The 57671-nt window shown below is 38.4% G+C and carries 54 protein-coding genes and 2 riboswitches (2 of these 56 running past the window's edge); of the genes, 16 read left to right on the top strand and 38 right to left on the bottom strand.

Translation table 11 applies throughout. The annotated features are described in order from the left end of the window. A protein-coding gene (locus tag JML65_RS09415; protein WP_047493714.1) for a MerC domain-containing protein crosses the window boundary here: on the bottom strand, positions 1-110 show its start. It extends 229 nt beyond the left edge of the window; the window shows 110 of its 339 coding nt (coding positions 1-110); the start codon lies at positions 108-110; the stop codon falls past the left edge of the window. Between the two features lie 87 nt (positions 111-197). On the opposite strand from JML65_RS09415, the gene JML65_RS09410 reads away from it, so the two are divergent. Continuing rightward, complete coding sequence (locus JML65_RS09410) at positions 198-587, top strand: Fur family transcriptional regulator (RefSeq protein WP_047493711.1); 390 nt, start codon at positions 198-200, stop codon at positions 585-587. 58 nt (positions 588-645) lie between these two features. Here the strand turns inward: JML65_RS09410 and metE are convergent, their stop codons facing one another. Further along, positions 646-2946 (bottom strand): 5-methyltetrahydropteroyltriglutamate--homocysteine S-methyltransferase, encoded by a 2301-nt coding sequence (metE, locus tag JML65_RS09405; RefSeq protein WP_202270640.1) that lies wholly within the window; start codon positions 2944-2946, stop codon positions 646-648. Between the two features lie 174 nt (positions 2947-3120). After that, a riboswitch (cobalamin riboswitch) is annotated at positions 3121-3307 on the bottom strand. A 200-nt stretch (positions 3308-3507) separates the two neighbouring features. Here metE and JML65_RS09400 point away from each other — a divergent pair. Next, positions 3508-3969 carry an Lrp/AsnC family transcriptional regulator gene (locus tag JML65_RS09400; protein ID WP_047493705.1) on the top strand — a complete coding sequence of 154 codons (462 nt, stop codon included), beginning with the start codon at positions 3508-3510 and terminating at the stop codon, positions 3967-3969. Between the two features lie 91 nt (positions 3970-4060). Here JML65_RS09400 and JML65_RS09395 read toward each other — a convergent pair whose 3' ends face one another. From JML65_RS09395 to JML65_RS23840, 9 genes are all read right to left on the bottom strand, one after another. Beyond that, positions 4061-4843, bottom strand: a complete 783-nt coding sequence (locus tag JML65_RS09395; protein ID WP_202270639.1) for an enoyl-CoA hydratase/isomerase family protein — start codon at positions 4841-4843, stop codon at positions 4061-4063. 62 nt (positions 4844-4905) lie between these two features. After that, a complete protein-coding gene (gene mmsB / locus JML65_RS09390) occupies positions 4906-5802 on the bottom strand; it encodes a 3-hydroxyisobutyrate dehydrogenase (RefSeq protein ID WP_084084180.1) in 897 nt (298 codons plus the stop codon). Between the two features lie 153 nt (positions 5803-5955). Next, positions 5956-7047 (bottom strand): enoyl-CoA hydratase/isomerase family protein, encoded by a 1092-nt coding sequence (locus JML65_RS09385; RefSeq protein WP_202270638.1) that lies wholly within the window; start codon positions 7045-7047, stop codon positions 5956-5958. A gap of 103 nt (positions 7048-7150) precedes the next feature. Beyond that, on the bottom strand, positions 7151-8311 hold the full coding sequence (locus tag JML65_RS09380) for an acyl-CoA dehydrogenase family protein (RefSeq protein ID WP_084084182.1): 1161 nt from the start codon (positions 8309-8311) through the stop codon (positions 7151-7153). A 75-nt stretch (positions 8312-8386) separates the two neighbouring features. Next, on the bottom strand, positions 8387-9883 hold the full coding sequence (locus tag JML65_RS09375) for a CoA-acylating methylmalonate-semialdehyde dehydrogenase (RefSeq protein ID WP_202270637.1): 1497 nt from the start codon (positions 9881-9883) through the stop codon (positions 8387-8389). Between the two features lie 70 nt (positions 9884-9953). Continuing rightward, the gene (locus JML65_RS09370) at positions 9954-11405 is read right to left on the bottom strand and encodes a bifunctional 2-methylcitrate dehydratase/aconitate hydratase (RefSeq protein WP_084084184.1); all 1452 of its coding nucleotides are present in this window, start codon (positions 11403-11405) and stop codon (positions 9954-9956) included. Between the two features lie 46 nt (positions 11406-11451). Further along, positions 11452-12603 (bottom strand): 2-methylcitrate synthase, encoded by a 1152-nt coding sequence (gene prpC / locus JML65_RS09365; RefSeq protein WP_047493685.1) that lies wholly within the window; start codon positions 12601-12603, stop codon positions 11452-11454. Then, positions 12590-13498, bottom strand: a complete 909-nt coding sequence (gene prpB, locus JML65_RS09360; protein WP_237390822.1) for a methylisocitrate lyase — start codon at positions 13496-13498, stop codon at positions 12590-12592. Before prpB ends, prpC begins: the two co-directional genes overlap by 14 nt. Before the next feature lie 66 nt (positions 13499-13564). Further along, entirely contained in the window at positions 13565-13726 is a 162-nt protein-coding gene (locus JML65_RS23840) for a hypothetical protein (protein WP_237390821.1), read from the bottom strand. A 226-nt stretch (positions 13727-13952) separates the two neighbouring features. Beyond that, positions 13953-14144: riboswitch (cobalamin riboswitch) on the bottom strand. Between the two features lie 443 nt (positions 14145-14587). Between JML65_RS23840 and JML65_RS09355 the strand changes: the two genes are divergently transcribed. Continuing rightward, on the top strand, positions 14588-14860 hold the full coding sequence (locus tag JML65_RS09355) for a transporter suffix domain-containing protein (RefSeq protein WP_202270636.1): 273 nt from the start codon (positions 14588-14590) through the stop codon (positions 14858-14860). 62 nt (positions 14861-14922) lie between these two features. On the opposite strand, the gene JML65_RS09350 is transcribed toward JML65_RS09355, so the two are convergent. Continuing rightward, positions 14923-15411 (bottom strand): hypothetical protein, encoded by a 489-nt coding sequence (locus JML65_RS09350; RefSeq protein WP_047493676.1) that lies wholly within the window; start codon positions 15409-15411, stop codon positions 14923-14925. A 200-nt stretch (positions 15412-15611) separates the two neighbouring features. Here JML65_RS09350 and JML65_RS09345 point away from each other — a divergent pair, with 200 nt between their 5' ends. Next, positions 15612-16700: an alpha/beta hydrolase gene (locus tag JML65_RS09345; protein WP_084084187.1), complete on the top strand. Its 1089-nt coding sequence runs from the start codon at positions 15612-15614 to the stop codon at positions 16698-16700. Positions 16701-16704: 4 nt separating this feature from the next. On the opposite strand, the gene JML65_RS09340 is transcribed toward JML65_RS09345, so the two are convergent. Then, entirely contained in the window at positions 16705-17208 is a 504-nt protein-coding gene (locus JML65_RS09340) for a GNAT family N-acetyltransferase (protein ID WP_202270635.1), read from the bottom strand. 159 nt (positions 17209-17367) lie between these two features. On the opposite strand from JML65_RS09340, the gene JML65_RS09335 reads away from it, so the two are divergent. Beyond that, positions 17368-17865, top strand: coding sequence for a hypothetical protein (locus JML65_RS09335; protein WP_202270634.1), 498 nt, complete (start codon positions 17368-17370; stop codon positions 17863-17865). A gap of 57 nt (positions 17866-17922) precedes the next feature. On the opposite strand, the gene JML65_RS09330 is transcribed toward JML65_RS09335, so the two are convergent. Further along, on the bottom strand, positions 17923-18771 hold the full coding sequence (locus JML65_RS09330; RefSeq protein ID WP_202270633.1) for an AraC family transcriptional regulator: 849 nt from the start codon (positions 18769-18771) through the stop codon (positions 17923-17925). 90 nt (positions 18772-18861) lie between these two features. Between JML65_RS09330 and JML65_RS09325 the strand changes: the two genes are divergently transcribed. From JML65_RS09325 to JML65_RS09310, 4 genes are all read left to right on the top strand, one after another. Then, positions 18862-19845, top strand: coding sequence for a polysaccharide deacetylase family protein (locus JML65_RS09325; protein WP_202270632.1), 984 nt, complete (start codon positions 18862-18864; stop codon positions 19843-19845). Positions 19846-20001: 156 nt separating this feature from the next. Next, positions 20002-20388, top strand: a complete 387-nt coding sequence (locus JML65_RS09320; protein WP_202270631.1) for a DoxX family protein — start codon at positions 20002-20004, stop codon at positions 20386-20388. A 192-nt stretch (positions 20389-20580) separates the two neighbouring features. Further along, entirely contained in the window at positions 20581-21516 is a 936-nt protein-coding gene (locus tag JML65_RS09315; protein ID WP_202270630.1) for an NAD-dependent epimerase/dehydratase family protein, read from the top strand. A gap of 100 nt (positions 21517-21616) precedes the next feature. Next, positions 21617-22525, top strand: coding sequence for a helix-turn-helix domain-containing protein (locus tag JML65_RS09310; protein ID WP_084084194.1), 909 nt, complete (start codon positions 21617-21619; stop codon positions 22523-22525). 50 nt (positions 22526-22575) lie between these two features. On the opposite strand, the gene JML65_RS09305 is transcribed toward JML65_RS09310, so the two are convergent. Then, positions 22576-23190, bottom strand: coding sequence for a hypothetical protein (locus JML65_RS09305; RefSeq protein ID WP_202270629.1), 615 nt, complete (start codon positions 23188-23190; stop codon positions 22576-22578). Positions 23191-23260: 70 nt separating this feature from the next. Further along, positions 23261-24052: a hypothetical protein gene (locus JML65_RS09300; RefSeq protein WP_237390820.1), complete on the bottom strand. Its 792-nt coding sequence runs from the start codon at positions 24050-24052 to the stop codon at positions 23261-23263. Positions 24053-24789: 737 nt separating this feature from the next. Here JML65_RS09300 and JML65_RS09295 point away from each other — a divergent pair. Continuing rightward, positions 24790-25260 (top strand): DoxX family protein, encoded by a 471-nt coding sequence (locus tag JML65_RS09295; RefSeq protein WP_052188738.1) that lies wholly within the window; start codon positions 24790-24792, stop codon positions 25258-25260. Positions 25261-25324: 64 nt separating this feature from the next. Here JML65_RS09295 and JML65_RS09290 read toward each other — a convergent pair whose 3' ends face one another. The 19 genes from JML65_RS09290 to JML65_RS09200 all read right to left on the bottom strand — a co-directional run bounded on the left by JML65_RS09290 (position 25325) and on the right by JML65_RS09200 (position 50293). After that, complete coding sequence (locus tag JML65_RS09290) at positions 25325-26842, bottom strand: TSUP family transporter (RefSeq protein ID WP_202270628.1); 1518 nt, start codon at positions 26840-26842, stop codon at positions 25325-25327. A 5-nt stretch (positions 26843-26847) separates the two neighbouring features. Beyond that, positions 26848-29724 carry a TonB-dependent receptor gene (locus tag JML65_RS09285; RefSeq protein WP_202270627.1) on the bottom strand — a complete coding sequence of 959 codons (2877 nt, stop codon included), beginning with the start codon at positions 29722-29724 and terminating at the stop codon, positions 26848-26850. A 651-nt stretch (positions 29725-30375) separates the two neighbouring features. Next, the gene (locus JML65_RS09280) at positions 30376-32049 is read right to left on the bottom strand and encodes an NADPH-dependent assimilatory sulfite reductase hemoprotein subunit (RefSeq protein ID WP_202270626.1); all 1674 of its coding nucleotides are present in this window, start codon (positions 32047-32049) and stop codon (positions 30376-30378) included. Between the two features lie 29 nt (positions 32050-32078). Further along, complete coding sequence (locus JML65_RS09275; RefSeq protein WP_202270625.1) at positions 32079-33791, bottom strand: sulfite reductase flavoprotein subunit alpha; 1713 nt, start codon at positions 33789-33791, stop codon at positions 32079-32081. Next, complete coding sequence (gene cobA / locus JML65_RS09270) at positions 33781-34626, bottom strand: uroporphyrinogen-III C-methyltransferase (RefSeq protein WP_202270624.1); 846 nt, start codon at positions 34624-34626, stop codon at positions 33781-33783. The genes JML65_RS09275 and cobA overlap by 11 nt, the downstream gene beginning before the upstream one ends. Positions 34627-34651: 25 nt before the next feature. After that, complete coding sequence (gene cysK / locus JML65_RS09265; protein WP_202270623.1) at positions 34652-35563, bottom strand: cysteine synthase A; 912 nt, start codon at positions 35561-35563, stop codon at positions 34652-34654. Between the two features lie 28 nt (positions 35564-35591). Next, positions 35592-36422: a serine O-acetyltransferase EpsC gene (epsC, locus tag JML65_RS09260; protein ID WP_202270622.1), complete on the bottom strand. Its 831-nt coding sequence runs from the start codon at positions 36420-36422 to the stop codon at positions 35592-35594. Positions 36423-36426: 4 nt separating this feature from the next. Next, positions 36427-37665, bottom strand: a complete 1239-nt coding sequence (locus JML65_RS09255) for a sulfate adenylyltransferase subunit 1 (RefSeq protein ID WP_047496393.1) — start codon at positions 37663-37665, stop codon at positions 36427-36429. Between the two features lie 88 nt (positions 37666-37753). Further along, positions 37754-38662 carry a sulfate adenylyltransferase subunit CysD gene (gene cysD, locus JML65_RS09250; RefSeq protein ID WP_047496575.1) on the bottom strand — a complete coding sequence of 303 codons (909 nt, stop codon included), beginning with the start codon at positions 38660-38662 and terminating at the stop codon, positions 37754-37756. Positions 38663-38672: 10 nt separating this feature from the next. After that, a complete protein-coding gene (locus tag JML65_RS09245; protein ID WP_115917778.1) occupies positions 38673-39386 on the bottom strand; it encodes a phosphoadenylyl-sulfate reductase in 714 nt (237 codons plus the stop codon). Between the two features lie 81 nt (positions 39387-39467). Then, entirely contained in the window at positions 39468-39884 is a 417-nt protein-coding gene (locus JML65_RS09240) for an RrF2 family transcriptional regulator (protein ID WP_052188812.1), read from the bottom strand. A gap of 442 nt (positions 39885-40326) precedes the next feature. Then, positions 40327-40821, bottom strand: coding sequence for a GNAT family N-acetyltransferase (locus tag JML65_RS09235; RefSeq protein ID WP_202270621.1), 495 nt, complete (start codon positions 40819-40821; stop codon positions 40327-40329). Between the two features lie 189 nt (positions 40822-41010). After that, positions 41011-41994 (bottom strand): alpha/beta hydrolase family esterase, encoded by a 984-nt coding sequence (locus tag JML65_RS09230; RefSeq protein ID WP_202270620.1) that lies wholly within the window; start codon positions 41992-41994, stop codon positions 41011-41013. A gap of 223 nt (positions 41995-42217) precedes the next feature. After that, positions 42218-44362, bottom strand: a complete 2145-nt coding sequence (locus JML65_RS09225) for a zinc-dependent metalloprotease (RefSeq protein WP_202270619.1) — start codon at positions 44360-44362, stop codon at positions 42218-42220. 276 nt (positions 44363-44638) lie between these two features. Next, positions 44639-45904 (bottom strand): NAD(P)/FAD-dependent oxidoreductase, encoded by a 1266-nt coding sequence (locus JML65_RS09220; protein ID WP_202270618.1) that lies wholly within the window; start codon positions 45902-45904, stop codon positions 44639-44641. Positions 45905-45912: 8 nt separating this feature from the next. Next, a complete protein-coding gene (locus JML65_RS09215; RefSeq protein ID WP_202270617.1) occupies positions 45913-46911 on the bottom strand; it encodes a 4-hydroxyproline epimerase in 999 nt (332 codons plus the stop codon). Further along, positions 46908-48398 (bottom strand): aldehyde dehydrogenase (NADP(+)), encoded by a 1491-nt coding sequence (locus JML65_RS09210; RefSeq protein WP_202270616.1) that lies wholly within the window; start codon positions 48396-48398, stop codon positions 46908-46910. The genes JML65_RS09215 and JML65_RS09210 overlap by 4 nt, the downstream gene beginning before the upstream one ends. Before the next feature lie 16 nt (positions 48399-48414). Beyond that, entirely contained in the window at positions 48415-49320 is a 906-nt protein-coding gene (locus JML65_RS09205) for a dihydrodipicolinate synthase family protein (protein ID WP_202270615.1), read from the bottom strand. Between the two features lie 88 nt (positions 49321-49408). Continuing rightward, positions 49409-50293 (bottom strand): AraC family transcriptional regulator, encoded by an 885-nt coding sequence (locus tag JML65_RS09200; protein WP_202270614.1) that lies wholly within the window; start codon positions 50291-50293, stop codon positions 49409-49411. A 187-nt stretch (positions 50294-50480) separates the two neighbouring features. Here JML65_RS09200 and JML65_RS09195 point away from each other — a divergent pair, with 187 nt between their 5' ends. Next, on the top strand, positions 50481-51875 hold the full coding sequence (locus JML65_RS09195) for an aminopeptidase P family protein (RefSeq protein ID WP_202270613.1): 1395 nt from the start codon (positions 50481-50483) through the stop codon (positions 51873-51875). A gap of 14 nt (positions 51876-51889) precedes the next feature. Beyond that, positions 51890-54061, top strand: coding sequence for a S9 family peptidase (locus JML65_RS09190; protein ID WP_202270612.1), 2172 nt, complete (start codon positions 51890-51892; stop codon positions 54059-54061). A 72-nt stretch (positions 54062-54133) separates the two neighbouring features. Here JML65_RS09190 and JML65_RS09185 read toward each other — a convergent pair whose 3' ends face one another. Further along, complete coding sequence (locus tag JML65_RS09185) at positions 54134-54697, bottom strand: hypothetical protein (RefSeq protein WP_202270611.1); 564 nt, start codon at positions 54695-54697, stop codon at positions 54134-54136. 203 nt (positions 54698-54900) lie between these two features. Between JML65_RS09185 and JML65_RS09180 the strand changes: the two genes are divergently transcribed. Continuing rightward, the gene (locus JML65_RS09180; protein ID WP_047496424.1) at positions 54901-55119 is read left to right on the top strand and encodes a hypothetical protein; all 219 of its coding nucleotides are present in this window, start codon (positions 54901-54903) and stop codon (positions 55117-55119) included. Positions 55120-55210: 91 nt separating this feature from the next. Further along, complete coding sequence (locus tag JML65_RS09175; protein ID WP_047496427.1) at positions 55211-55480, top strand: hypothetical protein; 270 nt, start codon at positions 55211-55213, stop codon at positions 55478-55480. A 23-nt stretch (positions 55481-55503) separates the two neighbouring features. Here the strand turns inward: JML65_RS09175 and JML65_RS09170 are convergent, their stop codons facing one another. Beyond that, on the bottom strand, positions 55504-55929 hold the full coding sequence (locus JML65_RS09170; RefSeq protein ID WP_202270610.1) for a hypothetical protein: 426 nt from the start codon (positions 55927-55929) through the stop codon (positions 55504-55506). Positions 55930-56052: 123 nt separating this feature from the next. Between JML65_RS09170 and JML65_RS09165 the strand changes: the two genes are divergently transcribed. After that, on the top strand, positions 56053-56658 hold the full coding sequence (locus JML65_RS09165) for a DNA-3-methyladenine glycosylase (protein ID WP_084084215.1): 606 nt from the start codon (positions 56053-56055) through the stop codon (positions 56656-56658). 12 nt (positions 56659-56670) lie between these two features. On the opposite strand, the gene mug is transcribed toward JML65_RS09165, so the two are convergent. Beyond that, complete coding sequence (gene mug / locus JML65_RS09160) at positions 56671-57171, bottom strand: G/U mismatch-specific DNA glycosylase (protein WP_202270609.1); 501 nt, start codon at positions 57169-57171, stop codon at positions 56671-56673. A gap of 266 nt (positions 57172-57437) precedes the next feature. Between mug and JML65_RS09155 the strand changes: the two genes are divergently transcribed. Continuing rightward, positions 57438-57671: the 5' portion of a multidrug efflux SMR transporter gene (locus JML65_RS09155; RefSeq protein WP_309882140.1), read on the top strand. Its footprint extends 117 nt past the window's final position; the window shows 234 of its 351 coding nt (coding positions 1-234); its start codon is at positions 57438-57440; the stop codon falls past the right edge of the window.

Here is a 57671-nt window from a genome sequence, read left to right as displayed (position 1 = left end):
TTATGTGAAATTCCCAATGGGATGATCATCAGTAAAGGAAAGACTATGCAATGAATCAAACATAAAACGGCTGCGGAGATTCCTACTGCATCAAGAATTTTTGACTTCATAAAAAGGATGATTTAATTTTGTTATTGTAACTTTGTTGCAAAGTAAATACAAAATTTTAAATAACGCAACTTTGTTGCATTAAAAACATGAAACAAGTTAGAAATACCCATGCCAAAACTGAGATTTTGAACCTTATCAACGATTCTGAGGTGGCACTTACCCACTCTGATATTCAGAAGAAACTAGGGGATTTGTGTAACAGAGTTACCATTTACCGGGTTTTGGAAAGACTTGAAAATGAAGGTGCTATTCATAAGATCGTCAATATTGACGGAGTTGTGAATTTTGCTAAGTGTAGTGGGAAATGTACTCACGAACAGCATTTTCACAATCACGTTCATTTCAATTGTAAAGAATGCCATTCTGTTACCTGTATTGAAAATGCTATACCTGAAATTAGTTTACCTGAGAATTTTATAGCTCAGGAGTATAACTTTATCATCAGCGGAATCTGTCCGAGATGCGCGCATGCTTAAACAAAGAAAAAGCATCCCTGGAGATGCTTTTTCATGATGATATTGGAACAAGCGATGATTATGCATAGGCTGCTGAAGCTTCTTTAGCAGCAGCTACCATTGCAATTAAAGCTTTTTCAGTTTCTTCCCAATGTCTTGTTTTCAGGCCACAGTCAGGATTTACCCATAACTGGCTGGCTGGAATTACATTTTGAGCTTTCCTTAAAAGCTCAATCATTTCTTCTTTAGAAGGAACCCTTGGAGAGTGGATGTCATAAACTCCGGGACCTATTTCGTTTGGATATTTAAAATCTGCAAAAGCATTTAAAAGTTCCATTTGAGATCTCGAACATTCTATCGTAATGACATCTGCATCCATATCGGCAATATTTTTAATAATATCATTAAATTCAGAATAGCACATATGGGTATGGATCTGGGTAGCATCTTCTACTCCACTTGCTGAGATTCTGAAGGCTTCTACAGCCCATTTCAGGTAGTTTTGCCATTCTGTTTTTCTCAATGGAAGACCTTCTCTGATGGCAGGCTCATCAATCTGGATAATCCGGATTCCTGCTTTTTCAAGATCCACTACTTCATCACGGATCGCCAAAGCAATCTGCTTACAAGTCTCGGCACGGGGCTGATCATCCCGTACAAAAGACCATTGTAATATGGTAACAGGACCGGTCAGCATTCCTTTTACCCATTTACTGGTTTGGGATTGCGCATATTGAGACCAGTATACAGTCATTGGATCAGGACGGGAAATATCTCCGAAAATAACGGGTGGTTTTACACAACGGCTTCCATAGCTCTGTACCCAGCCATTTTTAGTGAAAATAAATCCTTCAAGTTTTTCCCCGAAGTATTCTACCATGTCATTACGTTCAAATTCTCCGTGAACAAGGACATCAATTCCTATTTCTTCCTGCCAACGGATGGTTCTCTGAGTTTCCTCTTTCAATAAAGCATCGTATTGTTCTGCACTAAGATCTCCTTTCTTAAACTGGGCCCTCCAGCTTCTTACTTCAGTAGTTTGCGGGAATGAGCCTATAGTGGTGGTTGGGAATAGCGGAAGCTGTAATGATTCCTGCTGCTTTTCTTTACGGATTCTAAATGAATTCTTTCGCTGAGCATCTTCTTCAGTTACGGCAGCCACTCTTTGTTTCACTTTATCATTATGAATAAGAGAAGATGTTTTTCTGCTGGCAACAGCCTTTTTATTGTCTTCAAAATCTGCAAGGATACTTTCATCCTCAGTTCCTGAAGCAAGAGCTTTAAGACTTACGACTTCTTTCACTTTTTGTTTTGCAAAAGACAGCCAGTTTTTAATTTCAGGCTGAAGGGCCGTTTCAAAATCCAGATCACAAGGCGAATGAAGTAATGAACATGACGGAGCCACAAAAATTCTTTCTGTACCCAGTTTTTCAGTAGCTTTTTTAATGAAAGTCAAAGACTTTTCATAGTTGTTTTTCCAGATATTTCTTCCGTCTACCACTCCTAATGACAGGCTTAGGTTTTCAGGAATAGCATTTAAAATATCTTCCAGCTGCTCAGGATTTCTCACCAGGTCTATATGCAGAACGTCTGCAGGAAGTGACACAGCAAGAGATGCATTGTCTTTCAATCCGTCGAAATAGGTTGCGATGATGAATTTCAGTTTTGGAAACTGCTTTCTAAGTTCCTGATAAACGTACTGATAGGTTTCTTTGGCTTTCTCCGTTATATCTAAGGTTAAAAACGGTTCATCAAACTGAATCCATTGGGCACCCTGATCCTGAAGTTTTGTTATGATTTCGGTGTATACCGGAAGAAGATTTTTTGCAAGATCCAGTTTATCAAATCCTTCTTCCTTTTCTTTTCCTAAAAGAAGGTAAGAAACAAGCCCGATGAGTACCGGCTTGGCATTAATTCCAGCTTGTTTAGCTCCCGCAAACTCGTTGAATATTTTGTCGGAAGTCAGTTTAAACTGCTGATTTTTATAAAATTCTGGAACAATATAATGATAATTGGTATCAAACCATTTGGTCATTTCCATGGCCGTGATATCCAGTCCGTCTTTCTGGTATCCTCTTGCCATCGCAAAGTACAGATCCAGTTCTGAATTATTTTTTTTAAGGGCTACTTCATGATAACGTACCGGAATAGCTCCTACAATTAAGCTCATATCCAGTACCTGATCATAATAGGAAAAATCATTACATGGGATAAGGTCTATCCCTGCCTCCTTCTGAATATTCCAATTGTGATTGCAGATATTCCTTCCCGTAGTAAGAAGTTCTTCCAAAAGAATTTTACCTGACCAATATTGCTCGCAGGCTTTTTTGAGTTCTCTTTTGCTACCAATTCGCGGATAGCCTAGAATGTGCGTTTGCATTTTTTAAACTTTTAATTAAACTTATTTTTAAAAGCTCTTTGAATGCTTCGTAATGCTTTTGCCGGTATCTATTTTTGGGAAAATAATGACATACCTGATAATCCCGTTTTACTCTGAGAAAAACGTACTAAAAAATATATCATCTGTATGACCCAAAGCTTCAGACCGCGAAAGCATTGTCAATTGAGTAAAGGCAGGTCTCCTGACTTGTAACAGTTTCTGTCGTCCTTCCCGCTTTCAGGCAGTGGATCACAAGGACAGAAACCTTTGGTGTGTTACTTACAGTTGCGCGACAGCTCGTGATTTGCACACGATTCCCTATTAATTTACCTTACGTAAAACCTCTCCTGTTTGATGAAGTATTGTAAAGAACTATTCTTTATTAATTATACTGACTATCTGTATTGATAGAAGATTTTAATTTTGTGTAAAATTACACATACAGAATAAATGAACAAATATTGATTTGAAATAAAGAAAATATGTCTTTATAGTTCTATTTTAAAAGAATATAATTCTGTAACTTTGATAAAAATTAATACTAAAAAAGAATAATATCCTGTGGAACATCTCGATACCAAAGATATACAGCTGCTGAGACTACTTCAGAAAAATGCAAAACTTACCGTTAAAGAGCTTGCCAAAGAAGTTAACCTTTCTCCTTCTCCTGTTTTTGAAAGGGTGAAACGTCTGGAACAGGAAGGCTATGTGAAAAAATATGCTGCAGTTCTTGATCCTGATAAGCTTAACCGGGGTTTTACCGTTTTCTGCCAGATCAAACTGAAAATTCATGACCGTTCTGTAGGGTATGATTTCGTTAATGAAATTATGGATATAGAAGAAGTGGCAGAATGTTATAATATTTCGGGAGATTTTGATTTCCTGCTGAAAGTTCAGGTCCGGGATATGAAACATTATCAGGATTTTGTATTCAATACACTGGGATCTGTAGATTCTATCGGAAGCACACATAGTACATTTGTAATGGCAGAAGTGAAAAATACCCATGGACTAACGATCTGATACAAAAAGATGAGGATGTACAAAAATTTTCAGACATCCTCATCCTGACCAGATTAAAAAGGGCGGTCGAACTTTTCTATATTCGATCGTATTAATTTCCCTGGAAATCAGGGGTTCTTTTTTCTATAAATGCCCCTATGCCTTCGCTATGGTCCTGTGTGGTAAATAATGCTCCGAATAAAGCCGCTTCTTGTTTTAATCCTTCAGAGATATGAAGTTCAGATCCTGTATTTAAAGACTGTTTTGCTTTTGCAACAGCCACTGGACCTCTTGATGCAATGGTTTTAGCCAGCTTTAGAGCTTCATTCAGTAATTCTTCGGGTGCAAAAACATGGTTAACAAAACCGAAATCTTTGCAGGCTTCCGCGGAATAAAAGTCTCCTGAGAAAACCATTTCCCTGGCTTTATATAAGCCTATTGCTCTTGGAAGACGCTGGGTACCCCCAAAACATGGTAATAAGCCCAATGTAACTTCCGGTAACCCGAATTTCGCTTTTCCGCTTGCTAAAATAATATCGCAGGATAATGCCAGCTCACAACCACCGCCCAGGGCAAATCCATTTACGGCTGCAATCACTGCAAATGGCAGGTTTTCAACAGCATTAAATGCCGTCTGTGCCACCATTGAAAAGTCTTCTGCTTCTTTGGGACTCATCCCCTGCATGGCTTTGATATCAGCTCCTGCAACAAAAGCTTTATCCCCGGACCCGGTAATGATTAAGACTCTTATATTCCGGTCTGATTGTATTTGTTCCGTAAATGAAGTAAGTTCTTTTAAAACTGTTTCATTCAAAGCATTCAAAGCTTGTGGCCTGTTGATCGTTAGTGTTCCGATATGGCCTTCCTGGTGATATATTAATGTTTCAAAACTCATTGTTTTACGTTGAAATTTAAAGGTTAAATATTGGGAATGAAAATAGAGGGTGAATGGCTGTTTTAATTTTCAATATTCCCTTTTCCATTTAAAAATTGAAGAATACTGGAGAAATCTGTTTTCCCATGTCCTGTTTCACTCCAGATTCTGTATAAGTTCAGTGCGGTATTCCCTAATGGTGTAGAGGTTTTAGTTTCCAATCCAGCTTCTGCGGCAAGGCCTAAATCTTTAGCCATCAGATCTACGGCAAAGCCTCCTGAATAGGCTCTGGAAGCTGGAGCATTTTCCATCACACCGGGATATGGGTTATATACTTCTAAAGACCAGTTTTTACCGGAACTTTTCTGCATGATTTCACTTAATATTTTGGGGTCCAGACCATGTTTCACTCCCAGGTTGATCGCTTCTGAGGTGCCAATCATATGAATGGCTAGCAGCATATTATTACATATTTTAGCGACCTGTCCGGCTCCGGATTCTCCGGCATGAAATATATTTTGTCCCATACATTTCAAGATCGGTCGGGCTTTTTCATAATCTTCCTGCTTACCACCCACAATAAAGGTCAATGTTCCTGCCTGTGCCCCACCGGTACCCCCGGAAACGGGAGCATCTATCATTTTGCACCCTTTTGAAATGGCCAATGTCGCAACTGAGCGGGCTGTAACAGCATCAATAGTACTGCTGTCAATCAATAATGTATTCGGTTTCAGAGTACTGATGAAGTCCTCAGAATAGAGTTCTGCAACATGTTTTCCTGAAGGTAACATCGAGATAATTACGTCTGCGGATTTTGCAGCATCTAAAGCTGATCCGGCCGTCTGACCACCAGCTGATTCCAATGCCTTTAATGCTGTTTCCGAAAGATCAAAACCTGTAACGGTATGACCTTTCCTGATAAGATTGGCAGCCATAGGGCCCCCCATATTTCCTAAACCGATGAATGCTATATTTGACATGATTTTTTTTGAATTAGATGTTAGAGATTTGAGATTAGAAAAGGTGTAATCAATTATTATTTGAATAGAAGTGAGATAGTATGGCGTTAGCCAAAACCTATATGTTTTTTACCTTTAGCAGATTGTGCAGATAAGGCAGATGTTTATGTCTAATCAGGATAAAGATTGAAAGTCCTCCACTTTTAATTCCGCAAAATAGCTGTCTATCCATTCTGTGGTAATATCATTTAAAGTGGCGGGCTGCCACTGGGGAGACTGATCTTTATCCACCAATAAAGCCCTTACTCCTTCTGTAAAATCCGGGTGGATGCAACATTGACATGAAAGGTTCAATTCAGATTGGAAGACCTCTTCCAGGCTCAGGTGCTTACCTTGTTTCAATTGTCTGAAAATAATGTGTGCCGAACTTGGAGATCCTGCGGTAAAACTTTTTAATCCTGTATTGATCCAGTCATCTTTTTCAGGATAATTCCTTATCAGATCACCGAATTCCTCTACAGCATCTACTCCTTCAAAATTCTGGATAAATTCATGATGTAAAGCAGCCTGGGATTCAGGAATATCTGTATTTTCCGAGATCGTATTTAAAATATCGGAAACTGTTTGATAAGGATTATTTGTCCAGTCTGCCTGTTTCAGAGCGTTTATAATATCTTCTTTTGAAGAGGATTCCATATAATAATCTGCCAGTCCTAAATATTTGCAGTCTGCACCATCTAATCTTGCCCCGGTTAAGCCTAAATATATTCCAAAGGCAGAAGGCATTTTATTCAAAAACCAGGTACCTCCTACATCCGGATACAGGCCAATGGTAATTTCGGGCATGGCCAGTTTACTTTTTTCGGTGACGATACGATGGGAAGCTCCTACCATCAGACCGATACCGCCACCCATTACAATACCGCTTCCCCAGACTATTACAGGCTTTGGATAGGTATGGATGTCGTAATCTACCTGATACTCTTTTGAAAAGAAATCGTAGCAGTCTTTAGGGACTTCCGTAGGGTCAATAGCTCTTTGTGCCATAATAGAATCATAGAGCTTCCGTACATCTCCCCCTGCACATAAAGCTTTTTCACCGGCACCCTGAAGAAAAAGACAGACTACCTGATCGGATGTTTTCCAATCTGTCAGAATGCTCTGTAATTCTTCAATCATAGGTAATGACAGGGAATTCAGTGTTTTTTCGGAATTTAAAGTGATGATCCCGACTTTGTTTTTTATTTCTGTTAGTACTAAGCTCATTGTATTGAATTGAAAATTGAACTTTAAAAATTTTATGGGCTGAAATGTTAAAACAGATGTAGATTATTATCCGGTTTCAGCTTTCCGTTTTTATCTGTTATAACTATCTGATTTGTAGGGTTGCTCCTACTTCTAAAATCTTTCTGGAGATTACCAGTTTCATAATTTCATTGGTTCCCTCCACTACCTGATGGATTCTGGCATCCCGCATCAGTCTTTCTACAGGGAAATCCTGTGTGCAGCCATACCCTCCCAGGACCTGAATAGCTTCATTACAGATATTAAAACACATATCTGTTGCTAATCTTTTGGCCATAGCACAATAGGTTGTAGCATTCGGGTCTTTGGAATCCAGTTTAAAAGCAGCCAGATGAACCATTTGGCGGGCAGCAACAAGATCTGTTACCATATCGGCAATTTTAAACTGAAGCGATTGAAACTGAGCCAATGATTTTCCAAACTGCTGCCTTTCATGCATATACTGCTGAGCCTGATTGATAGCGCCCTGTGCGGCTCCTACTGAGCAGCTTCCAATGTTTATCCTGCCCCCATCCAGTCCTTTCAGGGCAATTTTAAAACCTTCTCCAGGTTCTCCCAAAAGATACTTCTCTTCTACTTCTACATGATCCAGGAATACAAAACGTGTAGGCTGGGTATTCCAGCCCAGTTTTTTTTCTTTTTCTCCGAAGCTGATTCCTTTTGTATTGGCAGGTACAATAAAAGCACTGATTCCTTTTGAACCGGGATCTCCTGTACGGGCCATTACAATCAGGATATCGCTTTCTCCGGCTCCGGAAATAAAGGCCTTTGTTCCATTGATGATATAGGTATTGCCCTTTTTTACAGCTGTGGTTTTCAATCCTGCAGCATCAGAACCTGACCCAGGTTCAGTAAGACAATAAGAGCCCAGTAATATACCTGAAGCTAAAGCCGGACATAATTCTTCCCGGACATCATCTTTTGCAAATTTGTCAATCATCCAGGAAACCATATTGTGTATGGTAATATAAGCCGTAGTTGAAGGACAGGCTGAAGCGAGCTCTTCAAATATGATGGCTGCATCCAATCTTGACAATCCCAGACCTCCTGCTGTTTCACTTGTATAAATGCCGCAAAACCCAAGTTCTCCGGCCTTAGCAATTGCTTCTCTTGGGAATATCTTTTTGGCATCCCATTCTGAAGCGTAGGGGAAAAATTCTTTTTCAGCGAATCTTCTTGCCGCATCCTGAAAAGCCAGTTGATCTTCATTTAGGTTAAACTCCATTGTATTTAAATTTAAGTTGAAAGCTGAGTGTTGAAAGTGGAGAACATATAGACATTTTCCACCGTTTGCTTTCCATTATTTTAGACTGATGGTCATATTGAGATTCCCTCCCGGTACATCTTCTTCAAACCAGCGGGCTGTAACTGTTTTTGTTTCGGTATAGAAACGGATGCCCTGTTTTCCGTATGAATGCAGATCTCCGAAGAAAGATTTTCTCCATCCTGTAAAAGAGAAAAATGGCAGCGGCACAGGAATAGGAAGATTAATACCGATCTGACCTACTTCAATTTCATGTTGGAATTTTCGGGCTGCGGCTCCGGAATTGGTAAATATTGAGGTTCCATTCCCATAAGGATTGGCATTGATGATACTGATGGCTTCGTCCAAGGTGTCGGCTTTTAACAAAAGTAATGCAGGACCGAAGATCTCTTCTTTATAAATGTCCATATCCACAGATACATTACTGAATAAAGTAGGGCCTACAAAATATCCGTTTTCATAGCCTTCTACTGTACAGTTACTTCCGTCTAATAAGACTTCGGCTCCCTGTTCATAGCCACTTTTGATCAGTCGCAGCACTTTTTCCTTAGACTGTCTGTTGATTAAGGGGCCAAATGCGGCAGACTCGTCTGACCATACTCCCGGTTTAATGGTTTTTAAAGCGTTTTTAATATCCTCCACCCAATGTTGAGCTTCTCCTACCAAAACGGCAACACTGATTGCCATACAACGCTGGCCGGCAGCCCCACATGAGGCTCCTACTAAATTATTGACCACCTGCTCTTTATTGGCATCAGGCATTACCACCATATGGTTTTTTGCTCCTCCAAAAGCCTGTACTCTTTTCAGGTTATCTGTTCCGGTACGGTAAACATGTTCCGCTACAGGGACAGAACCTACGAAGGATATGGCTTTAATTTCAGGATGGTTAAGAATATGGTTTACCTGGTCTTTGGAACCATGGACAATATTCAGTACCCCTTTAGGAAAGCCTGCTTTTAAAAACAGCTCTGCCATTTTCATGGAGGTCATTGGGGTCTGCTCGGAAGGTTTTAAAATAAAGGTATTACCGCAGGCAATAGCCATAGGGAACATCCATAAAGGAATCATTGCAGGGAAATTAAAAGGGGTAATTCCCGCACAGACTCCAAGTGGTTGAATATAGCTATAGGTATCTACACCTCTTGCTACATTTTCTACGGTCTCGCCCATCATCAGCGTTGGGATATTACAGGCATGTTCCACGACTTCAATACCCCGCCATACGTCTCCCATAGCATCGGCAAGTGTTTTTCCATTCTCTCTGGACAGGATTTCAGCGATTTCTTTCTGATTTTCTTTTAAAAGATGCTGGTATTTTAAGAATAACCTTGCCCTTTCCGGGGTGGCTACCTCTTTCCATGTTTTGAAGGCCAGTTGGGCAGCTTCAATCGCTTCATCTATTTCGGACAATAGCGTTAGGGGAACTTCTGCAAGAATTTCCTGTGTGGCAGGATTTTCAACAGGTAAATGTTCAGAAGCTTTACTTTCTATAAAGTTTCCATTGATTAATATTTGTACTGTATGTGACATAGTTTTTGTTAAGGTGGAAGGTGAAAATGAAGGGTTGAAACATAATTGAGATTCAACCCTTCATTTAAAATTATATGACCAATAAATCAACAAATTCATTGACATTAAGATTGACAAGGGTATCATACTCCAACGAGTTTTCTAATACTACCCGCTGTTGTTTTTCAGGGAATATTCTTGCCAAATTGATTTTATACTTTTTAATTAATTCAGGAATTCCTTCCTCTCTTCTTCGTTTGTGACCTATAGGATATTCTACCTCTATTTCATTTAAAACGGTTCCGTCATTCAATTCTACAGTCAAAGCATTGGCAATAGAACGTTTTTCAGGATTATGATAATCTGTGGTAAACTGTACATCTTCTACGCATTCAATTTTATCACGGAGGATATCAATTCGCGGATCTAAAGCGATGCTGTCTTCATAATCGGCAGCGGTAAGTCTTCCGTAAATTAATGGAACGGCTACCATGTACTGAATACAGTGATCACGGTCTGCAGGATTGTTCAGCGGACCTTTTTTGTCTATAATCCGGATGGCCGCTTCATGAGTTCTGATGGTAATTTTTTTAATGTCATCTGTTGTTTTTCCAAGGTCTTGTAAGGTGTAATGTAATGTCATTGCAGCTTCAACGGCTGTCTGGGAATGAAACTCGGCAGGGAACGAAATTTTGAATAGTACATTTTCCATCACATAGGAAGTGTAGTCTCTCTGGAATTTGAATTCATTTCCTTTGAAAGATACATCATAGAATCCCCAGGTTTTTGCTGTCAGAACGGAAGGATATCCCATTTCTCCGGTTTGTGCTATTAATGCTAAACGAACGGCTCTTGATGTAGCATCTCCTGCTGCCCATGATTTTCTGGAACCTGTATTAGGAGCATGGCGGTACGTTCTTAAAGACTGACCATCTACAAAAGCTAATGATACGGCATTGATCAATTCGTCGCGGGTTAACCCTATCAATTTCCCCACTACTGCTGTAGAAGCCAGTTTTACCAGCAAAACATGGTCTAAACCTACTTTGTTAAAAGAATTTTCCAGCGCCATTACCCCTTGTATTTCATGAGCCATGATCATGGCCTCCAATACCTGCTTCATTTTAAGAGGAGCTTTTCCTTCTGCTATATTGGTTCTGGATAACCAATCGGCTGTTGCTAAAATACCGCCTAAGTTATCTGATGGATGTCCCCACTCAGCAGCCAGCCACGTATCATTAAAATCCAGCCAACGGATGATTGTCCCAATATTAAATGCAGCCTGAATAGGGTCAAGTTGAAACTGTGTTCCTGGAACTTTAGCACCATTCGGAACGATAGTCCCTTTTACGACAGGTCCTAAAAGTTTGGTACAGGCCGGATAGGTCAAAGCTTCCAGACCACACCCAATCGTATCAAGAAGACAGTAATGGGCTGTTTTCCAGGCAAGGTCATTTTTTATTTCGTAGTTTAATACATAATCTGCAATATCTGCCAGTACTTTATCCGGCTGTGGCCTTTCATTTGAAATGTGTGAACTCATTTTTTTTAGTTGAAAATTTTAATTAGTTGAAAATAGTTTAATTCTTTTATCGTTGATCGATGGATACAAATGCTTTGTTTTCAGGACCTGTATAATTGGCGCTTGGACGGATGATTTTACCATCCTGTCTCTGTTCCATGATATGTGCACTCCATCCTGTAACTCTTGAAATTACGAATAATGGCGTAAACATCAGCGTAGGTACTCCCATTAAGTGGTAGGATACCGCAGAGAACCAATCCAGATTAGGGAACATTTTCTTTTCTTCCCACATAATGGTTTCCAGTCTTTCAGCAATATTAAAAAGTAACATATCCCCCGCTTCTTCGGAAAGTTCTTTAGCTACTTTTTTGATCACTACATTTCTTGGGTCTGAAATGGTATATACCGGATGTCCGAATCCAATGATCACTTCTTTGTTGGCAATACGCTGCCTGATGTCGCTTTCTGCTTCGTCCGGAGAATGATAACGGCTCTGAATTTCAAAAGCCACTTCATTGGCACCCCCGTGTTTAGGTCCTCTTAATGCACCAATAGCTCCTGTAATGGCAGAATAAATATCGGAACCTGTACCTGCAATAACACGGCTTGTGAACGTAGAAGCGTTAAATTCATGTTCTGCATAGAGATTCAGAGAGATCTGCATTGCTTTTGTCCAGGAATCGGAAGGTTTTTTTCCATGCAGTAAATGAAGGAAATGGCCTCCGATAGTATCATCATCTGTCTCTACATCAATTTCTTTTCCGTTGTGGGTATAGTGGTACCAATACAAAAGGCCTGAGCTGAATGATGCCAGTAATTTATCGGCTATATCTCTGGCTCCCGCCATATTATGATCATCTTTTTCCGGCTGAATACTACCGATAGCAGATACCATTGACCGCATAACGTCCATTGGATGTGCAGCAGCAGGGATACTTTTTAAAATATTTCTTACAGAATGTGGCAGCCCTCTTAATGATTTTAATTTTGCCTTATAATTTTTCAGCTGTGCTTCGGTAGGCAGATGCCCATAGATCAGCAGGTAAGCTACTTCTTCAAACTGCGTTTTTTCTGCAAGGTCCAAAATATCATATCCTCTGTAGTGCAGGTCGTTTCCACTTTTTCCGACACTGCAAAGTGCTGTATTGCCGGCTGCTACTCCCGAAAGCGCGACACTTTTTTTAGGTTTGAAGGTAGGTTCATTATTTGTTGACATCAGTATTCTTTTTAAAAAGGTTATCTAATTTTTGTTCATAATCATGGTATCCAATACTTTGGTAGAGTTCTTCTCTGGTTTGCATGGTATCTATCACATTGGCCTGGGTACCCTCTTTACGGATATGTTCATAGACATTTTGAGCGGCTTTATTAGCTGCGCGGAAAGCAGAAAGCGGATAAAGAATCAACCCTACTCCCGCGGTCTTTAATTCTTCAACAGTATACATGCTGATCATTCCAAATTCTGTAATATTGGCCAATACAGGGACCCCTGTAGCATCTACAAATTTTTGATAGTAGCTCAGGTTCGGTACTGCTTCTGCAAAAATGAAATCGGCACCAGCCTCCTTATAGGCAATAGCTCTTTCCAGTGTTTTTTCTAATCCTTCATTGGCAAATGCATCCGTTCGTGCTCCGATAACAAAATTTTCGTCGGTACGGGCATCTGCGGCAGCTTTCAGCCTATCTGTCATTTCTTCTTTACTCACAATTTCTTTTCCGGGACGGTGGCCACAACGTTTGGCTCCTACCTGATCTTCAATATGTAAGGCTGCTGCTCCAGCTTTAATCAGAGATTTTACTGTTCTGGCTACGTTAAAAGCCGACGGACCAAATCCCGTATCAATATCCACCATAAGGGGGAGATCACAGATATTGGTGATGCGCTGAACATCTGTTAATACATCTTCCAGGGTAGTAATTCCCAGATCGGGAATTCCTAAAGAACCGGCGGCAACACCACCTCCCGAAAGATAAATTGCATTAAAACCTGCCTGCTGTGCCAATAATGCATGGTTGGCATTAATAGCTCCTACAATCTGGAGAGGTTTTTCTTTCTGCATAGCCTCGCGGAATCGTAACCCGGGAGACTGCATACTTTCATTCTTAATCATTTAATATCTATTGTTTTGTTAAAAATTTGTTTTGGTGTATGGGGTTGCTGATAAAAGCAATAGGAGTTATTGATGTATAGGAATACCTGATGATAACGGATAATGATGAACAGAAATTAAATCTGTGTTGAAAGTTTTTAGCAAAACCTTATTGATCCAAAGGAATGGACTGCTCTTTTCCATTATAAGCCAGTTACTGATTCTTACATAGCGATTATATGTTTGCATTCTTCAACTTTTTAAATGATAAAATCCTTTTAAAAAGCTCTTGCCAAACTTCACAATGCCTGATGGGAAATAAAAACTATGGAAAGGGAAATACGAATGAGCTTATAGACATAATGAAAAGGCACACGGCCACATTACAACTATCTCAAAAAAATAACTTACGAAAAAACAGCGCACAGTTATCTATATCGTATCATACCTGACTATAAGCTTCAGATCGCGAAAGCATCGTCAATTCGAAATAGGCAGGTCTCCTGACTTGTAACAGTTTTTATCATCCTTCCCATTTACCCAGGTAAACAGTGGACATATATTGATAAAAACCTTCATGTTACTTACAGTTGCGCGACAGTTCGTGATTTGCACACGATTCCCTTTTAATACACAGCTAAGTGTAACCAGTTTCGGTTGATAAAGAAGGTGTTAAGAACTCCTTGGTGGTAAATATAGCCATTTTATTGAAACAGCCGCATGGGGATTTGTTTTTTATTATGAAAAAGCTTTAAATCATTGAAAATATGAGGGATATTTTATCTTAATATTCTTTTTTTAAGGTTGAATCAGGACTGATTTCAGAGAAATTTATAATTTTTTTAACACTAAAATTATGTTGTAAATAGGAAGTATTTGATAAGCCTATGATTTTATTTCAAGACTAAGGTTAATTATGTGTTACATTAAAATTATTTTTTCAACGCTTTATACGGAATGATGTGAATATCATTTGTCCCAATAATTTTAAGAAAAGATATGATCCTGAAATTCAACAATAGGTCTCATATTTAAAAATCGACATTTCAAAGGTCTGAATATACGTTTGGATCACAAAATAGAAATATGATGTACATAAAATCAGTTTTTTTGTACTCAGATTCACATACGATGGCGAAGGAAAAACTAAGCTTTAAAAATAAACTGGTATTTATCTTTTTAGGATTGGGAACATTGTGTTTAGCGGGAGTTCCGGCTCTTTTCTTTGTAGATTTTCCCAATAAAGCATCCACCATCCTGATCCTGCTTATTACGGGGGAGGTTTTGTTTTTGCTTACAATAGCCTTAACAGGGAAAGGGTATTTGGAGAAAATAAAGGAATCAATGGGTGAACTCCTGTTGTTTCGGAAGAAAAAGAAATAGCTTGTGATAAAATAAGACAGAAATAATTTATTAGTAGAATTATTTCTGTCTTATCATGACGGCTATAAAGGTGAAATGTACACTTCTATTTTGGTGCCGTCATAATTAAAGGTTCCGTCTGAATTTCTTTTACCCAAGAAAACCCAGTCCATATCTACGGGAACAGACCATGCTGATCCTAATGAAAATCCGTTTACAGATCGGATTTCGTTACCGTTTCCTGTAGTGATGGCTGAATGAAACCAGGTTTTGTCGATAAGTCTGTAGAAACCAATTGCTTTTCCTGCCGGAATGGGGGCATAGCCATCCCACTTTTCTCCGTCCGGATATCTGAATACAGTGAGCCATTTTTGGCCAGCTGATTCAGCCAGCTGAGTGGGGCTTATCCGGGCGCCTCGCATATACAAAGCATATGCTACAACATCGTGGCATACTCCGGTATTATACTTTGAGATATTCTCTGCACCTGAGAGTACGGCATGGGCAACGGGCTCTCTTTCTGTTACAGACAACTGAGCTTTCCTTGCTCCTTCTGGGGTTACAAATGACATATTAATAATTTTGTTTGGTTATTGTAAAGGTAGGCCTTTTAAATTTAATGCTACTTAAGCGTTATTTTGAAGAAATTTATTCGGATTTTAATAAGCATCTGAGTACAGAGATTGGCATGATCATAAGATCGACCTATGGATGCATTTTATTTGATTATTAAAATTATCTTTTTTAATTTGGCTTACAAAATCAGCAACTTATGAAAAATAAGATAATATTCGTCATCATATTATTGTTTTCTCTTACGATATTCGGACAAAACAGCAAACCCGGAGATGAGTATGCTGAAGCCAGGGAAATTATAAAGGACCTGGATTCAATTGTCAGTCCCAATGGAATTCAGGAAAGATATAAAGTAAATATCGGGGGTGTTCAGCAATGGGTTTTTGTACGTGGTCAGCATAAAGATAATCCGGTGATACTCTTTGTACACGGTGGTCCGGCTTCACCTCTTTCGCCCGTTATGTGGATGTTTCAAAGACCTATTGAGGAGTATTTCACTGTTGTCAATTACGATCAGCGGGCTTCCGGCAAAACTTATCATGCCAATGATACCCTATCATTAAAAAACACCATTCATATCAGTCAATATGTAGATGATGCTATTGAACTGGCTGAATTAATCAAAGCAAAGTATAAAAAGAAGAAAGTATTGCTGATTGGTCACAGCTGGGGAACGATTATTTCTATGAGGGCGGCGTTGAAAAGACCGGATCTGTTTTATGCTTATGTAGGAATCGGACAGGTCATCAATACTAAAGACAATGAACGTTTGAGTGTTGATTTTGCCGTAAAGGAAGCTACCCGGTTAAAAAATGAAGAGGCTTTGAAAGAATTGGCATCTATAGCACCCTATCCGGGAACCACTCCTATTACCAGAAAAAGGATCATTATTGCACGGAAATGGCCCCAGTATTATGGTGGGCTTACAGCTTTCAGGAATAATTCCAGGTATTTCTTCCAGGCTCCGTTATTATCCCCGGAATATTCTTATCAGGATGCTGAGGCTATTGGTAAAGGCAGTGTATTTACCCTGGCAAAGGTGCTTCCTGAATTTCTGGATACTGACTTTAAGAATATTAAAACCTTCCCTATTCCGGTTTTTATGTTTATGGGAAGGCATGACTATACTACCCCTTCTGAGCCCACTGCGCAATGGTTGCAAAATGTAAAAGCTCCGTTTAAAAAAGGGATATGGTTTGAAAATTCTGCCCATCTGATCCCCATTGAGGAACCCGGAAAAACCTTAGTTACCTTACTAAACGATGTTAAACCTGTCTGTAAGTAAAATGTTAAGCTTCCAACTGAAAAAGTACCATAGTCGCATTGTGATAATGAGCGGGAAGCCCTTCGGTATCGGCTATTTTTTTTGGTCCTAATTGAGTAAATCCGCATCGTATGTAATAATCCGCCAACCTCTGGTTTCCTGCTGTGGTATCCATTCTGACATAGTGTTTCTCATTTTCCTTTGCGAATTTTGCAGACCACTCAACGATCTGTTCTACAAATTTTTGTCCTCTGAAATCAGGATGGGTGGCAATCCTGTGAATATAAACAGCAGGATCTGCATTTCTTTCTTCCCAAACCTGAGGATCATTAAATGTAATGCTCCAGACGCAGGCGATCTGTCCGTCTACTATAATTTTCCAATGGCGGTTTTCTTTAATTTCTGTTTCTATCATGCTTCGGTCAAACTCCGGCCATTGTACCCCGGATACTGTTTTCTTAAAATCGGAAGCCATTTTATAAAGAGCAAAAACTTCATCAATATCCTGTAGAAAGGTGTTCACTATCATTATTACGTTATTGTTCTTCAAAAATACCGAAAAAATAAACAGATTGATGTTTGTTATTGTTATTCAGAATGGGTATAAATTCCATTCTATTGCAGACTTCCGTTGGGAAAAGAAAATAAAAATACTATTTTTATCCTCCGATAAAAGAAAACATTCATTATGCCGACTGATGCTTCTCTCAAGCTGATTCCGATGACAACCTTTGTAATTGAATACTATTCGAATGAAGGTTATGCCGATCTTCAAATTTTAAATTTGATGAATAATTATGCCAATTTTCTAAGAAAGCCTCTCTATCTTGGAATGTTTGTTCCTGTAGATACGGAAGGAAATGTCCTGAAGGAGCCTAAAAATTATGCTTCATGGAAGTCTCTGGAACATAATGATGGAAAAAGAACCGATGCGGTAGGATTTGAAGAATACGCCGAATACCAGAATGCAGAGCAAAAATGTATGTTTGAAGGTTTTAAAGTGGATTATAACGGGTACTCAAAGGTGAGAATCGTGGCGTCATATGATCCTTCCATAGAATTATCTTTTAATAAAAACGAAATGATTCCCCTGGGTTACAATGATGTGGAATCCCTTACTGTCTTCGATGATATTTATTTAACCGCTCATGCTTTAAAAGTGATCGGGATAAAGGATAAGCGATAAATTCAATATCACCTGCAATATTCTTATAGCTTACACTTAATTTAGGTGTTTTCCGAACTATTTATTTTTTTTCCTGAATTCAGAGGGAGATAGCTGTTGGTACCCTTTGAATATTTTATTAAAATGGCTGGTATCATTAAACCCCAATTTATCAGCAATTTCATTGATATTGTACGGGCTTTGCAGGAGAAGTTTTTCTGCTGTTTTTATTTTGTACTGAATGATATGCTGCTGTATAGAAAATCCGGTTTGTTTTTTTACATAAATACTGATATAGTTGGAAGAAAGCATGAATTCTTTGGCCAGGTTCTCAATTTTCATTTTATCTGTATCCAGTACATTGACATTGATATAATATAGAATCTTTTCAATTCTGCTTAGATGCTGGGAAATCCATTTTTTATTGGTCGTGGTTTCCATCGTATTTCTAATCAGAATGGTTATAATGGCTGAAAAGATATCAATTACAATATCTTTATTGTATCTGCTTTGATGGCTGAATTCATAGAGAAGAATATGGGTCAGCTGTAACAGATGAACCCTGTCTGTTTTATTTTTAATAGCCGATTCGTAAACAAAAGACCGATCTTCCATAAGAAGCTGGATGACCTTTTTCAGCTCATTCTTTTTGTTTATCAACAGGGTTTCCCATATGTACTGCTCTGTAAACTTTATATAGATAAATTTTGTTTTAGTTTTGATAGAAAACTCATGTCCGTCACTGGGTCTGAGCAGGAAGACATCGCCTTTTTTATAGGGAAATACAATACCGTTCAGATGGTGAAATCCTTTTCCTTTTTCAATGATAATCAATTCATAGAAGTTGTGATTATGGTATTCAACATCCCATACTTCTTTTTCAATACTGAAAACATTAAAGGAATTGAAATTAACAATGCGTTTCATAAAGAATGGATTTTTACAAATTTACCATTAATTTTTACAATACATAATGCTGACATTCGAAGCAATTTTGCATAACAAAAAACATTCGAAATGAAATATTTAAGACAATCAGCGCTGATGCTTTTTTCTACAGTATTCCTGGTTTCCTGTTTCAATAATAAAGACAGAATCAAAGGGGAAATTAGTAGCCAAAATGAAACCCTAACCAAAGGAAAAAAGTATTGGCCCAATGGCGCTCAGCTGGTCATTTCCGTCTCTATGCAGTTTGAAACCGGCGGACAGCCTGAAGGTGCTGAAAGCCCTTTTAGCAGCACTCCTCTTCCTGCAGGCCAGCCAGATCTTCCAGCGGAAAGCTGGTACCGTTATGGAGGCAATGAAGGTATCTACCGTATGCTGGATCTTTGGAAAAAGTACAACATTAAAGTAACATCCCATATCGTGGGAACTGCTGCCGAAAAATATCCGGAGGTTGCCAAAGCCATTGCAAATGAAGGACATGAAGTAGCGGCTCATGGGTTCACCTGGGATAACCAGTGGAATAAAAGCTATGCCGATGAATTGTATTTTGTGAAAGAAGGTGTAGATGTTGTCCAAAAAATAACCGGCAAAAGAGCGGTAGGCTATAACAGCAACTGGCTGAGGAGAAGTCCGAATACCTTGAAAGTACTACAGGAACTCGGTTTTCTGTACCATATAGACGATGTAAGCCATGATGAGCCTTTCATTACTAAAGTTCAAGGGAAAAATTTTATGGTAATCCCCTATACGATCCGTAATAATGACATTGTGAATATTGAAGGAAAACATTGGAGCCCTGATCAGTTTCTGACGCAACTGAAATTTGAGTTTGACCGTCTCTATGAGGAAGGGGCTTCTAAAAGGAGAATGATGAGTATAAGTTTTCATGACAGAATTGGCGGAACACCTGCTATGATTCATGCTATGGAAGAATTTATCAAATACACTCAGAAGAAACAAGGGGTTGTCTTTATGAGAAAGGATGATATTGCCAAAATGGTGATGAATGATCCCAATACTCCTGTGGATAACAGTGAAGAGAAATATAATAAGTAAGGAGTCAGAGTGTCGGAAGAAAGAGACTCTTAAAGTGATGGATAGCTTACTATTATTTCCTTTACAGAAATTAAGAATCATGTGTAATGCTTTCATGATTTTTTGCCTTCTGCTTTCCCATCTTTAAAACAATACAACAAATAAAAAATAACAATAATGAGTAAAAAAACAGGATATTTTTTCCTTCGTATTTCAATGGGAATCAATTTTTTTGGACATGGGCTTGTGAGGCTTACCAAATTACAGGATTTTGCAGACGGAATGACTGCCGGTTTTGAGAAAAGCTGGCTGCCACAGGTATTGGTACACGCTTTTAGTATGGCACTACCCTTTCTCGAGTTTACAATTGGCCTGCTGCTTATGATAGGTTTCAAAACCCGTGTTGCCGCAATGAGTGGCGCGTCACTCATTGTGATGCTGCTTTTTGGATGCAGTACAGTTGAAAACTGGGAGGCCATGGGAATTCAAATGATCTATGCCGGGTTATTTTATATGCTGATCAGCAAAATAGAGGATGATAATCTTGCCGTGGACAGGAAGTGATACAATAGCTGAAGGTGAGGGAAATTTTCTCACCTTCAGCCGCCTTTCAGAGATTGCGTTACAAATTCCGATGATTGGGATACCTATTTTTGATCATAATGCCCGAATTTTGTATCAGAAATAAAGAGGGTCATCAATGGTACTCAACTGTTAATGATCAGCTTTCATACAAAACTCTGAAAATAAAATAGTATGCAAACAATATTAGGAGCCAATGGACAGATTGGACAGGAACTGGCAAAGGAACTGAAACGGAACTATACCTCCGATATCAGAATCGTCAGCAGAAAGGCCGTTAAAGTAAATGATACCGATACTGTATTTTCTGCAGACCTCACAGACAGGAATAAAGCAATAGAAGCGGTAAAAGGAAGTGACATTGCTTATTTTACCCTGGGACTTCCTATGGATACGGATCTATGGGAGGAACAGTTTACAATGATTCTTAGAAATGTAATTGATGCCTGTAAAATCAATGGAACCAAGTTGGTGTTTTTTGACAATACTTATATGTACCCTCAAAATAGCCAGGTCCTGACGGAGCAGACTGCTTTTGCTCCTGTAGGAAGAAAAGGAAGGGTAAGAAAAGAGATGACCGATATGCTTTTGAAGGAAATGGCAGCCGGAACTATAGAAGCGGTGATCTGCAGAGCACCTGAGTTTTATGGACCGGGAAAAACACAAAGTATTACCAACAGTCTTATTTTCAATGCCATTAAAGAAGATAAAAAACTGAAAGTGCCATTGAGAGATAATAAACTTCGAAGCCTGATCTGGACTCCTGATGCCAGCAGTGCTACCGCTTTAATAGGAAACACACCTGACGCTTTCGGTCAGACCTGGCACTTACCGGTAGATGATCATAAACTGACTTATCAACAATTCATTGCCTTGGTTTCTGAGATATATGGAAAAGAATTCCGCTATTCTGTCATTCCTAAAATGGCTTTCAGGATAGGCGCTCTTTTCAATAAAAATGCAAAAGAACTGCTGGAACTGCTTCCAAGGTATGAGTATGATAATCTGTTTGATGATTCTCAATTTAGAAAAAGATTTCCCGATTTTAAGGTAACGACCTACAGACAGGGAATTGAGCAAATCCGAAAAGAACAGCTGGCAGCAAAGTAAACCTTCCTCCGAAGGGGGTGGGAAGATCTCCAAAAATAAAATTTTGTACCTTTTCTAGGTAATTTATCAATACATTTAAAGTGGTAAAAGCAGAAAGCCAATGAAAGCACCTGAAAAAATAACCTCCATTACGACACTGCATCTTTATTTAAAGCTGGGGAGGCCATCCAATCCTTTGATCAGTGTTTTTGACTTTACTGAAGTTGCCGCTGACCCCAGTAGCCTTCGTACTGCTGTAACTACAGATTTTTATGTTGTGGCCATTAAGAATGATTGTGCAGGAAAATTTAAATATGGTCAGCAATATTATGATTTTCAGGATGGGATCATGTATTTTATTGCACCCCATCAGGTGATGCAGTTCGAAGATATTTTACTTTCCGAAGTCAAGGGCAGTGTATTGCTCGTTCATCCTGATTTTTTACAGGGATATCCTATAGCAGCTACGATAAAAGAATATGGCTATTTTTCCTATGCAGCCCATGAGGCTTTGCACCTTTCTGAAAGAGAAGAAAAGTCTGTTACGGATATCATTGATAATATCCGGAGGGAAACCGAAAATAATATGGATGTTTTTACTCAGGATTTATTAGTCTCCAATATTGACTTACTGCTGAAATACTGTGACCGCTTTTATAACCGCCAGTTTCTGACCAGAAAGAAAATGAATCATGATCTCTTGATTCAGCTTGAAGGTGTACTGGATGATTATTTTAAAAATAACCGATTAATTATCGATGGAATTCCTACAGTACAGTTTATTGCCTCAGAAATGAATATCAGTCCCAATTACTTAAGTGATATGCTTAGAGTTCATACAGGTCAGACTACGCAGCAGCACATTCAGAACAGGCTGATTGAAAGAGCTAAAGAATTACTGTCCACAACCATGATGACCGTGTCTGAGATTGCTTATCATTTAGGATTTGAACATCCGCAGTCTTTTCACCGTTTATTTAAAAACAGGACTGCAATCTCACCTCTTGAATTCAGGCAAACGTTTAATTAAGCTTCTCCCGATTATTATTGATTTCCAATATGGGTTGCTTTTTACCTCTCTTATTTGGCCTTTGAAGGAGGTGTCACTTCCACAAGCCTGTTGTTTTTGTAAATATAATTGACGGGTATACTTTCTCCTTCCTGAACATGAAATCCGGGTTCTATCATTCCCTCTACTACCCCATTTTTTATACTTTTGAAAAAGGTCTGTGTTTCTGCCAGATCGGCTCCCCTGTCGAAAGAATACTGATACTTGAGCTGACCGTCTTTATTGATAAAAACAGCATAATGGGCATCCCAGTTATTGCCGCCATCACGTCCTTCAATAGAAAAAGGCATAATAGCATCTTCTAAGTGGTCTCCATTCAGATCTCCTATAAGAATGGGGCGTTCCGAATCAAAAATAGAACCGGAAAGCTCATCTTTTAAGTTGAAATATAAATCCTTACCAAATTGTTCTGTCTGTGAAGCTTTTTTAAAAGCCATCAGTACTGCTGTTGTATCAATAACAGGAATTTTTTTACTCTTTGTAAGGCTATCATGCTCTTTAGTACTGCTTATGTGGGTCTTAATAGTATCATGAGGCTGAGTTTCCGGGATGGTTTTCTTTTCCGGTTTGCAGCTTAGAGTCATTGCCACAGACAGTAATGAAAAATATATTGTATTGAAATGCATGTTGTAAAAGTTTGATATTGAGGTAGGTGATCGTTGGTTAGTTTATTGTTAGGTATTTGTATGCTTACCTTTAGTCTTTATTTTCTTTGTCCAGTTCTTCCTGGAACTCAATTAAAGCCTTTGTGCTACCGGATTTTAAACTTCCGTTTTTTTCTCCTTCTTCCCACGTTTTAAAGGCTTTTTCCCTTAATCCCAATGTGAAATAATAGCTTCCCAATACGGTATATCCTTCCGGCTCTCCAAGATCTATAATTTTCTTTGATAGTGAGAGTAACTCAGGGTGAGGTTTTATTTTTTTTGAAGAAATCTTCGCAGGATCTGTTAAAAGACCAGGAGTATATTCCAACATTTTTAACCCAAAAAGATTCATACAAGCCTTTGCCAACCCTTTATTACATAGGTCTTCATTAATTTTTGAGGTTTTACCGGAAGCTAATGCTTCAAAATCAAGATCTGATCCGGTGGAACTCTTTGTTTTATCATAGTATTCGGCTAATAGCTGAGCTTTCTTTTTGGCATCTGCCGGATGGTGTCTATTATTGATTTCAGAACTGTCTTTTTTGGGAATCCAGACTCCTTGGTCTACCCAATTTGAGATTCCGGTCAGTTTTCCTTTTTTGATTTTAAAAATGAATATACTTTTATCAGGATAAATAATCAGACTGTCATTTCTTGTAAAATAATCCCCATAATCCATATCAGATATTAAGACTTTTCCATTGCCGTCAAAATTAAAACTATTATAAAGTGTTTTATCATTACTTGCCTTATAATAACCCTGTAAAGAGTTGTCTGCTTCCTGCGCTGATAAAATATATCCTGAGAAGGATAATATGGTTAAAAATAGCTTATTTTTCATCATTTTCTACTTCTTTAGTATTGAATAATTATTGCTTTACAAAGCTATTGAATAGAAAACGAATTTAATTAGTCAATTTCAGCTATTTTTATTCATTTAAACCAGCCATAAATATTTCAGTATATTTGTCTCAGTGGAAAAACGAATGACACTTAAACAAACCGGTTTATTGCATTATATAAAAATACTGAGTGTATTTTTAGTACTGTCTCATTTGTTTATTCTTAAAGCTGATTATAACCGTTTTTCTACGGCTGTATTAAAGACTTTTCATCATTTTAAAATAGATTCCGAGCAGGAATGTAACAGGATTTATCTTGAGCACAATACTAAAAGTCCGATGAAATGCAACAGCAATTACTGTAATAATTTTTCATCCTTTTTTACCACTTCATTTTCTTCTTTTACATTCAATTCATTATTGGGACGGGATATAAGAAACCGTTTCTTTTTATACAATGATCCGGCCTATTCATCCTTTTTTAATTCTATTTGGATCCCTCCTAAAATAAACTGTTAATTCTCATATAATCAACTGCTACACTATACTGTCTTATTCAACCTATGATAAGATGTATTGTGATATGTACTGGTAATGAGGCAACAATCTGTACTGTATGAAATAGGTAGGAGGCAGTATGGCTATCCTATTATTCAATTGTTAAATATTAAATACTATGACAAAGTCCTGGTTACGGGCTGGTCGTAGGTATGAATCAAAAAATGAAATAGAAAATATCATGAATACAATAAGATCAAAATTCGAAAAAAACACAAATACCATTTATATCATATGTCGTATATTAATTGGTCTGTTCTTCTTTATCGCAGGCTTTAATAAACTGTTCCACCCTATTTTTCAGGGATACATGTTCAATACCATTAGTGGTATCGGATTTCCCTTTCCTGGGTTTACGGCTCACTTTACTGCTTTTTGTGAGTGTATATTTGGGCTGTTTCTGATGCTTGGATTATGGACAAGAATAAGTGCTGCGGTCTTAATTATCATTATACTTGTCGCATTATTTACCCATGATCTGAATACAATTCCAAAAGAACTTATCCCTATTAAACCGGAGACCGGAATTTATGAAATGGATCCTTTTACCTGGCTGAGCTATTTTCTTTATCTTCCGCAAACCCTGTATTTAATGTTCCTGACCTTATTTCTGTTTCAGGGATGTACAGGATTTGGAATTGATAAAAAATAAGCTCCCCTTATGAATCATATTTAAACTAAAAAAGCTCCCAAAAGGAGCTTTTTTAATGTCTGTATTACATAAAAGATTTGATGATGGTGATAAGGCTCATGGCAATAACAACAACACCTACTACAGCAAACATTTTCTTAGTGGGTAATTTCGAGGTAAGCATCGCTGAAAACGGAGCGGTAAAAACACCTCCCAACAGTAACCCCAGTACAATATTCCAATGATGGATCCCAATGGTAAAAATAAAAGTGACGGCACTGGTAACCGTTAATAAAAACTTAGCAACAGTTGAACTGCCTACCACATACCGTGGAATTCTTCCTTCTTTTATTAATGTTCCGGTAACCAGAGGTCCCCAGCCGCCCCCTGCAAAAGAATCTATAAAGCCACCCACCAGTCCCAGTATTCTGAGATTCGTTCTCCGTTTTGTTCTGATCCGATTGGCTTTTTTGTTCTTAAAGGCATTTCTCAGGATATTAACTCCCAGATATAAAGTATAGCAAGCGATAATAGGTTTCACGATATGTGCATAATGTTCACCATAATGAGATAGAGTTAATGCTCCGATAATAGAACCTACGATGGCTAGCGGGAACAATACCCACACCATTTTTTTATTGACATTTCCTAATTTGTAATGGCTGAAGCCTCCGGCTGCTGTAGTAAAAGATTCTGCAGAATGAATACTTGCGCTCACTACGGGCGGTGGAACATTGAGCAAAAGCAATATAGTAGTACATATCACGCCATATCCCATTCCCATGGAGCCGGCAACTATTTCTGCCATAAAACCTGCAAAAAGCATCCAGTAAAAGATATGACCGTCTTTACTCAGAAAATTCTGAATATCCCCGGAAAGATTGAACTGATAAACCACAAGACCCAATATTCCAAAGAGCAGCAAAACTCCAATAATTGCCAGATAAATATTTGCTTTTCTCTGGGCTATTTTGGTAATATGGATTAATTTTTCAATTTCTACATTGGATGTTACCGGAGAGACCTTTCCGTCAGATAAGTATTGGGTAGTTATTTTATTGAGTTCTTTTACTTTATAATTAAAGTCTCCCTTTAGCTGGTTGCGTATATTCTGCATATTATCAAGAACATGATCCATTTCATCGGGAATAGTTTCTGTGAATGTTTCTCTTAACCTCTTGGCTATAGTTGGTGATTTTCCATTGGTTGAAATGGCAATTTTAAGGCTTCCTTTTTTCACAATAGAGCCTAAATAAAAGTCACACAGATCCGGTTTATCTGCAATATTAACCAAGACACTATTCTGATGGGCCTGTTCTTTGATCTGTTCCGCCAGTACGATATCATTTACAGCAACAATGGCCAGATCGGTGTTCTTAAAATCATTATTGTTGTAGGGTCTTTCATGCAAAGTTATATTAGGGTATTGATTTTGTAAAGCTCTGACTTCCGGTATGATTTCCTTAGCAACGAGTCTTATGGAAGTTTCAGGTGAATTTCCAAGTACAGATTCTAATTTTTCAAGAGAAATCCTGCCACCACCAATAATCAGTAATGACAAGTTTTCAAGCTTTAAGAATATGGGATATAGGGAGTTACTCATCTTGATTAAAGTTTTAGATCATAGGTGAAAGCGAGATAATACAATCCTCCGATTTCAGGTCCGGCGGCGTATTGAAAATAACGGCGGTTGAGCAGATTGGTAGCCCCTATTTTTATATTCGCATGGATCTCAGGAAGTTTCCATGTTGCCTGGGCATCTAGGGTATAATAAGACGGTATTTCTCCTGAAGCTAAAGGACTTTCCCACATAAAGCTGTTTTGCCATCTTGCAACCACTGTAAATCCGATATTCTTAACAATCTCCCTATTTCCAACACTTACATTAACCATCCATTTCGGGGTATTGAATGCCGTAATAAATAGGTCCGAATTATTGTTGGAAGCAAGGTCATTATAAGAGATATTGGCGTTGATATTATAATTTTTAACAACATTATACCGGACTCCTAAAGAAGTTCCATAGCTTTTATAGGTCGTATTACTGTTTGTATAGACTCTGTATCGGTCCTGTTTGCTACGGTCCAGCATAGCGAGAACAGCTGTATTACTTCCTACCTGGCTGTTTTTAGGAACGGCAACTTCTACCTGGCCAAGAAACCCTTCGTAGATGTTGTAATAGAAATCCCAGTCCAGTACTAGTTTATTATTAAAAAATACAGATTTATAGCCTACTTCAAATGAATTGATCTTTTCAGGCTGCAGTTTTTGCAGGTTGGCAACGGTCAAAAGCTGTTGACGATCCTGTGCCGCCTGACTTTGACTTTTTCCTCCGTCTACATCTGCATTTACAGCAGAAGTAAATCTGTCGATAGAAGCCAGTGTGTAAGAATTTTCCAGATAGCCTAATCCTTCATTTACTTTAGAAAGGCCTCCCACTCTTCGTACATTTCCGTTGTTGACGAAAGAAAGTGCCTCAAAAAGTGAAGGAAAACGGTATCCGTTTTGAAAAGAAGCCCTGAAATTATGTTCATTAACAGGGGAATAAACAATACTTATTCTCGGGTTCAGTTTGGATTCAAATTCTGGATTTCTGTCAATCCGTAACGCTGCATTCAGTTTTAATTTGTCATCAAAGAAAAGTTTGGTAATCTGAGCAAATACACCATACTTCTGATAGATAACATCTTTCCCGAATGTACCGTTAGCTAAAGGAATATTTCTTTCACTCACCGGTCTGTTGAAGTCTACAAAGTTGTTCCCATCCGGAGTTATACTGTATAATCGGTAATCTACACCGGCAAGAAGATTGAATATTTTCACAAAGCGGGTCAGATCATAGGTGAGCTCGCCCTGATAAAAACGTGATTTTTGTTCCAGCTTAGCACCACCGGTTGCAGGTGCTCCTACAATTCCGGCATTGGCAGAATCCCAGTTATTAATTCCGATAATGGTATTTTTTAACTGTTCAAAAGCTGTAGTTCCAGGGACTGCTCTATTTTTATCAGCTTCCAGACGGGCCAGAATAAACGCATTATTGAGGCTTTGCCCCGCATTGAGATTATTCTGAAGACTTGTCTGAAATATGTTTTTCCAGTTAGTATTCGAAAGATTGGTGAGATCCAGGTTGTCGGCTAACGGTTTCAGATTGTAGGAATCTCCGGTATTTTCAATGGAGACATAGGCTCTGAAAGTCAATTCTTTGCCTGTAAGTTCTATCTTATGATTTTGAACGGTGGCATTCTGTAGCCTGATTTTATTTCCTCTTTGAAATGTCCCGTCCAGTAATCCGTACCGATATACATAGGAAGCTCTCCACTGATCTCCAAAGCGGTAATACAGCCCTGCATCAAATTTTATATTTTTCACCTCCGGACTTACCAGGTCTTTTTCCAGATATCCTGTTCTGGAAACATTAAAAGTCGTAGGCTTTCCATTATAGTCAACCTTTACGGCAACTCTGTTATTTCTTTCGTCACCGTATTTATTCCAGAGATCTTCAGCAGGATTATTTGCCAAAGAAAAATGAGGATTGGCAGTGATCAGTGAATTGGGATTTTGATCCGTATGATTGTCTGAAATCCAATCTACCCCACTGAAGTAAGAAGCATTCACTTTAACAGCCCAGTTTTTATTGAAAACTTTTGCAAACCGAATGGCACTTTCTCCCAGAGAAGATATTTTATGACTGACATTGTCCACATGATTAACCCCACCACGAAAGTAAACACTTATTCCCTGGGAGGTAAAAGGATCTTTTGTCTGGAGGCTTGCCAACCCGTTAATGGCATTCATCCCATACAGGGCAGATGCCGCTCCCGGAGTCACTTCCATAGACTGAATGTCCAGTTCGGTGGGACCTATTGCATTTCCCAGGGGTACTCCCAGTGTTGCAGACTGTACATCTACGCCATCCACCAGCTGCATAAACCGGAAATTATTAGGTGAATTGAAGCCTCTGGAATTGGGGATCTTCAATGTGAGACTCGAGGTCAGCAATTGAAGTCCTTTCACATTTTCCAACGTTTCATAAAAGGAAGCTGCCGGGCTCTCTCTGATGGTTTTGATATCAATTTTTTCAATGGCTATCGGAGATCTTAATATTTTTTCAGGAAGCCTTGATGCTGAAATAACAACAGCATCAATAATGGTGTTCTGAGGATTAAGCCCGATGGTTATTTTATTGGAAGAAGAAAGAACTTCAACCGTTTGACTGCTAAAGCCGTCTTTATTAATCACCAATCGGAATGGGATGGTAACTCTTGTTCTTATCTTAAAATTACCCAGCTGATCCGTTAGTGCTGTGTCTTCCGTATTTTCTATCTGTACTTTTACAGAATCAATACCTTTTTTTGTACCGGTATTTTTGATCATTCCGCTTAATTCAATAAGCTGCTGCTGTGCTTCTGCCAGGTTAAAAAATAGAAATGTAAAGGCAATAATACCTGCTTTTGGCAGAAAGGTTCCTTGTTTTTTGTTTTTCATTTTTCTTCATTTTTTAGGTTGAGAATGAAGCTGTCTGAACTTTTTTAATAAAACACCATATTTTTTTACCACAAAACCTTAAACACTTTAGTTATTTTCAAGTGAAAATCTTGGTGTATAAGAAGTACACTTATTTTCTTGAAAAACTCAGACTTCCCTAAGTATTCCAATTTAGGTACGGTATATTTCCCTCCTACGAAGGGGTGACAAACCAGAGGTCTGACGGGGTGGTTGACTACATTATAAAAGTTTAAAAACAGCCTGATTAGTATTGTGATTTGAAAATCAACAACACATACACATTCGTTCGCCTAAAAGAAGAAATTGTTGGTTTAGTTTTTTCCGGTCATAAAAAAGGCTAGTCATATTTTCAATTTTAGTTTTTTTAATAAAGAATGCTTGAGCCTAAGGGGCTTTCAGCCACAAAAGAGACAAAAGATTATATATAAACATTTGAGTTCACTTAAGTACGTGTACAATAATGCCTTGTAAAAGGTCCACTAAGTCTTCTGAAAATCTCTCATTTTCCTGAATATTCCCATTTAGCTACGGTATATTCCCCTCCTCCGGAGGGGTGGCAAATCAAAGATTTGACGGGATGGTTGACAACAGTATAATTTGTGGTTTCGAATAAGATGCATACTATTATTTTCAATGTAAAGTTTGTAAGTAACGGTACGAAAAATCACCAAATGTTTCTTCTGTATGTCTTTTGTTTACATAGATCCCGAAAAGTTCATCCAAAGTGGTAAGAATCTCTTCTTCGCCAATATTTTCTTTAAATTTTGTATTAAGGCGCATTCCCAATCTATCCCCTCCAATATGAAGATTATATTTACCATAAGCAGTCCCTACAAATCCGATTTCCGCATTAGGAGATCTTCCACAGCCATTGGGGCATCCCGTCATACGGATGGTGATGTCTTCCTTCAAAAGTCCATGTCTTTCAAGGATAGGCTCTATTTTAGTTACTAAAGAAGGCAGATAACGCTGTGCTTCCGCTAAGGCCAGTGAACAGGTATTTAAGGCTACGCAGGCAACAGAATTTTTACGAAGGGCACTTGCCTGATCGGTATAATCTGAAATCCCATATTCTTGAAGAAGGCTTTCAATTTCAATTTTATCCTCCTCATTGATGTCAGCAAGAATAAGGTTTTGGTTACAGCTGAAACGGAAATTAAGTTTCCCGGTTTGGGCTATTTTTAATAACCCTGACTTTAAAGGATATTCCTGGGTATCTAAAACGCGGCCATGTTCTACAAACAAAGTATAAAACCATTTCCCTTCATGATTTTGAATCCAGCCGTAGCGGTCTTTTCTCTGTTCAAACTTAAATTCTCTGGCTGGCTCAAAGCTAAATCCTGTTCTTTTCTCAACTTCGGACCTGTACTGGTCAATTCCAAGTTTATCAATTGTATATTTTAATCTTGACAATTTTCTGTCGCTTCTGTTTCCGAAGTCTCTTTGTACTGTGATAATTTCATAGACCGCCTGCAGTACTTTTTCCTCAGTATCTACAAAACCAAGAACAGAAGCAAGACGGGCATAGGTAGCTTCGTTTCCGTGAGTAGCCCCCAATCCTCCTCCGGCAGCAATATTATAGCCAACAATTGTATTGTTCTCAATAATGGCAATCAAGGCGATATCATTGATGAAAACATCCACATCATTATTCGGAGGAACTGCAATTCCTATTTTCAGTTTTCTGGGAAGATATCTATCCTGATACAGTGGATCTTCTTCAGCTTTTCGATCTACAATAAGCTCATCATCAATCCAGATATCATAATAAGACTGAGTCTTCGGAAGGCACATTTCACTGATCTTGCCGGCTAGCTCATAAGCCTCCTGGTGTAGCGGTGATTCAGAAGGATTGGCGGTACACGTTACATTCCTGTTGACATCTCCGCAGGCTGCGATAGAATCAAGATGCTGCAGATTGAAACTCTGAATGGTTGGTTTCAAATGTGACTTTAAAATACCATGCAGCTGGATGGTCTGCCTTGTTGTAATTTTTATGGTTCCGGTAGAATGATCTTCTGCTGTTTCATTCAATCCTATCCATTGATCTGAAGTTAAAAATCCCCCGGGAAGTCTTAATCTTATCATATAAGAATACAGCCATTCCAGTTTTTTAGAAACCCTCTCTTCCCTTCTGTCTCTGTCATCCTGCTGATACATACCATGAAACTTGATCAGGGTCTGATCATCTTCTCTGATGGCGCCTGTAAAGTCATCGGAAAGGCTTTCCTTTAATGTTCCCCTAAGGCCGTTACTCCCGGTTTTAATTCTTTCTACCGGTGAAAGGTTATCTTTATTGCTCATAATTGTTTCTTTTAATTGTCCATCACAGTTTAATAAACATCCTTGGCATATCTGCCACTCAGTTCCATGTCTTCCAGATAATGAATAGCCTGTTCTTTACTTCGTTTTCCCTCACGCTGAATGATATTGAGGAGTGTTTCTTGCACATCTCTACTCATAGGTTCTTTAGCGCCACATACATACACAGAGGCACCGCCCTCAAGCCAATGGAAAACCTCCTGGGCTTTTTGCTCCAATTTGTGCTGTACATAGATTTTTTCGGCTGTATCCCGGGAAAAAGCAAGGTCTAAATGAGTGAGGCTGCCTGTTTTCAGGAAGTCCTGAAGTTCAGACTGATAAATGAAGTCTGATACAAAATTGCGGTCTCCGAAAAAGAGCCAGTTTCTACCTTCTGCACCTATAGCATCCCGTTCCCAAAGGAATGATCTGAAAGGAGCAATGCCGGTTCCGGGGCCAATCATGATAATATCTTTATCGGCGTCAGGTAATCTGAAATGGCCGGCATCCTGAATATAGAAATCTACAATCTCCCCTTCAGTAAACCCACTTAGAAACCCACTGCACAAACCGCTGTGCTTCTGATGGTCAACAAAGAATTCCGATTTGGCAACGGTGATATGAATTTCATTTTCACCATGAGCCTCCAAAGAAGAAGATATGGAATACAGACGCGGCGCCTGACCTGTTAAGATCTGAATGATTTCTTCAAATTCTTCAGCTGTTTTCACAGGATAAATTCTCAAAAGATCAAGAAGACTTAAACGTACTTCAGGAATAGAATGCCCTGTGATCTTTGCATATTGGCTGACTACATTTTTTAAGAGATAGCTGATATTAAGGTGTTTGCTGAGGAGTTCTTCTACACTGTCCGTTACTTTTGCGGTTTCAATGTTCTTTTTAGGATCAATCCCTGTGAGGCTGATAATTTCCTCAACCACTGATTTTGAATTGAAAGGGATAATACCCAGTGCCGCACCCGGCTGATATACAAGCGGTTCATCTGTTTCTATCTCAATATGATAGGTTTCTTTTTTAGAAGTAATATCATTCAGATTGATCAGAGAAGAAACCGTTCCCCGGTATTTCTTTCTTCCTGCTGATATTTTGGGAGCAGAGCTGTTCTTTGACAGGTTATCGGAAGTTTTATTCACGGTTTCAAATACCTGTTCTATCCAATGGGCGGCTTCCTGCTCATAGTCTATATCGCATCTTTTCAAGGGAATAATACGTTGCCCTCCTAATATTTCAAAACGGTAATCTACCTCTTCGCCAGTTTTGCAAAACTGAGGATAACTGCTGTCACCCAGAGCTAAAACCCCAAATTTCAGATCGGTGAGATTGATTTCATTCTCATGGATATAATCGTAAAATTTCTTTGCAAGAAGAGGCGGTTCTCCTTCTCCCTGTGTACTGATGATAACAAAGAAAAATTCTTCTTTACCCAGATCTTTTGGTTTATACTGGGAAAGGTCTGCCAGTTTAACCTGAATTCCCTTTTTCTTGATAATTCCCGCTAAACCGGTCGCCAGCTTTTTACTGTTTCCGGTTTCCGTACCATACGCTAAGGTTATCTTTTTTACAGTATTCTGATGGTTAACTTCAGTTGATAAAGGTGGTAAGGTAGCCGTGAGTGAAGATCCACCGGCAATACCTGCCAAATAGCCACTTGCCCAGATGGCTTCATCTCTGGAAAAATCACCGGAGATCTTTTTAAGGACGTTCAGTTTAGTTTCAGACAGCATATTCAAAGAAATTTTGAGTTTTTGATATAAGACTTCCGTTTTCCACCGATTTAAAATATAAACCTTCCTGTTCTGCATTTTCCAACCATGAGAATTCTTCATGAAGATGTACTATTTTACCAATGATCACCAGCGAAGGTGAAGCAAAATTTTTATTTCCAAAAGTTTCATTAAAATCATCAAATGAAGAGGTATACACTTTTTGATAAGGTGTAGTAGCCTGCTCGATAACCGCTATTTTTTTGTCTTTAGAAATTTCAAGCTGTTTCAGCTTTTCTACAAGATCTGTAAGATTTCCTTTAGACATATAAAAAACAAGGGTATCATTGGTAGCAGCCAATTCTTTCCAATATTCTTCAGTAAGAATTTCAGATTTATAATAGGTCAGAAATCGGACAGATGTTGAATATCCTCTTGCTGTCAGAGGCATCCCTGCAAATGCTGCTGCTCCTAAAGCGGCTGTAATTCCAGGGATGATCTCATAGGGAATATGGTGTTTTTTTAAAACCTGCAGTTCATCCAGAATATTGGAGAATATGGATACATCTCCTCCTTTAAGCCTTACAACTGTTTTATTCTGAAGAGCATAATCAACCATCAGGGTATTGATATGAGTCTGAGGAGTAGATGCATTTTTACTACATTCTTTGCCTACGTAGATGACTTCTGTATTTTCATTGACGTAAGTTTCCAGGATCTCGGGACTTACAAGACGGTCGCATAAAATGACATCCGCCTTGGCAATGGCTTTTACGGCTTTTACGGTAATCAGTTCAGGGTTGCCGGGCCCTGCACCGATAAGGTAAACCTTTGGTGATTTTATAATTGTTTTCATTGAAAGTCGGTGTTAGTTGGGGATTTTAGAAGAGTCCTTCTACAGACAGATACCTTTCTCCGGTATCGTAGTTGATCGTAAGGATTTTAGCGTTAGACTGTATTTCAGGTAAATGTTTTGCTATAGCAGCTAAAGCAGCTCCGGTAGAGACGCCTACGAAAAGGCCTTCTTTTTTTGCTGCATTGATTGCATATTCATAGGCTTCTTCTTTACCAACGGTAATCACTCCGTCCAGAAGACTAATATCTAATATGGAGGGTACAAATCCGGCTCCTAAGCCCTGTAAAGGATGTGGTGCAGGACTTCCTCCACTTAATACAGGAGATAATTCCGGCTCTACAGCGAATACTTTTACATTGGGATAGGCTTCTTTTACCACTTTTGCAATGCCGGTGATATGTCCCCCGGTTCCTACTCCTGTAATAATATAATCCAGGCCGTCAGGGAAGTCTTTTAAAATTTCCTGAGCTGTAGTTTCTGTATGGATATTTACATTGGCGGGATTATCAAACTGTCTTGGAATCCATGAATTGGGGGTTTCCTCTGCCAGTTCGTTGGCTTTTTCAATGGCCCCTTTCATTCCTTTTTCCCTTGGAGTAAGCACAAACCGGGCACCATAAGCTTCCATGATTTTGCGTCTTTCAATACTCATGCTGTCAGGCATTACAAGAATAAGTTTGTAGCCTTTTACTGCAGCAACCAATGCAAGGCCGATTCCTGTATTTCCACTTGTCGGCTCTATAATGGTGCTGTCCTGGTTTAATAATCCTTTGGCTTCTGCATCTTCAATCATAGCCAATGCAATTCTGTCTTTAATGCTTCCTCCGGGATTGCTTTTTTCTAGTTTAATCCAGATTTCATGATCTGAATTGAAAAGCTTATTAATTTTTACGACAGGCGTATTCCCAATCGTTTCCAGTGTATTCTGAAATTTCATATCCAATATAATTTTTTTGTTTTCTGTTTTATATAACAAAGGTTAGTGATTCCGGTAATGAACTGTTATCCTTTATTTTGATTTCACTTTTATGATAAACCAGAGAATGAGACGGAACATCCTGTGTGATCCAGACATTTCCTCCAATAATACTTTCTCTGCCAATGGTTGTACTTCCTCCTAAAATAGTGGCTCCCGAATAAATAATCACATGATCTTCAATATTGGGGTGTCTTTTCTGATTGGCTTTTTCTTTGGAAACATTCAAAGCTCCAAGGGTGACTCCCTGATATATCTTGACATGATTTCCAATGACCGTAGTTTCTCCAATGACGATCCCTGTTCCATGATCTATAAAAAATGATTTCCCAATGATGGCCCCTGGATGAATATCAATCCCTGTTTTACTGTGGGCATATTCTGAAATGACACGTGGCAGTATCCTAACCTTCTGATTCCATAGCTGATGGGAAATACGATATACATAGGTGGCAAAAAATCCGGGATACGCAAGGTATATTTCTTCTATAGATTCTGCTGCAGGATCAAATTGCAGGATAGACCGTGCATCCAGCACCAGCTGATCATAAAGTTCAGGTAAAACCTCAAAGAATGTATTCACATTAGTTTCCGCTTCTTCTTCACTTCCCGTTATTGTAATGATCATATTAAAAAGGCTGTCATGCAAAGCTGCAAAGCTCTTTTTCAACTGATCCTCGGTGTCGATTCTTTGGGGAAGAAAAAGCACCTGATACAAATCTTTAACGAAAGCTTTGGTTTTTGTTTTATCAAAGAATTCATGAGTCGTATTTTGTTTACTTTGATGGATTCTTTTGATTAAATTATCGTGGGCTGCCATTTTTTTATTGAATTATACAGGCCGCAACGGTAGAATTGGATGTTTCATCCACTAAAATTGCAGATCCTGTTTTTTTATTATTGATGAAACTGTCATAGACCAAAGGCTGTGCTGTCCGGAGTGTCACTTTCACAATTTCATTAAGCCTGATCTCTGTATCTGTCTTTTCCTGAGTAAGGGTATTAACATTAATCTTGTAATCTACCTCCTTTACCACAGCCTTTACCAGCCTGCTGTTTTGCTGCAATACATATTTATTCCCCGGTTGCAGGGGCTTCTGATCCAGCCAGCATAAGAGAACTTCCAGATCTTTTTCTGTATTCGGAAGCTGTTCTTCGGTAGCAAAAAGATCTCCTCTGCTGATATCTAAATCGTGAGTAGTATGGATAACGGCAGGCTGCCCTTCAAACGCTTCTCCTTGTTCCTCTCCGTTGATCTCAATTTTAGAGATTTCAGTGATCAGGCCTGCCGGAAGAATATGAATCTTGTCTCCTTTTGTAAATTTCCCACTGATGATCTGCCCTGCGTAGCCTCTGTAATCATGCAGTTCCTCTGTTTGAGGTCTGATCACATACTGAACCTGGAAACGGTTCCCGGTATTCAGTTCTTCATGCAGGGTTACCTGTTCCAGATAATCCAATAGAGAATTCCCATCGTACCAATCTGTTCTGGAAGATTTTGAAACGATATTATCTCCTTTCAATGCTGAAATCGGGAAATAGCTGACATCATTCAGTCCCAGATTATCCGCAATTTTTGAATAGTCGGACTTTATTGCATCAAAAACATCTTCAGAATAATCTACCATATCCATTTTATTGATGGCTACTGCTACTTTTTTCAGTTTTAGTAATGATGCGATGATAGAATGTCTTCTCGTCTGTTCGATCACTCCTTTACGGGCATCGATAAGAATAACCATCAGATCGGAATTGGATGCTCCGGTAATCATATTCCGGGTATACTGCACATGGCCGGGAGCATCAGCAATAATAAATTTTCTCTTTGGGGTTGAAAAATAGCGGTAAGCCACATCAATAGTGATTCCCTGCTCTCTTTCTGCACGTAAACCGTCTGTTAAAAGCGCAAGATCTACCCCGTCTTCGTTTTTGTTTTTAGAATGTTTTTCAAGTACTTCAAGCTGATCCTGTAAAATACTTTTACTATCGTAGAGCAGTCTTCCGATCAGGGTACTTTTACCGTCATCTACGCTTCCTGCTGTTATAAATCTTAATATATCCATCTGATTTAATTATAAATAATACGTGATAAATAATAATTGATCGAGAGTGTCTTCCATAAATTATTGATCAATTCTCTTTTATCATCAATTAGAAATAGCCTCCTTTTTTCCGGTCTTCCATTGCGGCTTCTGTTACCCTGTCATCAATACGGGTTTCTCCACGTTCTGAGATTCTGGTCGCAACAATCTCTTCGATGACGGCATCAATAGTTTCGGCCTTAGATTCCACTGCAGCAGTACATGTCATATCTCCTACGGTTCTGTAACGGATCTTTTTTGTTGTTACTACATCTTCGGGTTCTAAAAAGACATGTAAAGAGTTTGCAAGCCACTGTCCGTTAAAGTCTACCACTTCTCTTTCGTGCGAAAAATAAATAGAAGGCAGTTCAATTTTTTCTCTTCGGATATAGTTCCAAATATCGAGTTCTGTCCAGTTACTGATGGGAAAAACCCTTACATTTTCTCCTTTATGGATTTTTCCGTTAAAGATGTTCCATAGTTCAGGACGCTGAAGTTTGGGATCCCATTGCCCAAATTCATCGCGGACTGAGAATATTCTTTCTTTAGCACGGGCTTTTTCTTCATCTCTCCTTGCTCCTCCGATACAGGCATCAAATTCAAATTCTTCAATGGTATCCAGCAAAGTATAGGTCTGCAGCCAGTTTCTGCTGGGGAATTTACCTTTAGCCTCAGTGAGTTTTTTACGTTGTATCGTATCTTCCACTTTTCTTGCCACTAAATTAACATCCAGCTGCTCTACCAGCTGATCCCGAAATTCCAATACCTCCGGAAAATTATGTCCGGTATCAACATGTACAAATGTAAACGGGATCTTTCCGTGTATAAAAGCTTTCCTTGCCAGGTGAGCCAGCACAATACTGTCTTTTCCTCCGCTGAATAATAAGGCAGGGCGTTCAAACTGTCCTGCCACTTCTCTTAATATATAGATCGATTCGGACTCCAGCTGATCCAGATAATTTAAATGATGTATTGACATTTTTTCTTTTTTATTGATGAATATGTAAACCGCATTCTTTTTTGTTGGCATCTTCCCACCACCAGCGGCCTGCTCTGAAATCTTCTCCTTCTTTAATGGCTCTTGTACAGGGCTCACATCCTATGCTTACAAATCCTTTTTTGTGAAGAGGATTATAAGGCAAATGATGTGTTTTTACATAGTCTGTTACCTGTTCTGAGGTCCAATTGAGAAGCGGATGAAATTTGATAATTTTATTATCCGGGTCCCATTCCAGCTGCGGCATATGCTGTCTGTTGGCAGAATGCTCTGACCGAAGTCCTGTGATCCATACTTTGTAACCTTCCAATGCTTTTTTTAAAGGATGTACTTTCCGGATTGTACAGCACATCTTCCTATGCTCTACTGATTGATAAAATGAGTCAGGCCCGTTTTCTGAAACAAAAGACCTTATTTCTTCCGTATCCGGATAATAGACTTTGATATTCTTTTTGAAAAATGCTCTTGTATTGGTCCAGGTTTCATAGGTCTGTTCAAAAAGCCTTCCTGTATCCAATGTAAAGATCTCTACCTCCAGATCTTTTATCAGATGCGTGATGACCTGATCTTCATAGCTGAAACTGGTCGAAAAAATAACCTTCTCAGGGAATCTTTCTGCCAGAATTTGAAGACCGCTATTTTGGAAAGAAGCCACAGGGACCTCTTTCAGAAGTTGATCAAATTCTTTTTTCAGATTGTTTTCCATATCCAATTGAAATTAATTACTGCAAATATATATAAAATTCTATAACTCCTATCAAATTAGTAGAATTTAAATGAAAAAAAATTAATCTTTGTTGATAAACTTAGTGAGAGTGGCCTCCATCATGCTATTTCTGGTTTTTTCACGAACGATAATAAGTTCATTTCTAAGATAGCAGGTAGCTTCATCTACGCAGTCATCGCATGCTTCGTAGAAGTTTAAAGATACACAAGGAGTAAGAGCGATAGGCCCATCAAAAATACGGTAAATGTCTGCTAACGAAACTTCATCAGGGGATTTAAGCAAATAATATCCTCCAACTTTTCCCTGTTTGCTGTTAACGAGCTTAGCTCTTTTAAGTTCAAGAAGAATTTGTTCGAGAAATTTCTTGGGAATGTTCTCATCCAATGCAATAACGGAAGTGGGCAGAAAGCCTTGATTGTAATTTCTTGCTAATCTGACCATTGCTTTCAGTGCGTATTTGCAACGTTTCGACATCATAATTCCTGCAAGTTATAACAAATTATCTGATAAATGAAATCTAATCAGAAACTGGTTTATAATTAAGTGATAAAAGAGATAGACTTACTGAGTGTTTCAGTTTGTTATTAATTTCAACCCTTATAGGTTTTATAAAATAGGCTGTCGAAAAGTTCACTTAAGTTTAAGGAAATTAAAAGATTGCTAAAGTATTTCTAAACCTTATAGGTTTTAGAAACCTATAAGGTTTGTGTTTCTCAATACCATATTGAATCAATATAAACCATTAAGAGATTACCACAATTAAATATAAGGCAAGCCGTAAACAGCCTGTTGAGAAGTTTATTTAAGTTTAAGAAAATCTTGATTTTTTAAAAAATAGTACAATTGAAGGACTGAACATTCCCCTCCTCCGGAGAGGTGGCAAATCTTCGATTTGACGGGGTGGTTTATTACACTCTGGTTAGTTTTCCTGTAAAACAAAATAAGCCAGTACCCTATCCTCTCGTTGCAGATTTTCGATTCTTTGAAAACCGCTTTTTATAAGAACTTTTTGAGATCCTACATTAGCGAGATCGGTTACCGCAACAATGTCTTTCTGTTGGTTTAAGGACAGACAATGTTCCACAAGTGCTTTACATACTGTGGTTCCAAGGCCTTTGCCCCAATAATTTTCGGCTAAAGTATACCCTATTTCTATCTGCTCCGGATGATCAAGGAAAACTCTGGCCAGGCACATTCCTACAAAATCATTGTTTTGTACATTGAATATTCCCCATCTGCTGAAAGGTCCTTCTTTATAGTCTGATAATGCCTTTTCAAACATTTCTTTATATTCTTCAGGTGTTTTATAGGGCAGGTATCGGGTAACATTTTCATCTTCAAACAGATCGAAGAACAAAGTAAATTCCTGAGGTGCAAATTCACGGATGATGATTGTATCGTTTTTATAATACATAAGAATACGGTGTCATATAATTTGAAATGAATGAATAAAAATAAGTAAATAAACTAAGAACTGCTAGCAAAATAGATCATATTAATGAAAAAAAATGGGCTTAAAAATTAAGCCCAATCCATATTTACCCCATGAATATCATCTTCATCATTCTACTGTTTTTACAATAGTATTTCGTTAATAGTTTATTTAAAAAGTTTTAAACCAATCTGTTACTGCTTTAAAATAATAGTCGGGAGGCTGATGCCCCAGAAGACCGCCACCACCAGAGTATTGTCCACCCTGGTATAAGGTAAGCTTTACCTGAGACGTTCCGGAATAGGTTTCGGTAATATCTCCTTGATTTCCAATGGCATTTGTGGTGTATTGATTCTGGTTTCCTCCATTTTTCAATATCCAAAAATCAGCTTGCTGTATTCCGAAATCACCGTCAATACTATTGCTTCCAAAATGGTCATCATCCAGTCCAAAGAAGATCCAGACTGCTGTATTTCCCAGATAATTGGGCTCATTAATATAACTTCCATTATTTTCAAACCAATAAGGTCTGTTGGAGGCAACCGGAGCAATGGCTTTGAATACCCCTTTCAGAAAATAAGCTGTAACATTGGCCATATCACCTCCCCAGGAATGGCCTGTCGCGAAAATACGGTTGTTATCAACTGAATACGTATTCTTAATGAGTTCAAGAAGTTCTTTGGTAAACTGAATATCGTGCATCCCGTCAAAAGGAGCAGCATAATTTCCTAGTGCCCAGCCTTTGTCGTTTCCCCAGTTATACTTCTGGTCAGGGTAGACAAAAATGGTATTATCCATCAGTTTTTCCAACCCGGGTGTATTGGCATTCCAACCCTTTCCCAGCCATTCATACATTTCTTTCCCTGTTGAATCGGTTCCTGCAAAAATAAATAGAACACGGTATTTTTTTGTACTGGAATAATTGGCCGGCAGAGAGATATAATAGCTTCTTTTATCTCCGGCGGCCGGAGAAAAGGTATATTCCTTTTGCCCGCTTGTTAAAGAATTTTTGGAAATAACTTCTGAATTCGCAAGCGGTTGAGCATCTGGTGCTAAAGTGGCCAACTCTTTGGTTTCACAGGAATAACAAAACAGGAAACAGAGCAGAAATACAATCTTCAAAGTGCTGATTGCCAAAAAAGTGAGTGTTTTCATATCTATAATTTTGTAAATGATGTTTTTGATTAACTGAATCGTTCAGGGTTAAAAATGTTGATATCAACAGATGGTTTCTGTTCCTCTGCAATTTCGGAGACTGTTTTTCCAAAGATTGGGCCAAGGCTTAGTCCCATCTTAATCCTGTACCATTTCAAAAATACATACAGTTAAAATAAAATCTTTTACTAATGATCATATTGTATCGATATAGCGTTTGATCCTATTTTTTAATGAATTTTTGGGAAGATTTTCCTAAAGATGTTTCAATATCAATTAAATAAGTTCCGCTTAGGAAGTGTTTAACATCAACCTTATCACCAATAACTTTAGCATTCATTTTTCTTCCAAACATATCATGAACAGAAATTGACTTAATTTTCCCTTTTGTTTTAATATTCAATACATCAGAAACTGGATTTGGATAGATGGATGTTTCTGAGTTTGTTGTATCAACATCTGCAGTGGATAATGATAATGCACAAGGCGTTGTAATACTGCCATATGGTTGTGTATTGTATCCAAACTCAGTTACAGAATAACCTGAACCATTGGTCCCAACAATCAGTTTGAAATAGCCGTTAATATTGTAGCCTTCGAATTGGTTTCTAAAACCAACGTAAGCGGTTTGGCCAGACCAGTTAGTGTATGTAGGGGTGTACACGTCAAGTTGTCCAGGAGTACCAATTGGGTAACCTATATTATTTGCATTAGTTATAGTGGTGCAAGCAGGAATTAGACTAATATTTCTTGTCCCTACCCCACATACTAATCCTTTCCAATAGGTTTCAAATTTTAATTGATTTGCTCCATAGTACCAAGCGCCATATCCTGCATCATCACTAAGCTCCGGGTTAATGATAAAATATTTCCAAGTTGCCCCGGAGTTGGTTGTTACTGTTGTTGCTGTTGGGTTGGCATAACTTTCCAGAGGAGTTCCTGTAACTATTTTATAGGGATTTTTGTAAGAAAAAGTTAATGCCAAAGCTGTAGTTGATCCTAATGAAGTTACGCCTCCTGTTATAGCCCGATCTAGGAACGTAATTGATGAATTCAGGACCTGACTTTTAGGATGACTGGTTGCCGCACCATTTATGGTAAGTGTAGCAGTAGTAGGGCTTGTAACTGCTATAGTTGCTGTTAGTCCTGCTGGTAATGAAGAAGTGAAATGTGTTCCTGCAGTAAGAGTTGTTCCATTTGGTACGGCAAATGTTGCTCCGTTTAGGGTAATGGTTGATGTAGGGACAGATGTTACTGTTCCATCTAATGACACGACTCCATTATTGTTTAAGTTCTCTGTAAATGTACTGTTGCTAAGGGTTAATTTAGGTGGAGTATTGGAAACTCCGGTTGCGGCTAAGTTGGCAGATTGCCATAAATTTATTCGCGAAGGATGATTTAATGCTGCTAGCATTCTGTAAATTTGTCCATTGGTAAACATTTTATAACAACCGGAAGAACCGTTGTATCCCATATAGTTTTCAACGTTCACTTTTTGTCCAAGACAATTGTTACCAGTTGTACATCCTAATCCGGAAGAATTATTTTCTACAGGTGTGTCAGCAACTCCATCACCATCATTAGTTGGGTTTGCAGTTGAACATGGAACATTAAACGTGTGCTGAAGATTTAACCAATGCCCAAATTCGTGGGTAAATGTATCAGAAAACTCGTTTGAAGCCACTGTTCCTGCAGCATTAAATATATAACGTCCATTATAAACAACTCTGGCTGTATTTACTGAAGTCATGTATGAATCCGGATACCAGGCAACTCCTGATTGATATAAATCTTTATTAGAATATAGATCATTTTGTATATACACATTCATATACTTTGTATTATCCCATGCATCTGCGCCAATTTCTGCATCATATCCACCTCCATTGCCATATCCACCTTTGAAGGGGTGAAAAATCACTCCGCTTGTTGCTTTTCCAGTTGGATCAATTTTAGCTAATCGAAATTCAACACTTAATGCTCCTCTGATAGATTGGAAATCAGGATCCACAGTATTTGAATCAGTATTGATTCCATTGAAATTTAAGTTGATTTGTTCCAGCAAGTCAACTACTTTTTGGTAATTTACTTTTACATTACTTTGAGATTCTCCATAAACATGAAAAACCACAGGGATGATGTAGGTTGGATTGTTGATCCTATTATTCAATGAATTTTTGTTTGATCCCATTTTTTTTATGAAATCTTGGGTGTATTTCTCAAAATTTTCATATTCAGCCCTAGATTCCGGGTGCAGTTCAAAATGTTTTTTCATCATTTCATCTGCTTTACACTCATGAGGTCTATTTTCTTGAGCAAAACCTATTATTGGAAATAGGAACATAAATAATACTGATTTAATTTTCATGATTTTTTGGATTTGTTTGTTAATAAATTATTTGAATAATCCAATTGTTTCGGGCTTAATCAACCTAATTTAATTGGATCTAGAATGATTTTAACTTGTCTGTAAATTTTGATAGTCAATACCTCTCATGCTTTTGTCTACAACTTTGCCATCCTTTATCATAAGTTCTGTGGGATAATGCTTATTCCATGATTGCTAATTTCCTGGAACTCTTTCTTTAAAAAATTTTAAACAGGTTCAAATAGTAATTTTTTGTGTGTGTTATGTGATGTTTTTTTAACTAAATCTTTCAGGGTTGAATATCTTTATCTCAACCGTTGGCTTTTGGTCATTGGCAAGTTCTGATACTGTTTTTCCAAAAATGGGTCCTAAACTTAAACCCATCATTCCACCGCCGCCTGCGATAATCAAGTTTTTTAATTGGGAAGATTGTCCTAAATAAGGAAGTCCATCCGGAGCGCAAGGTCTGTACCCAAACCAAGTGTCAGATTCTTTAGGTAATTCCACTTGAAAATCAGGAAGATATTGAGGGATAGACCCAACAATTCCTTCCACTCTTTTTATATTAATTTTATCCTGATGGGAAGCCAGTTCCATAGTGCCACCAAAGCGAATCTGCCCACCCATAGGGGTTACCGCTACCCTTGCCTCCAGTAATAAGGCTGCATGTTCCATTGTATTGACAGGATTTACGGGCCTATGCATGAATGAATAGCCTTTCCCCGGCATTAAATGGATTTTAATACCTGCTTTTTGGGCCAGTTCAGGTAAAAATGAGCCTCCTGTCATTACAAACCGGTCTGCGGTGAATCGGCTGTTATTTGCTATCACAGCTTTAATATAGCTTCCGGAAGTTTCAATGCCTGTTACTCTATGCTGAGTATGGAAAATGACACCATTACTTGTAAGGTAAGAGATCATTTGCTTCATCAGTTTCATCGGGTTCATATGCCCGTCACATTTGTAATTGATTCCTCCGATAACATCCAGTTTTGTGTTGGGCTCCAGTTCCTGAATTCCTTTCTGATCCAGAATATCAACTGCTAATCCTAAATTAATGGCTTTGTGGGCAAGTTCTGTTTCTTCTTCTGCTACTTTCTCAGTTTTATAGAGCATTAAAATACCGTTCTGGTTAAGCTCAAAGTCAAATTCCTCTTTTTGAGCAATTTCATTGTAAAGTGCACTACTGGCCAGATTAAGATCCCGGATTGCTGATGCCGAGCGATCCACATGCTGTTGGTTGGAATGTTTTAAAAACTTTAATCCCCATGATATCAGTTTGGAATTGAGAGAAGGCCTGACATAAAACGGACTTTTGCTGTCAAACATCCAGCGTATTCCCTGGGCAACCACACCCGGAGCTGCCAATGGAGTAAAATGACTGGGAACAATCATTCCTGCATTGCCATAGGAGCAATTATTGGAAAGATTATTCTGCTCCAGGATTTCTACCTGCCAGCCTTTCTGTACGAGATAGTAGGCCGAACTTAATCCTGCGATACCTGCACCGATAATAAGTGCTTTTCCTTTATTCTGTGTCATACGTTTGTTTACATAACCTGAAATCCCTGCCAGTAAGGATCTTCATCATCAATAATAATCTGATTATAACCGGTAATTCTTGCCCAGCCCTCAACTGATGGTATAATAGCCGGTTTTCCGTCAACAGTGGCTGTTCCTTCAATTCTTCCGATAAACTGAGAGCCGATATAGCTTTCATGGATAAATTCTTCTCCTTCTTTCAATTTTCCTTGAGCATACCACTGGGCTATTCTTGCCGAAGTTCCGGTGCCACAAGGTGAGCGGTCTAAAGCGTTTTCGCCCACTAAAACTGCGTTACGTCCGCTGGCTTTAGGATCGGTAGGCTGACCTGTCCATTGGATGTGGCTTAATCCGGTAATGTGTTCGTTTTCAGGATGGATAAATTGATACTTCTCATTGAGTAATTTTCGGATCATTTTCCCGTAATGAATAAGCTGGCTGGCTGTAAAATCAGAAATATCTCTGAAATTTTCCTGAGGGTCGATAATAGCGTAAAAGTTTCCGCCATAAGCAACATCTGCGTGTATTAATCCAAGATCCGGGCATTCCACTTCCAGATTTTCAGCATACAGGAAAGATTTTACATTTGTCAGCTTTACAGATTTTACTTTTTTTCCTTCCTGCACATAGTCTATGAGAATAAGTCCTGCAGGGGTTTCAAGGCGTAATTTTCCGGGAATTTTCGGAATTACCAAGCCTTCTTCTATGGCTATGGTTACAGTACCGATAGTGCCATGTCCACACATAGGAAGGCATCCGCTGGTTTCAATATATAAAACCCCGATATCATTATTTTCGTCAATAGGAGGATACAGAATACTTCCACTCATCATGTCGTGTCCTCTGGGTTCAAACATAAGTCCTTTGCGGATCCAGTCGTATTCCTTCATAAAGTGAAGCCGGCGCTCCATCATGGAGTTTCCCTTTAAAATAGGTCCTCCACCTGCAACAAGACGCACAGGGCAGCCGCAGGTATGGGAATCTATACAAAAAAATGTTCTGTTCATGTTGTTTGCAATTTTAATGATCCTGAATTCACTTCTCCATCAACTATTCTGCGGATTTGTAGCGGATTTTCATCTTTCAGTTCTTCCGGTAAAAACTCGTCCGGCCAGTTCTGAAATGAAATGGGGCGAACAAACCGTTTGACGGCATCCGGTCCTACGGATGTAAAACGGGAATCTGTAGTAGATGGAAAAGGACCTCCATGCTGCATGGCATAAACCACTTCTACCCCTGTAGGCATTCCGTTGAATAAAAGCCGGCCACATTTATCCTTCAGAATATCAATTAATTTGATATTTAGACATACATCTTCATGTGTAGCTGCTACGGTTATGGTTAACTGTCCTTTCAATGCCTGGGCAATCTGCAATATTTCTTCAGGAGTTTCACAAGCTACAATAATACCAAATGGCCCGAAAACTTCTTCACTTAATATACTATTTTGAATAAAATGCTGAGCCGTAGTTTCCGTAACCATAGCGCGCCCCTCCCATTGATTGACTTCTGTAGTTGCTTCTGCAATGACTTCCACTCCCGGCTGTACAGCAGCGATACTTTTCAGTTTTTCGAAGTTCTCAAAAATACCTTTGTGCAGCATATTCACAGGGTTGATTTCCTGAATTTCATTTTTTAATGCGGCAATAAACCGGGTAAGATTTTCACCTTTTAAAGCAACAAATACTCCCGGGTTGGTACAGAACTGCCCAACACCCAGTGTTAAAGAGGATGCATATTCTTTTGCCAGCTCTTCTGCCTTATTTTCCAGTATATGTTCAAAGGCAAATACAGGATTGATACTTCCCATTTCTGCAAATACCGGAATAGGATTTTCGCGGCGGTTAGCGATATCAAATAAGGCTTTTCCTCCACCGAATGACCCTGTAAATGCTACAGCATGGATATCTTTATGCTGGGTTAAATAAGTACCGATCTCATGAGAGACTCCGGTAATATGGCTAAAGACTCCCTCCGGCCATCCGAATTGTTCCACAACAGCGGTTATAGCATCAGCCATTATTTGAGAGGTTTGAGGATGTGCAGGATGAGCCTTTACAATCACAGGACAACCTGCTCCTATAGCACTTGCGGTATCACCTCCAGCCGTAGAAAAGGCAAATGGAAAATTACTGGCTCCAAAAACCACTACAGGTCCAATGCCTATATTATATTTTCTTAAGTCTCCTTTTTGTTTGTCAGCTTTTGCAAGATCAATTCGGGGTTCTCCATATATTCCACTGGCTACTGCTTTTGCATAAGCCCTCCACTGTCCTGTTGTTCTGGCTTTTTCACCCGTGAGTCTTGCCAAAGGCAATGAAGTTTCAGCATGAGCCGTTGTCAAAAGTTCTTCTCCTAAAGCTTCAATCTGATCGGCAACAGCATTCATAAACGCCGCCCGTTCTTTTATGGTCGTATTCTTAAGGAACTGATAAGCTTCCGTAGCCCTCTGAATCCTTATCTCCATATTTTCTTTTGATGTTTCTACAATCATAGCTTTATGTATGGTGTTAATCTAGTGCCGGGCGGTTGCTTCTGCCCTCTTCAATGATCTTTTTAATTCTTGCTGCCTCCTCACCTTGCAGTTCAAGACGGGGCGCCCTTACATAAGGACTACTTATGCCTTCCGCGGTGGCAGCCAGCTTGATATACTGAATAAGTTTAGGGTGAATATCGAGTTCCAGCAATGGCATGAACCATCTGTAGATGGCAACAGCTTTATCGTACTCCCCAGCTTTAACGGAGTTGTACATGGCCATGGTTTCGTTGGGAAAAGCATCTACAAGTCCTGCTACCAATCCATCGGCGCCCAGCATTAATGTTTCAAGACAGATGGTATCTACTCCACCAAGAATTTTAATTCTTTTTCCGAAACGGTTAATCATTCTGGTTACGTTAGCCAAATCTCTTGTAGATTCTTTAACCGCCTGAATAGTTGGGTATTCTATAAGTTCATCAAACATTTCCAGCGTTACATAAATTCCGTAATCAACAGGATTGTTATAGATAAGGATCGGAAGGTCTGTAGCGGTGGCTACTGCTTTGAAATATTCTACAACTTCGCGGCTGTCTGCCTTGTAACGCATTGGGGGAAGAAGCATTAATCCGTCAGCTCCCAATTCTTTTGCTTTTTGGGCAAAGTTTACGGCATTTTTGGTTGTATTTTCAGAAAGGTTAAGGATAACGGGAATTCTGCCCTGTGTAATTTTTTTTGCATATTGAAGAAGTTCAAACTTTTCTTCAGTTTCCAGTGCACTGGCCTCTCCTAATGTTCCGGCAAGGATAATCCCATGAACTCCGGCTTTAATCTGGGCTTCTGTATTAATCGCAAACATTTCAAAATCAATCTTTCCTTCTTTCGTAAAAGGAGTTAATACAGCAGGATAAATCCCTTCCCAGTTTAGTTTTGTACTCATATCAAATAATATTTATTCAAAACTAAGTGAATTTCAAAACGGTAAATGTTAATATTTTAATTAATTCTGACCGTATTTTAACATGTAGTTATTCGTGGTCAAAAGTAGCTTCTTTATAGTGCTTCAAATATTCTTTAGGAGAATATTTCATAATGGATTTAAAAACACGGTTAAAGTTGGTAAGACTGTTGAATCCGCTGTTAAAGGCAACGGAAGAAATACTGTATCTGCTGCTGGATGTTAATAATCTGCAGGCTCTCTGTACCCGTAATTCATTAAGATATTGAATATAAGTAATCCTGGTGTGTTTTTTAAAGGATCTGCAAAATGCCTGTGGAGTCATGCAGGCTTCTTTAGCAATGGTATCAAGAGTAAGTTTATGCTGGGTGAAATTTTTCTTAATATAGGATTGAGCATCTATAATTCTCTGGTCATTGTCAGAAATATGATTAGGAAGATTCTTTTCCGAAGATAATGGGATATGGAGATGCCTGTTTTGCATCAGATGGTTTAAAATCTTTATAAAATCTATAATCTGTTCTACTCCATGTGTCTTCTGTAGGGCTGCCATGCTCTCTCCTACGCTTGATTTCAATTTTGAAGTGACCTGAAATCCTATTTTTGAGTGTTCAATGAAGTTTTTCAACTCTTCAAACTCTGGTAAGTCAAAAAAAGCGGATATTTTTTTATTGGGATCGAAGAAAATAGAGATAGCATGTACTTTTTGTTTTTCATTTTCAGCAAAATCACCTTTGAAAACGTGCGATTGATTAGCTCCCAGATAGAAAATATCTCCAGGCTCAAAAGCGAAAAGGTTCTGTTCTATGGCAAGAGTACCATGCCCTTTAAGGATCCACATAATCTGTGTTTCGGTATGGCGATGGAAATAAGGATAAAAATTAGGCATAATATCTTCCTGTATGCGGATACTTTTATTGGTGTCGGCAGGAACTGAAAACTGAAGACTTTTCATACAATCAAAACTTTATAGAGACAAATTATATAGGATGTTAAAATATTGCCGAATTTAAGCAAAATATGAACATTGAATATCATATTAAAATCCAAACTTTACATATTATTTATTTTAGTGAACAAAGCACTACAAATAGTACAAAATCGTAACTTTAAGCCTTTAAATAAAAAAGTATTCATAATATATGTTTTCAGCACAAACTTATCAAGACAGAAGAGCAATATTACAAAGCAATGTAGCTAATGGAATTTTACTGTTTTTAGGAAATATAGAGAATCCTGTGAATTTTGAACACAATCCTTATTATTTCCGTCAGGACAGTACTTATTTATATTATTTCGGGATTCAGGAACCCCGGATTGCAGCTATTATTGATATTGATGAAAATAAGACGATTGTTTTCGGAGACGAATTAAGTATCGATGATATTGTATGGATGGGCAGGCAGGAAACATTGAAAGACAAAAGCCTGAAAGCTGGTGTAGAGGAAACTTTACCTTATGCTGAGCTTTCTCAGTACCTTCTAAAAGCACAGTCTTCCGGCAGAAAAGTGCATTACCTTCCTCCCTACCAGTCTTCCAATAAAATTTTGGTGGCAGATCTTCTAGGTATAAAAATAGCAGAATTACAGCCTTCTGTGGAGATGATCAAGGCTATTGTAAAACAGCGTTCTATAAAGGAAGCCCAGGAAATAGTACAGATAGAAGAAGCGGTCAATGTATCTAATGAAATGCATCTGCTGGCCATGCGTATAGCCAGACCTGGCCGTAAAGAATATGAAGTGGCTAATGCGATCCAATATCTTGCAGCCAACAAAGAATGTGAGATGTCTTATCCTCCTATTGTAACGATAAACGGAGGTATCCTTCATAATCATTACCGTCTTAATACACTGAAAGAAGGGGATCTTTTCTTAAATGATTCCGGAGCTGAAACGGCGATGGGATATGCCGGTGATTTAACCCGGACGTTCCCAGTAAGCAGCACTTTTACTACAAAACAAAAGGAAATGTATGAAGTGGTACTGAATGCTTTTGAGAATGCCCAGCGTCTCCTGAAACCGGGAGTACGATTTAAGGATATTCACCTGAAAGCATCCCAGCATCTTGTAGAAGGTCTTATTGACCTGGGGCTGATGAAAGGAAATCCTGAAGAAGCTGTAAAAAACCATGCCCATACTCTATTTTTCCAATGTGGGTTAGGTCATATGATGGGACTTGACGTACATGATATGGAGGATCTTGGGGAACAATATATCGGTTATACCGAACAAGAACCCAAGGATACCAAAACATTTGGGCTTAAGTCTTTACGCTTAGGAAAAGAATTAGAATCAGGATTTGTAGTAACGGTTGAACCCGGTATTTATATGATTCCTGAATTGATCGATATCTGGCAGTCTGAAAATAAAAATGCAGACTTTATTAATTATGATAAGGTCAATGAGTACCGAAATTTTGGAGGAATCCGTGTAGAAGATGATTTCCTGATTACTGATGACAGCTACAGACTTTTGGGGAACGGACTGATTAAAACGGTTGCAGACATTGAAAACTACTGTGCAGAACATTTAGATTAATTGAAATACTATATATGAAGAACATAAAAAAAATAACCGTCATTGCTTTATATTTCCTGTGCCTGTCGCCATTAGCTGCGCAAAAAACACAGTGGACACCTGATGGCAATGCTTATTATTCATTTACTAAAAAAGGAATTGAAGTTGTTAACGTCCTGAACCCCGGAAAAGATCAGACTTTTTTAAACAGCAATGAATTAATTCCTTCCGGAAGCTCCACTCCTTTACAGGTACAGAGCTTTCAGGTATCTCCGGATGAGAAAAGTTTATTGGTTTTTGCCAATACTCAAAAAGTTTGGAGGGATAATACGCGTGGAGATTACTGGATTTTTGATAAAAACACTAAAAAGCTCACCCAGCTTGGAAAAGGCTTACCAACTGCCTCATTAATGTTTGCCAAGTTCTCTCCGGATGGCAAAAAAGTAGCCTATGTTTCTAAACATAACATCTATATTGAAGATCTTTCAAACAATCAGATCAGCAAAATTACCCAGGATGGTACAGATGGAATGATCAACGGTACTTTCGACTGGGCTTATGAAGAGGAATTTGGAACTCAGGATGGTTTCAGATGGTCTCCGGACGGAAGTAAAATTGCCTACTGGAAGCTTGATGCAAGAGAAACCAAAAATTTCCTGATGATCAATAATACAGATAGTCTGTACTCATTTACGGTTCCTGTGGAATATCCGAAAGTTGGGGAAAATCCTTCAGGCTGCAGTATCTGGTTTTATGATATAGCCTCCCAGTCATCAAAGAAGGCTAATATCGCAGGGGATGAAGTACAAAACTATATTCCGAGAATGGAATGGGTACTGGATTCTAAATCTGTTATTCTGCAACAGCTGAACAGAAAACAGAATCAAAGTAAAATTATTGTAGCAGATGCCGCTTCCGGAACTGGAAAAACAATTTACACTGAAACAGATGCCGCATGGATTGATATAAAATCCCGTTGGAATGACAATGATCCTAGTGGCTGGGACTGGATAGACAATGGTAAAGAGTTCTTATGGCTTTCTGAAAAAGACGGATGGAGGCATATTTATAAAATAGACCTGAATGGGAAAGAAACATTGATTACAAAAGATAATTTTGATGTGATAAAACCGGAATTTTTTGATGTTCCCAATAAACAGATCTACTTTTTGGCTTCTCCTAAGAATGCCACTCAGAAATATCTGTATAAAGTGAGCATGAAAGGAGGTAATGCACAAAGGGTAACTCCTGAAGCGTATTCGGGCTCTAATAATTATACGATATCCCCCAACGGAAAGATTGCGATGTTTAATAACAGCAGCGTCAATGCAAGTTCTGTAGGAGCGGTAGTATCCCTTCCGGATCATAAAGAGCTTGTGGCTGCAAAAAGATCAGCAAAGGCTGATCCTGCAAAATCTAAAGCAGAATTCTTCCAGATTACAACACAGGATGGAGTGACCCTGGATGGATGGGTAGTAAAACCTAAAAACTTTGATCCTAACAAAAAATATCCTATTGTTTTCACAGTATATGGTGAGCCTGGATCGCAAACCGTAACAGATAATTTCTATACAGGCTGGAATTATTTATACGTTGGGGATATGGCTGAAGACGGTTATTTATATGTTTCTCTTGAAAACCGCGGAACACCTGCTCCTAGAGGACGCGAATGGAGAAAATCTGTTTACCGTAAAATTGGTCAGCTTAATATCCGTGATCAGGCAATGGGAGCTAAAGCTTTATTTGCAAAATGGCCATATGTAGATACCTCCAGAGTAGCGGTATGGGGCTGGAGCGGTGGAGGTTCTTCCACGCTAAATCTTTTGGGACAATATCCTGAAATTTACCAGACTGGAATTGCGATTGCTCCTGTAGCCAATCAGCTATTCTATGACAATATCTATCAGGAAAGGTATATGGGACTTCCACAGGAAAACAGAGAAGATTTTGTAAAGGGTTCCCCACTGGCTTATGCTAAAAACCTTAAAGGAAATCTTTTATTGGTTCATGGAACAGGAGATGATAATGTGCATTATCAAAATACGGAAGTATACATTAATGAGCTGGTGAAATACAACAAACAGTTCCAGCTGATGTCTTATCCTAACCGAACGCACTCTATCAGTGAAGGAGAAGGAACATCACTCCATCTGGCTACCATGTTTACCAAGTATTTAAAAGAACATTGTCCTCCGGGAGGAAAATAATATAAAAAATACCAGATACATTGATATCTGGTATTTTTGTTTTAAACAGGATTTATGATCTGATCTTGTTAGTTATAAATTGTAAGTCAACCCTACATTTCCTATTCCTTTATATCCAAAACCTACTTCAGCATTTACACCAAGCCTGCCTCCTAATCTAATTCCTAATCCCGTAAGGTGGAAATTAACATGTGAAATACTTTCCGAAGGGTTCCTGTTCTTTTCCATGGTGAGTCCTAGCCCCACTCCCGAATACATGCGAAATTTTGACTTTGATATATAGTTGTAATCGCTTTTTACCGCCATCGTATAGTTGTGCGACTTTTCTGATACATGATCAGAGTATTCTCTCGTTATCTGTTGATATACGAAGTCTGTTCCAATCACCCATTTATCTTTTATTGCATAGTTATATTCAATAATAAAGGCACCGGAATTCCCTTTCTCATAAGGGCCATAACCCAATGTAAAAACAGTACTGAAAACATTAACAAAATCGGTGGTCGTTCCAAGTCCATATGCCACTTTTATCTCTGAACTTCCCTTAACTTGAGATATACACAGGTTACTGCCAAGAATTAAAAATAGCAAGCAAAAAGCTTTACCTACAGCTTCAAAAAAAAATTTGTTTTTCATTTTGCAAAATTAAAACTAATAATGCAACAGTATGGCTTTAATGGATTAGAATACAATTAGAGCTCACTTAAAATATGATTAAAAGGATTATAACAGATCAAGTTTTTAATGCATCCAAATATCTATGAAGAGTAAAGATACTTATTGTTTATTTTGAATTTTCATTTCTAGGAACAGAGGTACAAACTTTGTATCTTTAGCCCATGGAAAATCAGGAGGAAATAGAGAAACAAATACTGGAGATCGTTAAAGCGCAGCATGAAAAAGACGGAGGTAACAACGGTGTTACTTTTGGAGCTTTTGATCACATTCTCAACATGTCGATCGAAGACAGAAACGAAGTCTTGATGCGAATGGCTAAGGAAAAGAAAATATTTGTCTTTAACAGCTTAAATATGAGACGTATTACTCTGCCTAAATAAAAAAAAGATTCTCCGAGGGTTAAAAATCATAGAAGCCTGTTTTTTATAATGGTGCAAAATAATGTTCATTAAAAACTAAAAGTAAAAAATCATGTTAGCATTTACTACTGAAGAAAAAGAATTAATACTGTCAGCAATCAGGTACGAAAAAGAAGTACAAGATAGAGCTGATGAAGATGAAATTGAGTATGTAGAAGAAATAGAAGACGAAATTCAAAAAGAAAATGTTTTTATTTCCAGAAGGCAAATAGATTCCATTATAATCTATTTAGGATACTTACTGGATAGAAGAGATCAGTATGATAATGGAGAAGTGCTGCTTTTGGAGAGCAAACTGGAAAACTTTTCTAATTTACCGTAAAAATTGCGCCCTAATCAATAAATTTATTTTCTTTTAAATACAATCGTCCAGATAATCTGAAAGGGTTCTCCGTTGTACTTGTCAGTTTCTCTCATGACAATTTTCATGGTCGTTTTATCTAGCTGATCGATATCAAACTTTCGTTCATAATTACCACCATCGAATAAAGATAAGATTTTGTCATCAGGATCTAATGCATACGAAAAGTAAAGCTGCCCGCTATCGATAATAGAACCGTCAGCATTAAACTGCATGAGGTCTTTGTTGCTTAATCTATAATTTTTTACCGTTCGGTTTCCGTTTGCTTCAATTCCTTCACTCGTTGAAAGTACAGGCTGCCATTTTCCAACAATCATTTTTTTATACGATTGCTGATAAGGAATACTGAATGACAGTGCAGTACAACAAAAAATAACAACGAACAGGATCAGATTAAAGGGTTTCATCATATTTTATTTTTGGTGTGAAAAATGAAGTTAACTAATTTCCAAATGTAGTGACAATCTGTTTAAGTCTATGAAATTTGTTTTTATATCATTAATTTTGATCTGTCAACCGATAAACTTACTGATTTGAAATTACCTCACTCCTATTATTCTAATCAAGATGTCCTTTTTCTGGCTCAGAACCTTTTAGGAAAAGTTCTTTTTACAGAAATTGGTGATGCTATTACAGCCGGAATTATTGTAGAAACAGAAGCTTACTTTGGGGTGCAGGACAAAGCTTCCCATGCGTATGGAGGCAGACGTACAAACCGAACTGAACCGCTATACAGCCATGGTGGTATTTCTTATGTGTATTTATGCTACGGAATTCATCACCTTTTCAATGTGGTATCCTCTGTGGAAGATGATCCCCATGCGGTGTTGATCAGAGCTGTAGAGCCACTGATAGGGAAAGAAATTATGGAACACAGACGGAATATGCCCTCTTCTAAAGCTGCGATTTCCTCTGGTCCCGGATCGGCAGCAAAAGCATTAGGAATAGATCAGTCTTTTAATAAAAAAGACCTGACCGGAGATGAAATCTGGATCGAAGATCATGGTATTCTGTATAAGCCTGATGAAATAATAACCGGCCCTCGTATAGGGGTTGCTTATGCACAGGAAGATGCCCTTTTACCCTGGCGCTTTTTTGTGAAAAATAATAAATATGTAAGCAAGCCCAACAAAGGATAAGCTTGAAACGTACTATTCCTGAATAGCCTCATAAAACTCACGGTAAGAAGTAACAAGATCGTCCAGGGAAAACCCACGGTTTAAACCACTGGTATTAGGTAAAACCCATACCCTGGCTCCACAAAAATCATCAGACTGCTTTCCCCATAAAATTTCTTTCTTTTTGGAAAATGCCTTATACGCTGCCTTACCCAGAAATGCAATATACCTGGGCTGGAATTCTGTTATTTTTACCGTAAAAGCTTCAAGAGATTCATCAAACTCTTCTTTTGAAAGTTCATCAGCCCGGGAAGTGGCCCTTGCAACAGCGGTAGTAAGGCCATATCCGAAATCCAGAATAGAAGTATCATTGACCGCTTGAATTTCATAAGGCGTAAAGCCGGACTGATGGAGAACTCTCCAAAACCGGTTGCTTCTTCCTGAAAAATGATGGCCTTCATCAGCTGATTTCAAACCCGGATTTATTCCACAAAAAATAACATTGAGGTGGACGGCAATTATATCTGTTAACATAGTTGAAATGGGTCATATTAAGATAGAATATATCAGTTCTATCGGTTTTTACTGCTTAAAGATACCATATTTAGCTTAGTAATTACTTCAAAACAGATAACGTTTCATCTTGAGTATATTACATTCTATCTGTGATTTTTGCAGGGTCACATAATTCATTCCACTGAATACAAACAGGTTGTACTAATTTTACAACCGCAACATAGATTAAGTGCCTGATGATCAAGAATCAATTGTCAGCTTAATCATGTTATCAGGATTGATAAATTTCAATCCTACATAACCTTAAAATAAACAGTATGAATTGGATGGCATTAGTTATTGCAGGAATTTTTGAAATCGGTTGGCCATTGGGGCTTAAATTATCTCAACAGCCTGACAGTAATAAATGGACCTGGATCCTATTTTCGATTGCCTGTATGACTGTCAGTGGTGGATTTCTCTGGTACGCACAGAAAAGTATTCCTATCGGAACAGCCTATGCTGTATGGACAGGAATC

The sequence above is a fragment of the Chryseobacterium sp. KMC2 genome, assembly GCF_016756935.1.
GTDB classification, from domain to species: Bacteria; Bacteroidota; Bacteroidia; order Flavobacteriales; family Weeksellaceae; genus Chryseobacterium; species Chryseobacterium rhizosphaerae.
This window is presented reverse-complemented; position numbering and strand designations above follow the sequence as displayed.

What these genes read in the sequence shown, in the direction of transcription:
- JML65_RS09315 (WP_202270630.1), top strand. Translation starts at nt 20,581, where the DNA reads ATGCAAACAATATTAGGAGCCAATGGACAGATTGGACAGGAACTGGCA.
- JML65_RS23840 (WP_237390821.1), bottom strand. Translation starts at nt 13,726, where the DNA reads ATGCAAACATATAATCGCTATGTAAGAATCAGTAACTGGCTTATAATG.
- JML65_RS09200 (WP_202270614.1), bottom strand. Translation starts at nt 50,293, where the DNA reads ATGAAAAGTCTTCAGTTTTCAGTTCCTGCCGACACCAATAAAAGTATC.
- cobA (WP_202270624.1), bottom strand. Translation starts at nt 34,626, where the DNA reads ATGAAAACAATTATAAAATCACCAAAGGTTTACCTTATCGGTGCAGGG.
- JML65_RS09170 (WP_202270610.1), bottom strand. Translation starts at nt 55,929, where the DNA reads ATGATGAAACCCTTTAATCTGATCCTGTTCGTTGTTATTTTTTGTTGT.
- cysD (WP_047496575.1), bottom strand. Translation starts at nt 38,662, where the DNA reads ATGTCAATACATCATTTAAATTATCTGGATCAGCTGGAGTCCGAATCG.
- JML65_RS09310 (WP_084084194.1), top strand. Translation starts at nt 21,617, where the DNA reads ATGAAAGCACCTGAAAAAATAACCTCCATTACGACACTGCATCTTTAT.
- JML65_RS09395 (WP_202270639.1), bottom strand. Translation starts at nt 4,843, where the DNA reads ATGAGTTTTGAAACATTAATATATCACCAGGAAGGCCATATCGGAACA.
- JML65_RS09350 (WP_047493676.1), bottom strand. Translation starts at nt 15,411, where the DNA reads ATGTCATTTGTAACCCCAGAAGGAGCAAGGAAAGCTCAGTTGTCTGTA.
- JML65_RS09240 (WP_052188812.1), bottom strand. Translation starts at nt 39,884, where the DNA reads ATGATGTCGAAACGTTGCAAATACGCACTGAAAGCAATGGTCAGATTA.
- JML65_RS09330 (WP_202270633.1), bottom strand. Translation starts at nt 18,771, where the DNA reads ATGAAACGCATTGTTAATTTCAATTCCTTTAATGTTTTCAGTATTGAA.
- JML65_RS09230 (WP_202270620.1), bottom strand. Translation starts at nt 41,994, where the DNA reads ATGAAAACACTCACTTTTTTGGCAATCAGCACTTTGAAGATTGTATTT.
- JML65_RS09335 (WP_202270634.1), top strand. Translation starts at nt 17,368, where the DNA reads ATGCCGACTGATGCTTCTCTCAAGCTGATTCCGATGACAACCTTTGTA.
- JML65_RS09190 (WP_202270612.1), top strand. Translation starts at nt 51,890, where the DNA reads ATGAAGAACATAAAAAAAATAACCGTCATTGCTTTATATTTCCTGTGC.
- JML65_RS09245 (WP_115917778.1), bottom strand. Translation starts at nt 39,386, where the DNA reads ATGGAAAACAATCTGAAAAAAGAATTTGATCAACTTCTGAAAGAGGTC.
- mug (WP_202270609.1), bottom strand. Translation starts at nt 57,171, where the DNA reads ATGTTAACAGATATAATTGCCGTCCACCTCAATGTTATTTTTTGTGGA.
- JML65_RS09280 (WP_202270626.1), bottom strand. Translation starts at nt 32,049, where the DNA reads ATGAGCAATAAAGATAACCTTTCACCGGTAGAAAGAATTAAAACCGGG.
- JML65_RS09225 (WP_202270619.1), bottom strand. Translation starts at nt 44,362, where the DNA reads ATGAAAATTAAATCAGTATTATTTATGTTCCTATTTCCAATAATAGGT.
- JML65_RS09210 (WP_202270616.1), bottom strand. Translation starts at nt 48,398, where the DNA reads ATGATTGTAGAAACATCAAAAGAAAATATGGAGATAAGGATTCAGAGG.
- JML65_RS09375 (WP_202270637.1), bottom strand. Translation starts at nt 9,883, where the DNA reads ATGTCACATACAGTACAAATATTAATCAATGGAAACTTTATAGAAAGT.
- prpB (WP_237390822.1), bottom strand. Translation starts at nt 13,498, where the DNA reads ATGATTAAGAATGAAAGTATGCAGTCTCCCGGGTTACGATTCCGCGAG.
- JML65_RS09215 (WP_202270617.1), bottom strand. Translation starts at nt 46,911, where the DNA reads ATGAACAGAACATTTTTTTGTATAGATTCCCATACCTGCGGCTGCCCT.
- JML65_RS09410 (WP_047493711.1), top strand. Translation starts at nt 198, where the DNA reads ATGAAACAAGTTAGAAATACCCATGCCAAAACTGAGATTTTGAACCTT.
- mmsB (WP_084084180.1), bottom strand. Translation starts at nt 5,802, where the DNA reads ATGTCAAATATAGCATTCATCGGTTTAGGAAATATGGGGGGCCCTATG.
- JML65_RS09305 (WP_202270629.1), bottom strand. Translation starts at nt 23,190, where the DNA reads ATGCATTTCAATACAATATATTTTTCATTACTGTCTGTGGCAATGACT.
- JML65_RS09340 (WP_202270635.1), bottom strand. Translation starts at nt 17,208, where the DNA reads ATGATAGTGAACACCTTTCTACAGGATATTGATGAAGTTTTTGCTCTT.
- JML65_RS09275 (WP_202270625.1), bottom strand. Translation starts at nt 33,791, where the DNA reads ATGCTGTCTGAAACTAAACTGAACGTCCTTAAAAAGATCTCCGGTGAT.
- JML65_RS09175 (WP_047496427.1), top strand. Translation starts at nt 55,211, where the DNA reads ATGTTAGCATTTACTACTGAAGAAAAAGAATTAATACTGTCAGCAATC.
- JML65_RS09285 (WP_202270627.1), bottom strand. Translation starts at nt 29,724, where the DNA reads ATGAAAAACAAAAAACAAGGAACCTTTCTGCCAAAAGCAGGTATTATT.
- JML65_RS09205 (WP_202270615.1), bottom strand. Translation starts at nt 49,320, where the DNA reads ATGAGTACAAAACTAAACTGGGAAGGGATTTATCCTGCTGTATTAACT.
- JML65_RS09185 (WP_202270611.1), bottom strand. Translation starts at nt 54,697, where the DNA reads ATGAAAAACAAATTTTTTTTTGAAGCTGTAGGTAAAGCTTTTTGCTTG.
- JML65_RS09320 (WP_202270631.1), top strand. Translation starts at nt 20,002, where the DNA reads ATGAGTAAAAAAACAGGATATTTTTTCCTTCGTATTTCAATGGGAATC.
- prpC (WP_047493685.1), bottom strand. Translation starts at nt 12,603, where the DNA reads ATGTCAACAAATAATGAACCTACCTTCAAACCTAAAAAAAGTGTCGCG.
- metE (WP_202270640.1), bottom strand. Translation starts at nt 2,946, where the DNA reads ATGCAAACGCACATTCTAGGCTATCCGCGAATTGGTAGCAAAAGAGAA.
- JML65_RS09370 (WP_084084184.1), bottom strand. Translation starts at nt 11,405, where the DNA reads ATGAGTTCACACATTTCAAATGAAAGGCCACAGCCGGATAAAGTACTG.
- JML65_RS09255 (WP_047496393.1), bottom strand. Translation starts at nt 37,665, where the DNA reads ATGGATATATTAAGATTTATAACAGCAGGAAGCGTAGATGACGGTAAA.
- JML65_RS09290 (WP_202270628.1), bottom strand. Translation starts at nt 26,842, where the DNA reads ATGAGTAACTCCCTATATCCCATATTCTTAAAGCTTGAAAACTTGTCA.
- JML65_RS09220 (WP_202270618.1), bottom strand. Translation starts at nt 45,904, where the DNA reads ATGACACAGAATAAAGGAAAAGCACTTATTATCGGTGCAGGTATCGCA.
- JML65_RS09325 (WP_202270632.1), top strand. Translation starts at nt 18,862, where the DNA reads ATGAAATATTTAAGACAATCAGCGCTGATGCTTTTTTCTACAGTATTC.
- JML65_RS09385 (WP_202270638.1), bottom strand. Translation starts at nt 7,047, where the DNA reads ATGAGCTTAGTACTAACAGAAATAAAAAACAAAGTCGGGATCATCACT.
- JML65_RS09180 (WP_047496424.1), top strand. Translation starts at nt 54,901, where the DNA reads ATGGAAAATCAGGAGGAAATAGAGAAACAAATACTGGAGATCGTTAAA.
- JML65_RS09300 (WP_237390820.1), bottom strand. Translation starts at nt 24,052, where the DNA reads ATGATGAAAAATAAGCTATTTTTAACCATATTATCCTTCTCAGGATAT.
- cysK (WP_202270623.1), bottom strand. Translation starts at nt 35,563, where the DNA reads ATGAAATTTCAGAATACACTGGAAACGATTGGGAATACGCCTGTCGTA.
- epsC (WP_202270622.1), bottom strand. Translation starts at nt 36,422, where the DNA reads ATGGCAGCCCACGATAATTTAATCAAAAGAATCCATCAAAGTAAACAA.
- JML65_RS09345 (WP_084084187.1), top strand. Translation starts at nt 15,612, where the DNA reads ATGAAAAATAAGATAATATTCGTCATCATATTATTGTTTTCTCTTACG.
- JML65_RS09195 (WP_202270613.1), top strand. Translation starts at nt 50,481, where the DNA reads ATGTTTTCAGCACAAACTTATCAAGACAGAAGAGCAATATTACAAAGC.
- JML65_RS09235 (WP_202270621.1), bottom strand. Translation starts at nt 40,821, where the DNA reads ATGTATTATAAAAACGATACAATCATCATCCGTGAATTTGCACCTCAG.
- JML65_RS09380 (WP_084084182.1), bottom strand. Translation starts at nt 8,311, where the DNA reads ATGGAGTTTAACCTAAATGAAGATCAACTGGCTTTTCAGGATGCGGCA.
- JML65_RS09295 (WP_052188738.1), top strand. Translation starts at nt 24,790, where the DNA reads ATGAATACAATAAGATCAAAATTCGAAAAAAACACAAATACCATTTAT.